Annotated in this window: 41 protein-coding genes, 2 tRNA genes and 1 riboswitch (2 of these 44 cut by a window edge); of the genes, 17 read left to right on the top strand and 26 right to left on the bottom strand. The window is 67.6% G+C overall.

The window, feature by feature from the left end:
• The 4 genes from ACFC1W_RS07850 to ACFC1W_RS07835 form a co-directional block, all read right to left on the bottom strand.
• Positions 1-3167, bottom strand: partial view of an Eco57I restriction-modification methylase domain-containing protein gene (locus tag ACFC1W_RS07850; protein ID WP_375990675.1) — the 5' portion only. It extends 802 nt beyond the left edge of the window; 3167 of the gene's 3969 nt are visible here — the first part of the coding sequence; its start codon is at positions 3165-3167; the stop codon falls past the left edge of the window.
• A gap of 68 nt (positions 3168-3235) precedes the next feature.
• The gene (locus ACFC1W_RS07845) at positions 3236-4357 is read right to left on the bottom strand and encodes a hypothetical protein (RefSeq protein ID WP_375990672.1); all 1122 of its coding nucleotides are present in this window, start codon (positions 4355-4357) and stop codon (positions 3236-3238) included.
• Positions 4357-4953 (bottom strand): hypothetical protein, encoded by a 597-nt coding sequence (locus ACFC1W_RS07840; protein ID WP_375990670.1) that lies wholly within the window; start codon positions 4951-4953, stop codon positions 4357-4359. Before ACFC1W_RS07840 ends, ACFC1W_RS07845 begins: the two co-directional genes overlap by 1 nt.
• The gene (locus ACFC1W_RS07835; protein WP_375990667.1) at positions 4953-6359 is read right to left on the bottom strand and encodes a hypothetical protein; all 1407 of its coding nucleotides are present in this window, start codon (positions 6357-6359) and stop codon (positions 4953-4955) included. The genes ACFC1W_RS07840 and ACFC1W_RS07835 overlap by 1 nt, the downstream gene beginning before the upstream one ends.
• A 284-nt stretch (positions 6360-6643) precedes the next feature.
• Here ACFC1W_RS07835 and ACFC1W_RS07830 point away from each other — a divergent pair, with 284 nt between their 5' ends.
• The gene (locus ACFC1W_RS07830) at positions 6644-7651 is read left to right on the top strand and encodes a sigma factor-like helix-turn-helix DNA-binding protein (protein WP_375990664.1); all 1008 of its coding nucleotides are present in this window, start codon (positions 6644-6646) and stop codon (positions 7649-7651) included.
• A 26-nt stretch (positions 7652-7677) separates the two neighbouring features.
• Here ACFC1W_RS07830 and ACFC1W_RS07825 read toward each other — a convergent pair whose 3' ends face one another.
• Positions 7678-8097, bottom strand: a complete 420-nt coding sequence (locus ACFC1W_RS07825) for a hypothetical protein (RefSeq protein WP_375990661.1) — start codon at positions 8095-8097, stop codon at positions 7678-7680.
• A gap of 396 nt (positions 8098-8493) precedes the next feature.
• Here ACFC1W_RS07825 and ACFC1W_RS07820 point away from each other — a divergent pair, with 396 nt between their 5' ends.
• Both ACFC1W_RS07820 and ACFC1W_RS07815 read left to right on the top strand, forming a co-directional pair.
• A complete protein-coding gene (locus ACFC1W_RS07820) occupies positions 8494-10767 on the top strand; it encodes a hypothetical protein (RefSeq protein WP_375990659.1) in 2274 nt (757 codons plus the stop codon).
• Between the two features lie 24 nt (positions 10768-10791).
• Entirely contained in the window at positions 10792-12441 is a 1650-nt protein-coding gene (locus tag ACFC1W_RS07815) for an Hsp70 family protein (RefSeq protein ID WP_375990657.1), read from the top strand.
• Positions 12442-12444: 3 nt separating this feature from the next.
• Here ACFC1W_RS07815 and ACFC1W_RS07810 read toward each other — a convergent pair whose 3' ends face one another.
• Positions 12445-15840: a helicase-related protein gene (locus ACFC1W_RS07810; protein WP_375990654.1), complete on the bottom strand. Its 3396-nt coding sequence runs from the start codon at positions 15838-15840 to the stop codon at positions 12445-12447.
• Between the two features lie 291 nt (positions 15841-16131).
• Here ACFC1W_RS07810 and ACFC1W_RS07805 point away from each other — a divergent pair, with 291 nt between their 5' ends.
• Entirely contained in the window at positions 16132-17550 is a 1419-nt protein-coding gene (locus ACFC1W_RS07805) for a DUF2130 domain-containing protein (protein WP_375990652.1), read from the top strand.
• 111 nt (positions 17551-17661) lie between these two features.
• Here the strand turns inward: ACFC1W_RS07805 and ACFC1W_RS07800 are convergent, their stop codons facing one another.
• On the bottom strand, positions 17662-18648 hold the full coding sequence (locus tag ACFC1W_RS07800; protein ID WP_375990649.1) for a hypothetical protein: 987 nt from the start codon (positions 18646-18648) through the stop codon (positions 17662-17664).
• Between the two features lie 113 nt (positions 18649-18761).
• Positions 18762-18878: riboswitch (SAM riboswitch) on the top strand.
• Between the two features lie 53 nt (positions 18879-18931).
• Here ACFC1W_RS07800 and ACFC1W_RS07795 point away from each other — a divergent pair.
• The 5 genes from ACFC1W_RS07795 to ACFC1W_RS07775 all read left to right on the top strand — a co-directional run bounded on the left by ACFC1W_RS07795 (position 18932) and on the right by ACFC1W_RS07775 (position 21944).
• Entirely contained in the window at positions 18932-19453 is a 522-nt protein-coding gene (locus ACFC1W_RS07795; RefSeq protein ID WP_375990646.1) for a hypothetical protein, read from the top strand.
• A complete protein-coding gene (locus tag ACFC1W_RS07790; protein WP_375990643.1) occupies positions 19453-20028 on the top strand; it encodes a hypothetical protein in 576 nt (191 codons plus the stop codon). Before ACFC1W_RS07795 ends, ACFC1W_RS07790 begins: the two co-directional genes overlap by 1 nt.
• A gap of 133 nt (positions 20029-20161) precedes the next feature.
• The gene (locus tag ACFC1W_RS07785; RefSeq protein ID WP_375990641.1) at positions 20162-20365 is read left to right on the top strand and encodes a hypothetical protein; all 204 of its coding nucleotides are present in this window, start codon (positions 20162-20164) and stop codon (positions 20363-20365) included.
• On the top strand, positions 20362-21378 hold the full coding sequence (locus tag ACFC1W_RS07780; RefSeq protein ID WP_375990638.1) for a zeta toxin family protein: 1017 nt from the start codon (positions 20362-20364) through the stop codon (positions 21376-21378). The genes ACFC1W_RS07785 and ACFC1W_RS07780 overlap by 4 nt, the downstream gene beginning before the upstream one ends.
• Positions 21375-21944, top strand: coding sequence for a recombinase family protein (locus tag ACFC1W_RS07775; RefSeq protein WP_375990636.1), 570 nt, complete (start codon positions 21375-21377; stop codon positions 21942-21944). The genes ACFC1W_RS07780 and ACFC1W_RS07775 overlap by 4 nt, the downstream gene beginning before the upstream one ends.
• A 169-nt stretch (positions 21945-22113) precedes the next feature.
• Here the strand turns inward: ACFC1W_RS07775 and ACFC1W_RS07770 are convergent, their stop codons facing one another.
• The 5 genes from ACFC1W_RS07770 to ACFC1W_RS07750 are packed head-to-tail and all read right to left on the bottom strand — an operon-like array spanning position 22114 to position 24280.
• Positions 22114-22377, bottom strand: coding sequence for a hypothetical protein (locus ACFC1W_RS07770; RefSeq protein WP_375990634.1), 264 nt, complete (start codon positions 22375-22377; stop codon positions 22114-22116).
• Positions 22374-23267, bottom strand: coding sequence for a hypothetical protein (locus tag ACFC1W_RS07765; RefSeq protein ID WP_375990632.1), 894 nt, complete (start codon positions 23265-23267; stop codon positions 22374-22376). Before ACFC1W_RS07765 ends, ACFC1W_RS07770 begins: the two co-directional genes overlap by 4 nt.
• A gap of 5 nt (positions 23268-23272) precedes the next feature.
• A complete protein-coding gene (locus ACFC1W_RS07760) occupies positions 23273-23743 on the bottom strand; it encodes a hypothetical protein (RefSeq protein ID WP_375990629.1) in 471 nt (156 codons plus the stop codon).
• Positions 23740-24060, bottom strand: coding sequence for a glutaredoxin family protein (locus ACFC1W_RS07755; protein WP_375990627.1), 321 nt, complete (start codon positions 24058-24060; stop codon positions 23740-23742). Before ACFC1W_RS07755 ends, ACFC1W_RS07760 begins: the two co-directional genes overlap by 4 nt.
• Positions 24050-24280 (bottom strand): helix-turn-helix transcriptional regulator, encoded by a 231-nt coding sequence (locus ACFC1W_RS07750; protein WP_375990625.1) that lies wholly within the window; start codon positions 24278-24280, stop codon positions 24050-24052. The genes ACFC1W_RS07755 and ACFC1W_RS07750 overlap by 11 nt, the downstream gene beginning before the upstream one ends.
• A gap of 125 nt (positions 24281-24405) precedes the next feature.
• Here ACFC1W_RS07750 and ACFC1W_RS07745 point away from each other — a divergent pair, with 125 nt between their 5' ends.
• From ACFC1W_RS07745 to def, 5 genes are all read left to right on the top strand, one after another.
• Entirely contained in the window at positions 24406-24993 is a 588-nt protein-coding gene (locus ACFC1W_RS07745) for a hypothetical protein (RefSeq protein WP_375990623.1), read from the top strand.
• Positions 24986-26104 (top strand): tyrosine-type recombinase/integrase, encoded by a 1119-nt coding sequence (locus ACFC1W_RS07740; protein WP_375990620.1) that lies wholly within the window; start codon positions 24986-24988, stop codon positions 26102-26104. The genes ACFC1W_RS07745 and ACFC1W_RS07740 overlap by 8 nt, the downstream gene beginning before the upstream one ends.
• A gap of 159 nt (positions 26105-26263) precedes the next feature.
• Positions 26264-26569, top strand: a complete 306-nt coding sequence (locus tag ACFC1W_RS07735) for a CU044_2847 family protein (protein WP_375990618.1) — start codon at positions 26264-26266, stop codon at positions 26567-26569.
• Positions 26556-31238, top strand: a complete 4683-nt coding sequence (locus ACFC1W_RS07730; RefSeq protein ID WP_375990615.1) for a trypsin-like peptidase domain-containing protein — start codon at positions 26556-26558, stop codon at positions 31236-31238. Before ACFC1W_RS07735 ends, ACFC1W_RS07730 begins: the two co-directional genes overlap by 14 nt.
• Positions 31239-32438: a peptide deformylase gene (gene def / locus ACFC1W_RS07725; RefSeq protein ID WP_375990612.1), complete on the top strand. Its 1200-nt coding sequence runs from the start codon at positions 31239-31241 to the stop codon at positions 32436-32438. It begins immediately after the preceding gene.
• Between the two features lie 395 nt (positions 32439-32833).
• Here def and ACFC1W_RS07720 read toward each other — a convergent pair.
• The 8 genes from ACFC1W_RS07720 to serS form a co-directional block, all read right to left on the bottom strand.
• A tRNA-Ser gene (locus ACFC1W_RS07720) sits at positions 32834-32922 on the bottom strand.
• A 164-nt stretch (positions 32923-33086) separates the two neighbouring features.
• Complete coding sequence (locus ACFC1W_RS07715) at positions 33087-36677, bottom strand: glycoside hydrolase (protein ID WP_375990610.1); 3591 nt, start codon at positions 36675-36677, stop codon at positions 33087-33089.
• A gap of 185 nt (positions 36678-36862) precedes the next feature.
• Positions 36863-40357: a family 43 glycosylhydrolase gene (locus ACFC1W_RS07710; protein ID WP_375990608.1), complete on the bottom strand. Its 3495-nt coding sequence runs from the start codon at positions 40355-40357 to the stop codon at positions 36863-36865.
• A 108-nt stretch (positions 40358-40465) separates the two neighbouring features.
• Positions 40466-41776 (bottom strand): LCP family protein, encoded by a 1311-nt coding sequence (locus ACFC1W_RS07705; protein ID WP_375990606.1) that lies wholly within the window; start codon positions 41774-41776, stop codon positions 40466-40468.
• On the bottom strand, positions 41776-43050 hold the full coding sequence (locus ACFC1W_RS07700; RefSeq protein ID WP_375990603.1) for an LCP family protein: 1275 nt from the start codon (positions 43048-43050) through the stop codon (positions 41776-41778). Before ACFC1W_RS07700 ends, ACFC1W_RS07705 begins: the two co-directional genes overlap by 1 nt.
• Before the next feature lie 51 nt (positions 43051-43101).
• Positions 43102-43186 (bottom strand) — tRNA-Ser (locus tag ACFC1W_RS07695).
• 106 nt (positions 43187-43292) lie between these two features.
• Positions 43293-44201 carry an HAD family hydrolase gene (locus ACFC1W_RS07690; protein WP_375990600.1) on the bottom strand — a complete coding sequence of 303 codons (909 nt, stop codon included), beginning with the start codon at positions 44199-44201 and terminating at the stop codon, positions 43293-43295.
• 55 nt (positions 44202-44256) lie between these two features.
• A complete protein-coding gene (serS, locus tag ACFC1W_RS07685; protein WP_375990597.1) occupies positions 44257-45543 on the bottom strand; it encodes a serine--tRNA ligase in 1287 nt (428 codons plus the stop codon).
• A gap of 65 nt (positions 45544-45608) precedes the next feature.
• On the opposite strand from serS, the gene ACFC1W_RS07680 reads away from it, so the two are divergent.
• Entirely contained in the window at positions 45609-46925 is a 1317-nt protein-coding gene (locus tag ACFC1W_RS07680; protein WP_375990594.1) for a diacylglycerol/lipid kinase family protein, read from the top strand.
• A 225-nt stretch (positions 46926-47150) separates the two neighbouring features.
• Positions 47151-48506 (top strand): cryptochrome/photolyase family protein, encoded by a 1356-nt coding sequence (locus ACFC1W_RS07675; RefSeq protein WP_375990591.1) that lies wholly within the window; start codon positions 47151-47153, stop codon positions 48504-48506.
• A gap of 138 nt (positions 48507-48644) precedes the next feature.
• Here ACFC1W_RS07675 and ACFC1W_RS07670 read toward each other — a convergent pair whose 3' ends face one another.
• The 5 genes from ACFC1W_RS07670 to ACFC1W_RS07650 all read right to left on the bottom strand — a co-directional run bounded on the left by ACFC1W_RS07670 (position 48645) and on the right by ACFC1W_RS07650 (position 55981).
• Positions 48645-50708 (bottom strand): alpha-galactosidase, encoded by a 2064-nt coding sequence (locus ACFC1W_RS07670; protein WP_375990588.1) that lies wholly within the window; start codon positions 50706-50708, stop codon positions 48645-48647.
• A gap of 9 nt (positions 50709-50717) precedes the next feature.
• Positions 50718-52061 (bottom strand): ABC transporter substrate-binding protein, encoded by a 1344-nt coding sequence (locus ACFC1W_RS07665; protein WP_375990586.1) that lies wholly within the window; start codon positions 52059-52061, stop codon positions 50718-50720.
• 67 nt (positions 52062-52128) lie between these two features.
• Positions 52129-53028 (bottom strand): carbohydrate ABC transporter permease, encoded by a 900-nt coding sequence (locus ACFC1W_RS07660; protein ID WP_375990584.1) that lies wholly within the window; start codon positions 53026-53028, stop codon positions 52129-52131.
• Positions 53028-53969: a carbohydrate ABC transporter permease gene (locus ACFC1W_RS07655; RefSeq protein WP_375990581.1), complete on the bottom strand. Its 942-nt coding sequence runs from the start codon at positions 53967-53969 to the stop codon at positions 53028-53030. Before ACFC1W_RS07655 ends, ACFC1W_RS07660 begins: the two co-directional genes overlap by 1 nt.
• Positions 53966-55981 carry a beta-galactosidase gene (locus ACFC1W_RS07650; protein ID WP_375990578.1) on the bottom strand — a complete coding sequence of 672 codons (2016 nt, stop codon included), beginning with the start codon at positions 55979-55981 and terminating at the stop codon, positions 53966-53968. Before ACFC1W_RS07650 ends, ACFC1W_RS07655 begins: the two co-directional genes overlap by 4 nt.
• Positions 55982-56126: 145 nt before the next feature.
• Between ACFC1W_RS07650 and ACFC1W_RS07645 the strand changes: the two genes are divergently transcribed.
• Positions 56127-57146, top strand: coding sequence for a LacI family DNA-binding transcriptional regulator (locus ACFC1W_RS07645; protein ID WP_375990575.1), 1020 nt, complete (start codon positions 56127-56129; stop codon positions 57144-57146).
• A gap of 142 nt (positions 57147-57288) precedes the next feature.
• Here ACFC1W_RS07645 and ACFC1W_RS07640 read toward each other — a convergent pair whose 3' ends face one another.
• A protein-coding gene (locus ACFC1W_RS07640) for a collagen-binding domain-containing protein (protein WP_375990572.1) crosses the window boundary here: on the bottom strand, positions 57289-57671 show its 3' end. 1177 nt of this gene lie beyond the right edge of the window; the window shows 383 of its 1560 coding nt (coding positions 1178-1560); its start codon lies off the right edge, out of view; the stop codon is at positions 57289-57291.

Raw genomic sequence — 57671 nt, 5'->3', positions numbered from 1 at the left:
AACTCCCAATTTTCGCGCACCGCATCGAATCGCGGCGACTTCTTCATCTGAACAAAGACCTCGGCCGACTTGGGATCGGGGATCAACGGAAAAGCCGCTGTGGATGACCAAGACAAGAACTCGGCCGCCTCGACCTCGGAAAGGCTTCCCGCACCCGTGACGAAGTCCTCCTCGCTCGCGAACGGACCACAAAACCTCACGACGTGATCGTCGCCGCGCGCAAGCACCGTCAGCCCCACGGTGTACTGCGGGTGGACGCTGGGGAAGACCCACTGCTGATTGTTCAGCAGGAAAGTGACGTTCTCGAAGGCGCCGGCTCCAAGAACCTCCCCGCGCCACGCCGCGAGCGCAGATCCGGAGAGTGCCCCTCGCGGAAGGACGTTGGCTGCGCGGCCACCCACGCGAGTCAGCCGCCAGAACCTCCACGCAAAGGCCTGATAGAGATCAGGGTCTCCCCCAGACCCGAGCCCAGGAAACGGCCCCTTGACCAGAACCGCGCGGAAAGCGTCGGTTGCTGCGACGTCCGCGACGTACTGGGCCATGAGATCCGGCCGCGATTCCTGAAACGCCTTGAGCTTCACGTTCTTCTGCGCCTGCGGCATCGATCGCAGCCCAGGAATCCTCAGACCCCACCACTGATGCTCTTCGATCTTGACCTTCTCCCATGGAGGGTTGCCGACCAGCACATCGAAGCCGGCATTGTCTCGGAGGAACACCTCAGGGAACAGATACGGCATGTGCGCGGGACTCAAACGGGCCGCGGCATCCGCAACCGCCGGGTTGCAGACGAGGTCGTCGAGATCATCGGTTGTAAGGATCGCCTGCGCCGGCACGTCCCCGATGCGGATCGCGACGGCGGCGTCGAAGATGCGTCGCACCGTCTCGCTCGCCTCCTTCGCCTCGGCGAGGAGCTTGGCACCGGCCTCGACCTCCGACTTGTCGGCCTCGCTCGCGGCGGCGAAGTCAGCCAACCGCGTCTTCGCTCGCGCTAGCTCGTCGAGGATGACGTCGTCGAAGAACGTCCCCTGCCCGGGAGTTCGCTTCGGATCGAGCGCATCCAGCGCCTCTTCGATCGTGCCGATGCCCGTTAGCGAGTTGCCGAGCACGAGGCCGTGGTCCAGACTCGACATCGGCAGGCCCGGAACGAACGTGTGGATCCAGATCGCGAGGCGGGAGAGCTCCACGGCGAGCGGGTTGATGTCGAGGCCGTAGATGCAACGGCGCGCAACCTGGCGGCGCAGAAGCTGGGCCTCCGTGATCGCATCGGCAGCTTCGACGTCGTCACCGAGCGCCTCGCGAGCCTTGTCGGCGAGTCGCGCCAGCTCTGCGCGCACCCGCGGCATGTCGGTCACGGTGAGGAAGTCGCGCATTCCGCGTTCGATCTTGTCGACCGCGGCCACAAGGAAGTGGGCCGAGCCCATAGCGAGGTCGGCGACGCGGAAGTCCCAGAAGTGATTGGCGGCCTCGCGCTCCTTGCCCTCGTCGACCAACGCCCTCACTTTCTGGAGGTGTGCGTCGAGCGCGGGCTCGACCGAGCGCCCAATGAGGTGGTCAACGACGATCTTTGGAGTGAAGTACGACCCGGTCGCCTTGCGCTCCCCCGACGCGGAGTGGAAGTACGGCGTTCCCGCGGGCGCCGCGACCTCGTGGCCTTCTCTCGCGGGCACGAAGGCGCCCTTGGCGTCGACCGTCAGATCGACTTCAGCGAGCGACAGCGAGGACTCGAGCAGGCCTTCGTAGATCGTGCCGAACTCGCGCACCTGCAGCGAACGGAAGTCGACCGGCCCACGGGCGCCGTCCTCGGTGACCTCGGTGAGCATCGCCTGCAGCGCGGGGCCCAAGACGCTGTCGGGCAACACGAGCTTCTGCAGGAGCTCGCCTTCCGCAGTAGCGGGATCGAATAGGGAGCCGCCATAGGCCGGCACCTCCCACAGCTTGTTTCCGTTGAAGATCGCGTCCCACACCTGAGTGAGGTCGAACCACACCGATGACGAAGCGCCGAAGGCCGCGACATCCGTCGTCAGGTTCTCTTTGACGAACTTCTGGAGCGAGTTCGCGTCGTAGTTCGTATTGCGTCCCGCCGGCAACAGCTCGCTGTCTTCGCCGTAGGCCTGGAAGAGAATACGAAACAGGATCCGCAGCGTCAGTGCGTACGCGACTTTGAGACCTTCGGTATCTATCGGCAGGCCAAGCTTCGGCAGGTTCTGGGCGATGGCGATCGACAGCGCCGGAACGACGCCTTCGTACACGCGGTCGCGTAGGTTCGCACCGAGCTCGGCCGCATAGCGACCGGACCCTTCCAGGATCTGATCGGCTGATCCCCCCTTTTCGAGGGCGTCGGCCGAGAAGATGAGCGGGAGCAGTGCAGCGAACTCGGCATCGAGCAGATCCAAGTCGAGCTCGAAGAAGGTCTCGGATTGTCCGCGCTGGCCGACTCCGACGCCGTCGCGGCCGGGGTAGAGCCGCAGCGTCGACTGGCGCATGACGACGAGCCACGGGACCTCTTCGCGAGTGGCGAGCTCGAGACCGTGCGCGACCGGCGACAGCTGGTAGGCGGGGCTCTTCTGGTCGAAATGCTCGCTCTCGTCGAGCAGCACGGCGATCGCGCGCCGCGATCCCGATGCCGCGCGCAGCACGAGAGCACTCCCCGATGCATTGCTGACGGACTCGGCAGAGAACCCCAGCGCAACGATGAGGTCCTTGCCCTGCTTCGTAAGCATCGACTCGGCCGCTGTCCGCGCCGCTGCCCAGTCAGACCTGCGCGGCACGTTGACGCGCAGATGGTAGCTCGCGAAGAGAAAGTGGTTCGAGAAGCCGGTTGCTTCGCCCGAGCTCAGCGCGCGCTGCACCGCAGTCAGGCGCACCTGGGCGGCCATCACGTTCGGCTCGTCGAGCACCGACTGCAACTGACGTGCGACGGACCCCACAGGGACCGGACCGAGCACGTCACCCGAACCGGCGTACACCCATGCCGAGTCGCCCTGCACCGCGACAACCAGCACCGGCATCGCCGTGTTCGCGCCGCGCGTCTTCCACGCGGCATCCATGAGCGCCTTCGTCGGCCGTGAAGTCGCTGTCGCGACCGCGACCTGGACCTCTCCGACCACGCCGGTGTCGTCCTGGCCGAAGACCACCTCGACGGGCGTCAAACCTTCGGGCAGCTTCATCGTCCATGGAATTGTGCGCGCGCCAGTGAGCTGCACCGCTGCTCCCCCAGTCATCTACTCGATCTCTCCTAGCCCAGGTGACCCGGGAACCACGTCTTCGGGGTCGCGACTGCGATGCGCGACGTTCCTGTCTCGTCGAGGTAAAGCACGTCGCCGTAGTTGGTCACGCGAATGGTGCCCCCAGGCTCCATCACACCGGCCACTGCATCCTCGATCTCGCGTGCCTGTTCGGCACATTCCGCTCCCACCGTATCCCGCAGCGCCGACCCCGAGTCGATGTCCACAACCCTGCCGTCGCGAATGTCGTAGAACCGCCGCACCAGGAAACCGCGTGCCGTTTCGCCCTCGGGGTCCTCTCCCATGTAACCCAGCAGCCGCTCCTGGCCCTCGACGAATCCGCCGACTGCGCCGTCCGCATCGAGCCAGAGATCGCCGAGCGGGCGGGCCGACGTCCACTGGCGAACCTTCTCACTAGGTTCGCCGGCCATCTCGTGGCGGAGCGACGCTCCGGTCGCGATGTCGACCACGTCGCGTGTCCTCGTCACTCGAATGCGGCGCTCCGGGATGTCACCGCGCCAGAGCGAGCCGATCGGCGGACGGGGCTCGTCTGTCAACGGCACGAGCGGGATCTCGGCCGGCGGCTCCGCGTTATCGGTGATCGTCGGAGCTGTGGAAGGCGCGGGAGTCGGGACGGCCGCCGGCTGGTGTTGTCCGGTGCGGATGCGATCGACGCGCTTGATCATGCGCGTCGCCGGCCCGGCCACGCCCATGGATGCTTTGCTCCCGAAGTCCCGGAGGTACTCAGCTGCCTCCCGCAGATGCATCACCGTCGGTTCATCGCCGAAGTGCATCCACGTATTGCGGATGTCCATGATCTTCTTCGACAGCACCCGCAGGTCTGGCGTGTTGGGGATGACCTGTCGATACACCGTCTCCGGCGCGTGACGGAATTCCTTCAGGAAGAAGCTCGGATCAGCGGGCGACAGCCGACCCCTGACGTGTACCGGGTCCTCCGCCTTGCGCCGCGCCACATACTCCTCGAACCAGTGGGCACCGAGCGTCGGAGCGAGCGTCGCGTGACTGCGGTTGGCGAATTCGAGTCCGAAGCCGCGCATGAGCGAGAAGTAGCCCTTCATCACCTCGCCGTACGTGTTGTAGTCCGGATACTCGACCACATAGCCGCCGCCCATCAGTGGAACGCCTCCACTCCACCCTCGCGGCCGAAGCCCTTCATGATGGGGATCACGCGGGTGATGGCGAACGCGGCGAAGACCGCGTCGAGGCCATCCTCCGCGACCGCGAATGCCGGGTGCTCGCGGTACTGCCGCGGCTGCGGCCGGAGGTCCTCGTAGGCGCCGACACGCGCGCCATGCGAGATCAGCAGATCTGCGGCATCCGCCCCCGCCAACTCACTCAGGTCCTCCCACGTGACGGACGCGAGAGAGGGATAGCCGCGATCGCCGTACTTGAGCGTGCGCAACAGCGCCACACGCGTTCCGGCGCCGGACTCGTTGAGCGTCATGCGTCCGGCGGACTCGAGCCGACGGTAGGCGTCGGGGCCGGCCAGGAAGTCCAGGGGCTGAACGTCGGCGGAGCCGTCCTCCCACACCGTGCATCCGATCGTCATGCGCAGCCCGTCGCTGGACTCGATAACTGCCTCGCGAAGCCTGCCGTACTGCTCGGCGCCTCCGCGCCCGGCCGAGACAGGGACGCCGCGGAAGTCGACATCCTGGGGGCGCATCGTGATCGCGACCAGGCCGACGTTGAACTCGATGTCGTCACTCACTAGACGGCCTCCCCCGACTTCGCTGCCAGCAGGAGAGTCGTGTACGTGTCGCGCACCATCGTGTACGCGGGACCAGACTTGCCCACCTTCTGCGGGTCGAAGTCGCCCATCTGCATGATGCCCTTGAACCGCTTGGCGATCTCGTCGAGGTTGTCGTTGAGGAAGGTCGTCGGGTCGGTCTTCCATGCGATCGTGCCGTCTTCACGACGCTCGAGCAGAGCCGAAAGGCCATAGACGAGGGGGATGATGAAGCCCTCAGGGCTCGCGTACTTCGCGTCCTGGTTGGTGAATCGCGTGCTGTGCGGCGTCTTCGAGTTCGCAGGGTTCATCTTGCTCACTGCCGTGATCCGCCCGTACAGTCCCCCGTTCTTGTTGTACGCATCCGGGAACTTGCGGTAGATCAGTTCGTACAGTTCGGGGATCTGGCCCGCGATCGCCAGGGCGCTGAAGACCGGGACGTTGTGGAGTTCTGCGATCGCGCCGTGCTCCTTCGTGACGACCGGGGAGCTCATGAGCCGCTCGAAGCGCACGACGCAGTCGCCCTTGTTGCGGTAGAGGTTCTGCGGCAGCGGCGGCACGACTGCCTTGCCGTCGTCGGCCGCGGGCATCGGCTCCAGCATCGCGAGCGGGATCCAGGCGAGTGCGACGATGTCGGCCACCTTCACCGGCTTGGGGTCGCCCTGCTGCCACTCGACACGATCGCGGATGTACGGGGGCAGCGTCTGCTTGAGGTCGTCGAAGTATCCGCGCTTGTTGGCCTTCGCCTCGACCTTGAGCTGCACGTTATTGTTGCGTGCCGCGCAGATATCGAGGAGAGACGCCTCGAACTCCTCGGTAACGACCTCGTCGTCGGGGTCCGAAGGCACGATGAGCTCGACGGGGATGAGAAAGTCGAGCTCGGTGGTGCCGCCCTCGCGCACCTTGGCCCGCAGAGCATCCACCGCCTCGGCCTGCTCGTGCCACAGCGTCCGGAAGTCGTCCCAGACCTTGACCTTCTTGATCGTCGCGTCGGGCACGCCCGCCTTCGCGAGGACGTGAAGCCCGATCGCCAGTGTGTTGTGACCGCCGTCGAGGATGCCCTCGATCTTGCGCTTCTCGAAATTCACGCCGATGCGATCGCGGTCGAGGCGACGGAAACTCGATGCGCCGAGGAGGATCCCCTTCGTCTTGAAGGGGAACTCGTTGGGAGTGTTCTCGATCGACTCGCGGATCGCGGCCGTGACCTGCCCGACCTTCGATGACCGCGGGTTCGCCTCGAGGTCGATCACGTCGATCACGGACACGAAGTGCCGCGCGGGAACGAATCCCGAGAACCGGGTGATCCGTTCGACCGTCTGCTCGACGAGCTTCTCGAACTTGATGACCGCGTGGAAGGCGGAGAACGTGGGTGCGTCTGCGGTGTTCATTGCTCTACCTCTTTCGTTGAGGAGAGCCTCTGGAACAGAAAAGCCGGCTCGAGGCCGGCTTGCGCTGCTGCGGGTCGCTGATGACCCTCCAGAAGCCCTGCCGGGTTTCTTGAGTGTGTGACGCCCCTCCGTCCGGAGAGGCCAGGTGTTGCTTCCGCCGCGCGTTTCGGCCCGACACGTTGAGCATGGCACAGCAGTCGCTGAATGCACAAGTAGAATTTTGCTAAGCGCATAGTCTATGGTGAGTCCCACGCCCCGAACGTCTGACCTGAGAGCCGCACACGATGAACACCACAGCCCCCCTCAGCGAGCGCAACGCGCGCATCCTCGACCGTTACGCCGACGGCGCAACACTGCAAGAGATCGCCGCCGACGTCGGCCTTACTCGCGAGGGCGTGCGTCAGATCGTCGTGAAGCACGGCGGCGCAGATGCCGAGGCATCCCGCGCCGCCCGGCAGGCCGCGAAGGAAGCGGTGGTCACGCAGGCACGCGAGGTGTTCCTCGCGTCCTTCGCCGAGATCGCATCCGAGCTGGCGCATGAGGGGTTCACTCGGCCCGAGGCAATCTCACGCATCAAGGTGCTCTATCCCGACATCGATGTCGATGTGGCCGAGGACGCCCTCAAGGCTTCGGGCATCCTGTTCGACCAGAACAACGATGTCGACATCTTCTCCAACGTCGCCCTCGAAGCAGGAGTCTGGTTCCTGCTCGGCTCCGAGCTTCGCCTGAAGCCCGATCCCGCGTGGGCCGCCGTGTACCTCCCGCAGGATCTGCTCGACGAGCTCGGCACGCACCTGGTCGAAGCATCCGTCACACCTGACGAGCTCTCGACGATCCTGGGGATCATCGGCGCCGCTCAGCGCGCTGCTCTGGAAGATCGAACGCTCACGATCACCGGCGCCCGCTACAACGAATTGCGCGGCGAGCTGCTCGACGCGATGGGCCTGAAGTCGGCCAAGGGGGCGAAGCCGTGGCCGCCTACCCGTCAGACGATCCAGAAGCGCTACGACGGTTGGAACGATGCCCTCGAGTCGATGGGCCTCGCCACGGCGAAGAAGGGCCGCCAGAAGGGGCTCCTCACATTCACCGAGGAGGACTACGCGCAGTCGATCGTCGACTTCATCGCCGACGCCACGGCGTCGGGCACCGAGCAGACGTTCGCGAACTACGACGCGTGGGTCAAGGAGCAGGCTGCGGACGGCATCCGCCGCCCTTCGCCGGCCTCAATCCGCAACTTCTACGGCGCCTGGCTCACGGCGCTTCGGAGGGCATCGCGGCCCGTGCCGGCCTGACCGGGCCAAGCGACCGATGGGGGCGTCTATTTGGCCGCTGCGGCGGCACCCTTGAGCACCTCAAGATCGGAGCGCAGCGCCTGGAGGACGGCGCGGGTGACTGCGACGACTCGCGCGGGCGCATCGAGAAGCGCCCAGACAACGTCTGACGTCGGCCGCGCGATCGCTTCGCTGATCTCGAAGACCGACATTCCGTTCAGGTACATTTCGTCGACCGCGTCGAACGCGGCGTCAGGTTCGAGCACCATCGTGCTCTCGTTGGCGGCATCCACGCCATCGTCGGGGACTCCGAGCAGGTGGAAGCCGATCCGGTGAGCCGCAATCCTCGGAGTGACGGTGACCGCGCGTGCGATTGAGGCGACGTCCAACCCGGCCATGTACAGACTGACAAGCGCATAATCACGCGCTACCGCGTCGAGTGCGGCTGTCGACTCGAGCCGCCCCACCGCACGCTCGGCCGCGGAATCTGACTCGCCTGGCGTTGCTGCCGCGGCGACACCGGGGCTGTCGCCCGGCTCCGCTGAAGGCGCAGGCACGGCTTGCTCTGGGATTGCAGGGCCGACGACGATCGCAGGCTCATCGCCGCGGCCGCCGTCGTCAGCCGGCGGCGCACTCGACGATCCGGCGAGTTGGAGGACTCCCCCGAGCGGCGCTGCACCGAGGAGTGCACCGTCATATCCCTCAGCCCGAAGCATTGCCCGCGCGTCGGCCTCGCTTGACGTCATGCAAGCGACCTCGCCAACACGGCCGTCGACGTCGACGGTCTCGAAGACGAATAGCTGGCGCATCAGGACTCCACTCTCGCAGATTCCCTGAAGACGGCGGAATCGTAGACTCGATCCGTGTCTGACAAGCCGCTCGTCGTCTTCGCCCGTCGCGATCCGTCTCGCGTCGGCAGACTCCTGTCGAAGCCCGGCAAGTCCCTCGACGTGCGATGGGAGGACGGATCGACCGAGACCGTCGTCTCGGGCGAGTTTCTTCAAGCGCCGCTCGGAAGCTCGCGATTCATCCAGCACGTTCTGCCTGAGCTGTGGCAGGAGCTGTGGTCGCAGGACGAATCAGCCACCGAAGTGCTCGTAGCGATGCTCGCCGAGCAGCCGAACTCGGTTGAGTGGGCCGACCTTCGCAAGAAAGCGACGGACCTGCTCCCGCGCGGCGCGATCGATCAGAAGCGATGGGATCGGCTGCGCGGCCGCCTGCGGAAGCGAATCGGTGTCGGGTCCGGACCCGTGACGAAACTGCGTCTCGGCCCCGACTTTGAGGTCCCCTCTCTTCTCCCGGCGGATTGGCAGGACCGTTGGGGTCACGTCCTGAACGACGACGCGAGTCCGAACCAGGCAGGCGACCCAGAAGTCACTGCGGTGGCACCTGCCGCGGAGCAGCGCGGCGCCGATGACGCCCACGATGCGGACGCTGACCGCAAGGACGACCCCGACGCGGCGTCGGTTCCTTTGACGGGCACGTCGGCGCCGACGGCCGATTCGCCTGCCGACGATGAGTCGAGCGACGAGTCCGCCGCGACCGAGACCAAGCCCACACGGAAACGCTCCCGCAAACGGCGTACGTCAGGCACGGACGACACATCAGAGCATCCCGCGGCTCCGGAGACCGTTCCCGCCCGTACGTCTCGCGCTGCATCCGATGTGCTTGCGGAGCTCAAGAAGGTGACTACCGACGGAGACGCGCGCGAAGGTCTCCTGCGAGAGTTGCGGTCGACGGATGTGAGCCCGCTCGACGCCTTTGCCGCTGAACTCGTCTTCGGCGGAAGCGTTGCGAGCGACCTGGCCAATTCACTCTTCGATCAGCCCGCCGAACAGCTGCGACCTCTGACACTCTCCGCTCAGTCGGTTCGCGCCGCACTCGGCAAGCTGGACGCGGGCGATCGTCGCAGGGCGTGCACGTCGCTGCTCCTCACCCGGGACGTGCTGTCTCGAGATCTCCTCGCCGAGTGGACCGCTGACGCAGAGAGCGTCAAGCGCCTGAACGCGCTGACCCGGCAAGTCCGCGCGCTATCGCCGAAGGAGCTTCAGGTCGTGCTCCCGCAGTATGCGCGGGCGGTCGACGGTCTGACTGGTCGACGCGCTCAGTCGGACGCGTCCGGGCCGGCAGTCGCACCGTCTGCGGACATCCTCAAGGCTGGCCCGGTGCTGTCCCTGCTTGCCGAAGGCGGTCCTGCCTGCGCACCTGCGGCGGATGGGCTCGCTCAGGCGATGGCGTTTGCCGTTCGAGAACGCCGCGAACCCGTGGAATCGGTCGCTGCGCTGAAGGAGCCGCTGTCACGGCTGCCCCTCTCGTCGGAAAGCGGCCGATTCCGACTGCTCGCCGCACTGCCGGCCGATGATCCTGCGACCTCGTCCCGGGACTGGTTGGAGGGCATCGGTGCCGACGATCTCCTTGCGCTCTCGGACGCCGATACGACTCGGCTCACCCGGGTGAACTCGTGGCGAGAGCGGATTGCGGAGATCGCCGAGCAAGCAGTCGCCGCCGCCTCGACGAGGAGCCGGCTCCTGCGGCTGCTGTCAGCGGGGGCCGTCGCCACGAATGTCGCGACCGATACGGCGGTATCTGCGATTCGCCGCGTTGCGGGCGCGGACGCCTCGGTCATGGAATGGCTCCGCGCTTTGGGCAATCGCGAGCAGATCGAGGCACTGTCAGGTCAGGTTGCTCAACTCGAGGATGCAGTCGAGGCCGCGTCGACCGAACTCGCCGTTCACCGGGCGCGAGCCATTGAGGCGACCGAGCGCGCGCAGAAGCTCCAGTCGCAGCTGGATGGCGCCGTCCAATCGCAGGGGACCGCCCACGATGCAGTGATCGTTCAGGCTGAGCGTGACGCGTACCGTGCGCTGGCCCGCATCCTTGCGACGGTCGGAAGCGAAGCGCGCCGACTGGACGCGGATCAGTTGATCATGCGACTCCAGCAGCTCGTGAGAATTCAGGGAATCGAGCCGATCGGCGCAGCAGGCGAAGAACTCGCCTTTGATCCCGCGCTGCACGACGCGCCAGGCGGGCGACCCGCCCCCGGCACAAGCGTTCATGTCGGACGGCCCGGGTACAAATGGATTCGCGAGGACGCTGAGGAAGTCCTCGTGAAAGCGCTGGTCGCGGTCGATCAATAGATTCAGGAACTGGGGACTTCATCAATGGGTGACATCGTTGGGGTGGACTTTGGAACGTCCACGTCGCTTCTGGCGGTGTCGGCCGCCCTTGGCGCACAGACGCTCCCGATCGGCCAGACCAACAAGTGGATCCCGTCCATCGCTGGCCTCAGTGGAACGACGTGGTCTGTCGGCGACGACGCCGCGAACCTCGACGAACCCTCGATCGTCCGTTCCATCAAGCGAGCGATCACGGACAACCGGGAGCTCGTCACCCTTTCAGACGGCGCGCGAACGACAATCATCAAGGCGGACGATGTCATTCGCGACATCCTCGGCGAGATCGTGCAGCGCGCGGCCTACAACGCCGTCTCGGTCTCGGACGAATCCGCAACGGTTCGACTCGGGTGCCCCGCGATGTGGACGGGACCGCAGCGGAAGCGCCTCATCGAACTCGCGAACGACGCCGGCGTCCCCGTCAGAGACTCGACGCTCGTCGATGAACCGATCGCCGCCGGCGTCGCGTGGATCAACGGGCAGCTCGCCAAGGGCAATCGACTCGACGGCAAGGTGCTCGTGTACGACATGGGCGGCGGAACCCTCGACATCGCCATCCTGCGCGTCAAGGCGAACGCCGCCGCGTTGTCGAGCCGCGCAGACATCGCGGTGCAGGCCGCGAACGGTAACGAGATCGCGGGTGACCTCGTCGATCGCACGCTGCTTGAAACCTTGAAGACGCGTCTTGCGGAGGCTGGGTTCGACGCCGATGCGCCGGGCCATGGCACGGATCTGGCGGGCTGGCTGCTGCGCGCCACTCGCGAAGCCAAGGTTCAGCTGTCGACCCTCCACGAGACGATCGTCGTGGTTCCGCATCCCCGAATCTCGATCCCACCCGTGGAGCTCCGCCGAGAAGACGTCGCCGAGGCCATCGAGCCGCTGTTGAGGCGGTCGATGGATCGTGTGTGGGAAGTCGCGCGCGCTGCTCTCATGAGCCAAGTCGCCGGCTCCACCGAGGCGCAGACGCTCACTCCCGAGCAGGCCCGTCGCCTTGATGAGGACGACCTCAAGGACGGCATCGGATACGTGCTGCTTGCCGGAGGCATGTCACACGTCCCGGCCGTTGGCGAGTTCTTGGGCGAGGTGTTCGGGCACGACCGCATCTACCGTGACGGCGACCCCGAAGAGTTGATCGTCCGCGGCCTCGGAGCCGATGAAGCATACGAAAGCCTCAACCTTCACCGACCCGGATTCGACTTCGTACTCGAGTGGACCGATCAGACAGGGACGCACGAGCGCGCTGTGTACGAGGCCTACACGCCTTTCTACGACCGCCTTCAGGTGCTGTCGACCGGCAGCGTCAAGTACATGCGACGCTTCGACGCCGACCAACGGCTCCCTCGTCATGGGAAGGGACTCGTGCGAGCACGATCCGTTTCCGGGGAGACCATCCCGCTGACGATCGATGGCGAGCACGTGGACGGCATCCCGTTCGACTTCGGAGCAGATCCGGACGCGCACATGAGCATCGAGCCAAATGGCCGCGTCCACCTGCGTGATGGGTTCGGCCGTGTCTCCGAATGGTTCATCGCTCGCTGGCCAGTCATCAAGGGTCGCGGCAACGAAGCTGTGCACATTACGCGCACCCGCGAGGTCACCGCGCAGAAGGAGTGGTACTACGACCACTCCGGGGACTGACCGCTAAGCGAAGACCTCGAGGACGGCGACCTGACTGTGCGAGAGGACCAGGTTGCGCTTGGGCTCCAGTTCCTGTCGGACGGCGTCGAGCTCTGCCTGCAGGCCGCGGAGACGCCCCTCATGGAGGCGGACGATCCTGTGATCGCTTCGCTTCGCCGCCATTTCCTGAAGTATCCGCCTCTCGTTGTCGATCTTGATCTTGAGCGTGTGCTCCTGCGAGCGTATGCGGGCATCGACCATGGCTTCGTTGTCGGCCGCGCGCACAGTGCGGGCTGCACTGATCCGTTCGCCTTCGATCCGTGACAATACGCCGAGATGCGCGCGCAACCGCTGGGGCCGGTCCTCAGCCGAAGGGTCCGCCAGTTCACCCTCGGCGAGTGCCCGCAGGACACCTTCCTCGACGGCCTCGTCGCGTTCGCGCGACTCAAGGTTGACCGCGGTGACCCAGAGCTCGCGGGTGTTCGAGAGCCCAGTCCCCTCGACAAGCGTCACCAGCGCGAGGAACGCCCTCCGACCGCCCGACAACGCAACCCGGCCGAATTGCGGCCTCGAGAGCGGTTCATCGGCAAGCTCCGCGACCGCCAGACGGATAAGAGGGTGCCGCGCGCTGATGAGGTCGACGTCCGGAAGCTCGACGGGGCGATACGACGCCCTCACCGGATCGCCGTCCCGAAGGCGCCAGAAGAGGTCAGCGCCGAGCGAGGATCCTGCGGTGGCGTTGGATACCGCCCTGCGAAGCGCCACGGTCAGCTCAGGCGTGCCCGTGATCGTGACAATCCCCCCGGACTCTCGCGAAATCCGACCCCCGTGCTTCGAAACGATGAACTCCAGCAGCGAGCGGACTTCACTCGCTCCGACATAGCGGCCCGAGGTGGGGCCGGAATCGGTGAGACCATCGATCTCGACGGAGCCCATCGATGCGAGAAGCCCGCTGTTCTCTTCGAGTTTCTTCACATCCGCCCGGTTGCGCGCGACGGCCTGTGCCTGGCGCTCCAGTTCACGCTCGCGTTGCTCAGGCGAAAGCGTGACGTCCAGAACATTCCGCTCAATCTCCTGCATCGTCTGCCGCATGATCGGCTCGAGGTCTCCGATCGACTCAGTGAACAGATCGATGCGGCTGTACAGCCGGCCGATGATGTCAGTCTCGATGGTGCCGGGGATCGACATGTTGAAGATGAAGATCTTGGGACTCTGCTGGAGGATTCGGTCGAGACGGCCGATCCGCTGCTCGACCTGCATCGGATTCCACGGAAGGTCGTAGTTCACGAGCACATTGCAGAACTGGAAGTCGAGGCCCTCAGACCCGACTTGGTTCGCAACGAGGATGTCGAAGGTTCCGCCGCGAAACCGCTCGATCACGGCCTCCCGGTCCCGCATAGGCACGCCGCCGTGCAGATACTCAGTTCTGAACTCCCGACCGAGCTGCTCCGTGAGGTACTCCACCGTCCCGCGGAAGTACGAGAAGATCAGCACGCGGGGCATCACTCCTGCGGGCTGGTTTCCGCTCGAGTCGCGCAGCTGCCTGAGCTTCTCGCGAAGTGCTTCGAGCTTCGAGTCGCGGCTGAGTGAGGGGACAGCGCTCCGCCACTCCGGAAGCTCTGCTGTGGCCTCTGTCGCGGGGACTTCGGCGTCGGCCTCCGGAATTGAGTCATCCTCCCAGTACTCAGAATCTCTCTCGTCTGCACCGAGCCAGCCCGCCTTCCTGAGCATGCGATCGCGTGCCACGGGCAGACAGCTCGTCGCCTGGCGCAACGGCATCTGCATGATGAATCCGAGTGGCATGCGCGAACGTCGTGCGCGCTCGAGGTAGAAGCTCTCGATCTCGTCGTAGAGATCTCTCTCCATGCCGGTCCACTCGACTTCGATGTTGTCGACGACGCGGAGCGCCTTCTCGTCCTGAACATCGACCTTCCGCGTTCGGTTGAGAACGCTTCCGAGCGTGTTCAGGTCCGCGACGAGGCGCTTCACCGACGTCACCTGCTCGGCGTCGAACCCGTCTGACTCCGCGAGGATCTGGCGCAGTCGGGCGAAGTCCGAACGGCGACTGAGGGCGTCTCCGTGAGCCATCCCGGGGATCTGGTCGAGGAGGGCAAGTGCGTTCTTCTTCGAGCGCGTGTCTGGGTCGGAGACCTCGCGCGCGATCCGGTTCAAGTTGCGGTTGGGTTCCAGCTGCGCGGCGAACACCTCTCCGTCAGGGAATGCGTCTGCGTCGAGAAGGTGCATCAGATTGAACAGGTCATGAGAGCCGAGGTTCAGCGGCGTTGCCGTCAGGAGCAGCAAATGGTCCGCCTGATCCGAGAGGATGTCTCCCACGACGGATGTCCGCGTGTTCCGATTCCGAAGGCTGTGCGCCTCATCGACAATGGCCACATCGAACCGCGGCCTGAGCGTGATCAGTTCTTCAAGGATCTCGCGGTACGTCCGAAGCGACTCGAGCGAGACGATCCCGACGAGATCCGGGTCCCTCCCCTGGCGCAGTTCTGTGACGAATTCTGCGAGCTCGGGCTTGCCGAGGACCTTGAGCGGACGCATGAAGCGGTCGCGCATCTCTCGCTGCCACTTGACGGTGAGTGAGCTCGGCACGACGATCAGTCCTCGTCGGATCGGTGACCGTTGCTCCAACTCAGTCCAGATCAGTCCCGCCTCAATCGTCTTGCCGAGACCCACTTCATCCGCAATCAGGATGCGTCCCGTCGAGCCCGAGAGGATCTTCAACGCAGGGAGGAACTGGTAGGGCTTGAAGATTGTCCGGGTCGCGGCAAACGAGTAGAGGAAGTCTGTCAGCGGATGATTCAACTTGATCCACGACAAGGTTCGCGCAATGACGTGAGCCGTCGCCGGCTCCTGATCAAGCCAGAACTCGGGGCTGCGCGGGTCGCCGCCTAGCTTGCGAAGGTCGGCCTCGGAATAGCTCTGGAGAGTTCCGGCGACGTCGACCGTGATCGTGTGCCCGGACGCGTCGCGTCGCACATTCACCACCCGGCCGATCTTCTTCCGGCCAACGATCTCGACGACATCGTCGATGGTGAAAGTCGACGCCCCGAGGAATTGCCCAGACGTGTGCCAGTGGTCGTCGTATACGTCGAACGCAGCGGCAAGGTGACTGTGGTCGTAGTCGATGCGTCCGGCCGCTGCCGGCGCAGCGTCCTTGGCACCCCGAACCACGATCAGAGCGAGACCCTCGCTAGCGTCGAGCACGGCATACGTGCCGTTGTGCAGCTTCCGAGCAGCCGAGGGGACCTGGGCAATCCGCGTTTCGGCGCCGAGGAGCGACTCGACGTATCGGGCTGTGTCATCCGTCGCGGGGCCGACGACGAGAACTCGCGCGACATCCTTCCCCAGCGTCGAAGCAACGATGTCTGATGGCCAATACGCCAAGTCGTCCTGTGAATCGAGCATCCGGCCGCTCCCCTGCGTCTTCGGTCGTTCGCGTCGAATGCTAGCAACGCCGTAGTCGGCTCTCCGAATGGCGTCGCCCTGGAGACCGCGTCGCGCACGCGACGCCGCCCAAGACGAAATGATGCTCTCTGAATAATGATGCTTGCGCTTTGCGCGCATCTTAGCTATGCTACAAGCATAATCACTCGCGCACCTAAAGCATAGGACGCGGGTGGGACTTGAACAGTCTTGGCTCGACATCTGCTCGCTCGCATTCAGTGAGGCGAGCCACTCGACAGGGAGGAATCACCCATGAACGAAATCAAGTGCCCCCGCTGCGGAACGGTGTTCACAGTGGATGAGGCGGACTACGCCAACCTCGTCAATCAGGTGCGTACGGCGGAGTTCGAGAAGGAGCTCCACGCGCGTCTCGCGGAGGCGGATAAGGCCAAGCTGGCCGAGATCGCGCTCGCTGAGGCCATGGCAACCCAGCAGGGCCAGCTGGCCATCGCGGAGAGGGAGGCCGAGATCCAGCGGCTGAAGGCCGACCTCGGCGGCGCGGATTCGGCCCGGGAGCTGGCCGTCACGAAGGTGGCCCAGGCCGCACAGGCGACCGCCGCCGAGAAGGATGCCGAGATCGAGCGGCTGCGGACCGACCTCAAGGGTGCCGAATCCGCCCGTGCGCTCGCGATCGCACAGATCGCGCAGGAGGCGCAGGCTGCCGCCGCGGAGAAGGATGCTCACATCCAGCGCCTGAATGGCGACCTCGAGAAGGCCGCCACCGCCGAGGAACTCGCCGTCGCCAAGGCGGTGTCGGACGCCGAGCGGAGACTCACCGAGACGAAGAACCAGCTCGCCCTCCAGTCTGCGGAGCACAAGGTCAACGAAGTCGCCCTCAAAGAGTCCCACTCGAAGGAACTCGCCCTGAAGGACGAGCTGATCGAACGCTACAAGGACATGAAGGCGAAGCTCTCGGTCAAGCTCCTCGGCGAGACGCTCGAGCAGCACTGTGAGACCGAGTTCAATCGCGCGCGTTCGCTCGCATTTCCGAATGCGGCGTTCGGCAAGGACAACGACGCCTCGGGTGGCACGAAGGGCGACTACGTCTTCCGAGATTTCAGCAACGACGGAGTCGAGTACATCTCGATCATGTTCGAGATGAAGAACGAAGCCGACGCGTCAACGACCAAGAAGAAGAACGCCGACTTCCTCGCGAAGCTCGACAAGGACCGCAACGACAAGGGCTGCGAGTACGCCGTTCTCGTGTCGATGCTCGAGGAGGACTCCGAGCTGTACACGGGCATCACGGACGTGTCTCACGAGTACCCGAAGATGTTCGTCGTCCGGCCGCAGTTCTTCCTCGCCATCATCGCTCTGCTGCGCAACGCCGCCCAGGACACCATCCTCGTGAAGGCCGAGCTCGAGCAGGTCAAGAAGCAGAACATCGACATCACGAGCTTCGAGTCGGACCTCGATGAATTCAAGTCGGCGTTCGGGCGCAACTACGACCTCGCCAAGCGCAAATTCGAAGCGGCGATCAAGGACATCGACGCTGCCATCGATCGGCTTCAGCGGGTCAAGGAGAGCCTGCTCGGGTCGGAGAACAACCTTCGTCTCGCGAACGACAAGGCCACCGCCCTCACGGTGAAGAAGCTCACCAAGGGCAACCCCACCATGCAGGCGCGGTTCGCCGAGCTGGAGTCTCGGGACGAAGAGCCGGACGCCGCTTGATCGGAACACGGGCAAGGACCCTGCGTGTAGATCGCGCGCGGTCCTTGCCCGCTCGCGATTCCGTCCACGCAGCGGCCCCGGCAAGAGAGCTGCTCCCGTCGTCCGCCCGAGTCAATCGCATCCGCATGCGCCCGACACCGAGCGCACCTGGAAGCAGTTCGGACATACCGCCGGCGCGCGACTCGCGCTCGAGTGGCGCAACTCCGGGTTCGCACGCCTCTGGTCGCTGGTCACGCCAGGAGCCGCGACTTCACGCGACCCGCCAGGGGCGTTGGCACGCACGGGCGAAAGCTGTGCGAGGAGCGCGACTTCCGACATCCCCGCGAGGCCTCGGCCGATGCGAGATCGCACGTCTGCGCGGATGGGTGGATGCCGTCGCTCCACGATCTGCCAACCAGCAGCCAACTGCGTACGGCCAGAGCGCGATGCGACGACCGGGAGATCAAGGCCGAGGTCGTGAAGCGACAGGAGTTCGTTGCGTGTCGCCGCGGAGTAGCGCGCACCGTCGTTCACGGCATCCGTCGCGTCATCCAAGTCGCCGCGAGGAGTGAGCGTGAACCTGATGAGGCGTCGCGCGACCTGCAGCTGGTCGATGCCGACCGCCCTCGCGAGCGCTGGCATGACGACGGTGCCAGAGCGCGCCGCTCGGTCGTACGCGACGAGCAGTGCCGCGTCCTCCGAAGGCGTCCACGGACGCTCGTTCCCTGGCCAGACCTGATCGACATCAACCCGAACGCCCGGCGTTGTTCTGGTCACGACGCGAGACTGCGGGTTGGGCAGCGGTGCCTCGTGCGTTGGCGCGGCGGGCGAAACATCGACCGGGGGCGAACTTGCCGTTGCCTGCGTGGCGGCGCGCGCCGACGGCGGCACCGCGTCGTTCGGCGCTTGGCGAGGACGCTGGTCCTGCTGACGGGCCCCGTCGTCGGCTCGGGGTCTGGTTTCTCCCGCCTGGTTCGTTGTCCGCGAGCGCCGCAACATCGCGATCAGCCCCGCAATCGCAGCAGCGACCACCAATCCGATCGCAAGAAGATCGCTAAGCCCGGATATGCCTGGATCGCTCACGAGCCCCCCAGCTGCATCGTCAACAAGGATGTCCATCGGCGTGTGCGAACGCCATGGCCATCCCATCACTTGTCTGCCCGGCGCCAAAATGCGCTGGCAACGACCCGGTCCACCGTCGATGTCGGAGCACCATGCTATGTTCGCTTCAGGTTCAAGAGTGGCAGCTTCCGGTACCTGGCCGGCTGCCCGGCAACCCTCCTCCATCGAGCGGGGTGCCCCAGGGGAAGAACCGGCCTGGCGCAACCGCGTGCGGGCAAGTCGATGGGGCGCGACGCCGCCCCGAAGGGGTGCAGCACCGCACCCGGACAGGAGCACTCTGATGAGCGCTGAGATCCCGGCATCCGAAGTCAACAACACCCACGGTCCACTGGACGGCGCGAGCCACGTCGAGTTCGGGTCCGGAGACTCGATGGGCGATGGGTGGGGCATCCCCTTCGGCGGCGCCGGACGCCGTGGCTGGTGGCGGGTGTTCGAAGTCTTCCCTCCAACGCGTGGAGTCGCCCGGACGGGCACGGGCAAGTACGTGAACGCTGCTGAGGGCGCGGCGTGGGGGGCCGCGCTCGGCGAGATCGCCGATGGGCTCTCGTCGGCCGGGTTCACACCGGAGGACCTGTACGTCCTCTCCCTCACTCTCCAGCGTCTCGACGAGGACCAGTGGGCACGTGTGGACAAGCGGCTGTTCGCGGGGGAAGGAGTCCACTCCAGGGACGGATGGAGGCTGTGGCCCATCCCCGAGAAGTGGGCGGAGTGGCCCACGCTCGTCCGAGAACGGGGAATGCTGCCGCACGAAGCAACAGAGATCGTGCTCGGCGACGTCTGGCGAGGACAGGGATGGTACTGATGTCGGAGCCGCGCGGTGGAATGAGCAGTGTCACGAGGAACGAATGCGAGGCAGGAATGAGCACGAACGAGAAGAGCCCGCGCCGGCTGGTCTACGGCCCGGCAGAGTACGCCGGCTACGCCGGAATCATCGTCGACGCCGACGCGGCCGCGCGGTTCGGTCGAGCGGCAGAGGCGGCAACACTGGGGGAATACGTCGCTGAGTTCCTCGGCGAGTCGTGGGACGACTATGTCGCGTCGGAGTTCGGCGATGTCGGGGATGCACCCTCTCCTGACGACCTCTTTGACTTCGCCGAGTGGCTCAACGAGGTGATCGAGTTCCCCACAGACACCGCGTGGGATGTCGCAGCGAAGCGCGTCGCTGAAGTCATTGCGTCGCACGGGGCCACACTTGATGAGATCCGCTCCGGCGGCGGGTCCCCCGGTGGCAACATGGACGCCATCTCGGGGCCTCTCGAGCAGCTCGCGGCTCTGGCGACGTTCATCGATGCCGAGCGGGACGGATTCACCCTGGAGCGCGATGACGCGCTTGTGGACCTTGGAATGTCCCGCAGCCTCTACGTATCCGAGAGCTGAGACTGAGATCGGTGGGCGCGTGCTCCGGCGGGCGCCCACCGATCTCACGCGAAAACCCGCAAGCAACCCTTTTCGCCTTGGCACTACGATGGGCGCTGGGAGGCTGGGCTTGGCTGGGATCTCGGCGTGGCGTGTGAACGACGTCGTTGCATATGAGGCAATGCGCGAGTCGGCGACCACGCTGAGCGCGCTCCTGCTTCGCTCGTCAGCCGACATTGAGGTACGGGAACTTCGAGACGCCGTGGTCGGTGTCGACGGCTACGATCGCGCGGCGGTATCCGCGCTCGCAGCACACATCCGCGGTCGAATCGCGGAGCTGACGGAGTCTCAAACATGAGCGAGTGGGAACTCGAGGATGCCGAGCGCGAGGAGATCCTGACGCGGCGCATCCTGCCGCTGTACTTCAGAGACACGCCACTGCCCGACGAGCCACCGAGGCTTGTCCTGCTCGCGGGCCAGCCCGGGGCAGGCCGTTCGCGTGCGGCAGGCTCGCTGATCGCCGAGCACGGATCCGACCTCGCGGTTGTGAGCGGCGACGATCTGCGCGCCTTCCACCCGCGATTTCCTGATCTTGTCTCTGCGCGATCGCCCGAAGCAGTCGCGGGTATTGCACGCGCGACAGCCGGATGGTTGCGCGACTGCATCCGATACGCGCGTGAGAACCAGCGTTCGCTCCTCCTCGAGGGCGCGTTCCAGGATCCGGCCGTCGCGGTTGCCACCGCCGAGCGATTCGCAATGGCGGGCTTTCAGACACGCATCGTCGTGGTCTCGTCCCGTCGCGCCGAGAGTCTGCTGACTGTCGCATCACGCTATCTGCGCGACGTACACGGCTCGGTTCCCGCTCGGTTGGTCGGTCGAGACGTGCACGATCGAGCCCTCGAGGCGACGGGCGAGCTTGTCGCGGCAGCGCGAGGTGCGGCATCCGTCGACCGACTCACCGTGCTGAGCCGCACTGGCCGGGTCGTGTTCGATGCCCGGCGAACGGATGGTGAGGACGCGTTTCGCGACGCTGGCATCGCACTGGAGGCTGCGCAATCGTCCCGTTTGAGCCGGTTCGACGCCACGCAGTGGCTGAGCGAGCTTCATCGCATGACCGAGTTCGCGGCATCCCGTCGTGATCTTCCTCGCGGTGTGACTGAGCTGCTCGTGGAGCTACACGAGATCGCGCTTCGCGAGGTGATTCCCGAACTGCACGTGCCGAGCGACGGCACGTTCACGATCGCGATCGAGCAGAAGACGGTCGCGAGGCTGGTGGACCTGCGGCGGTCGCTTCCGCGGGAGCAGATCGTGGACGTGGCAGCTCCGGTCGTCGCGCCCGTCGGCCCGGAGCGCGGCGGGATCTCGCGATGACTCGGCTTGTCGGATACACGCGCGAGGTCACGCCAGGAGCCGGCACGGCAGCGGATGCTGCGCAACTCACGCTCGCGGGTGCCGAGCGAGTATTCACCGACGATGGCCCGGCCGGCGCGACAGAGCGTCCCGGTCTCCGCGAATGCCTCGAGTTCGTCGAAGCCGGTGACACGGTCATTGTCACGAGCGCAGCGATGGTCGCGCCGACCGCCGCGCAGTTCCTCACGGTGGTGTCGGGATTGGCGGGGAGAGGCGTCGGCTTCCGTTCACTTGCTGAGCCGGCGCTGTCCACTGGGACGGCCGTAGATTCAGCCGAGGTGTTCGTCGCCCTCGAGTCGCTTCGACGTCGCCTGTCGAGTCTGCAGACGCGAGCCGGGATGGCCACGGCCGCGAGCAAGGGCCGGCGTCCCGGTCGCCCGACCGTGATGACACCGGAGCGAGTCGCGATGGCGGTGGAGCTCCGCGACCTGGGTCGGCCGGTAACGCACATCGCGCGCGTGCTCGGAGTGAGCGCGAACGCAGTGCAACGCGCGCTGGCGTCGAAGGCGGACCAATCCAGCTCCTGACCACTCCCTCCCCGATGCTCCTGGCAGTGGCTCACAACGTGACCGGAGGCGTGCGCAGTGCCGAGCCCGAGGATTACCGGACTGAGCGGAGCGAAGGAGGATATGCCGCAGGGCCGGAACGGAGCGCGCCGTAGGTCGCTACGATCGGCCGTCAGGAAGGACCGAACCCTCACTCCCCCGAGATCTCGGCCAACTTCTGGATGAACGGCCGTCGGTCGGCGAGCGGCTCGGTGATCAGCATCCGGATGACGCTGCGGAACATCTGCAGGTCAGGTTCGGGCAGGCGCTTCTCCAGCGGCACGGTGCACCACGCGACGTCTTCCTCGACGTCGTAGCCGGGCTCCCTGTCGGACTTGCCCGGGTAGTAGGTGAACGCGCAGATGGCGACGCGGTAGAGCACCTTCTCGGCGCGGTTGCGGTCGATCACGGTCATCGGTTCAGTCCTGTCGAGTTGTTCTGCTGGAGCATCGGATGCGGCGCGGCGGGGTCCAGATGGTGCGGGCGGCGAGGCTGATCGCGGTGGCGCAGGCGATCGTTGATCTGCTTCGCGATGGCTTCCATGCGGACCTCCTCAAGCTCTTCCGGCGTAAGGCGCGGCTTCGGCTTTGGTCCAGGGGTTCCCCGACCAAGCTCCTTCTGGAGCCGCGCCAGCTCCTGCTTCTGCACTGCCAGCGTGTACGTCGCGCGGGCCTTGAGGCAATCCCGCTTCCACTCCGCCCACAGCTCGGGAGGCGTCTCGATGCTCTTCTTGGCCACGGCGAGTTCCGGTTTCGTCCAGAGCCGTGAGAAGAACGCATCGGCCGCGGCGCGATTCCGTTCCCGCTCGTCTCGCGGCACGCGATGGATGCGCCGCGCCGGCAAGCCCGCCGCACGGCGCCGCTTCTCGCGATCGCGCCAGGCGCGGCTCGCGGCGTTCTGCTTCTCCTTGTTGCGCGCGTAGTACTCGCGCCGGCGCGCGCGCTGCTCCTCGGCATGCTCGGCGTAGTACTCGCGGCGACGTTCGCGATGCTTCTCGGGGTCCTCGCGGTACTTGTCGCGGAGCCGCGCGTTGACCTCGTCTTTGTGCTTGTCGCGCCAGCGCTGGTTGCGCCCGCGCTTGCCCTCTCGATATGCCTCGGGGTCCTTCTCCCGCTGCTCGGCGCGATACTGACGCTGGTACTCGAGGTACTCCTCGCGGTGCTTGGCGTAGTACTCCCGCGCGTACTCGCGGCGAGCTTCCTTCCGCTGCTTCTGCCGATCGTGCAGCGCGGCACGCGCGTGGGCGATCTGCAGGCGGAGGTCCTCGCTCTCACGCTCGAACCGCTCGGTCTCGTCGTCGGTCACGTTCATCACCTCGCCAGCGAGGAGTCGGCCGGCTGCGGCATCCAGATCGCGTCGAGCAGTGAGTCAGCGGGCGCGAATCGATCACGGATGCCGCGAGGCCGCGCAAGCGGGAACCGACGATCGGCCTCCGTGGCAGAGCGCTTGCCCTTCGGAAAGTACTCGTGGAACAGCCCGCATACCGGATCCACGACGACCCAGTGGCAGCGGACACCCCACCACACGGTGAGGTCGAGTTCCGCTTCGTCGACCGATTGCGCCCAGACACCGACGACGTGTCCGTCCGCGAGCTGGGCAGTGTGCCAGTTCCGGTCGCCAGGCTCGATGTCTCGGGCGGCGAGCGCGGCCTCGATCAGCTCGCGCCGGATGCGGCAGTCTTCGTCGGTCGCGCGCTCACCGCGGATCGGTGCCGCGGCGCGGATCCGCTCCCCCGCTTCGGCGAGGCTTTCGCCGGCGACCGGGGCGTTCAGCGGGTTCATGCGCGACCCCCGAGGTGCGCGGCGAGTCGCTTCAACTCGCCCGGCTGAAAGCCCAACCAATGATCGTGCTCATCGACCACCACGACGGGTGCCCGGGTGTACCCGAGGTCGCCGATGACGTAGTCGCGGGCGGCACGATTCTCCTCGCGCGTGATGTCGCATTCGACGAACGGGATGCCGAGCTCGGCGAGCACCCTCACGGTCAGGGCGCACTGCACACAGGCGCTCCCCGCCGTGTACACGGTCACGACAGGCGGTTCGGATGCAGCATCCCGAGTCGAATCGATCTCAACGGGAATGGCGAGATCAGTAGTCATCGCTCGTCCCCTCACGGGTGCCGGCGTCGACCCACTCGTCGACCTCGTCGGCGGCGTATAGGACGATGCGGCCGAGCTTGCGGTAGCGCGGACCCTTGCCCTCGTGGCGCCACATCGCAAGGGTGCCCGTCGTGATGCCCGGCAGCTGGTCGGCGACCTGCTGTGGGCTCAGGTATCTGTGCTTCAGCTCGACCGGAGTCGTGTCGATCCTCGTTGCCACGGTACACCTCCGTTGCGTTGTCTAAACCGTGTTTGACATGAGTACACAACTAAGCGGTATGCTCTGTCAAGAGGTTCCTGCGATGCGCGTTCGCGGTAATGCAAGATGAGGAGGTGAGAATCGACGTGACCACTCCCGAGGGCACACCGATGACGGCGGATGCTGCGACTGAGCCGGTCGGGTCCGCACTGCGCATCGCCCCCGCGTTCGTCGCAACGACGACAAACGACGAGACGGGAATCGAGACGACGCTCGAGGCGCAGTACTCCCCCGACGAAGGCCGCTACATCGTGACGACGATCGTGAGTCGCGCCGTGCGACCCGACTTCGATCAGCGCGCGCTCCGCCACACGGCGGCGCAGTCCATCGTGCAGGCGGCCGTGCCGCACTGCATCGCCCTTCGGCTGGATGCCGGCGAGGAGAGCGAGTGGACGACGGTCGCCGACCTCACGACGGGCGAGGGCCGCATCATCCCGCAGTGGATGGCATCCGCCGTCGTCAAGCGCGGGATGAAGGACGAGCGCATGGAGGTGATCGAGATCCTCTACGGCGCCGCGGCGCTTGCCGACCTGCCCCCGACGAAGGCGGTGCAGGTCGAGCTCGATGTGCCGCATCGCACGGCATCCGATTGGATCGCGAAGGCCCGCGCCGCAGGCCGCCTCAAGGGCATGAACTACTCGCAGGGCCGGCCACGTCGAACGGACGATGCCTAAGCGCACGACCCGGAACGTCTACTCCTACGACTCGGTCAAGCACGGCACGCTCTGGCGCGCCCGCTACGTCTCGCCGAGCAACCGGGTGGTCGAGAAGCGCGGCTTCCTGACCAAGGCCGAGGCGGAGGCCTGGCTCACGACGGAGAAGTCCAAGCTGATCACCGGCGACTGGACGGACCCGCGCAAGGCGAGCGTGACGGTCGGATCGCTGGCACCGGCGTGGCTCGAGATCAAGCGGCGCACGCTCAAGCCGTCTGCCTACCGGCCGCTCGAGACGAGCTGGCGGCTCCACGTCGCTCCGCGATGGGAGCATGTTCCGCTGCGGCGGGTGGTGAATGGCGACGTCGCCGCCTGGCTGAGCGAGATCGACCGATCGCCGTCGATCGTGCATCGCGCGTACGGCGTGCTCAACGGCATCCTCAAGCAGGCAGTGAAGGACGGGCGGCTGTCGCGGAACCCCGCTACTGGGGTGGACTCGCTTCCGCGCCGGCGCACGCGACGGATGCGGCGATACCTCACGCAGGACGAGCTGCGCCGTGTCGCGGATGCCAGTGGCTCGCATCGATCGCTTGTGCTCACGCTCGGGTACTGCGGTCTGCGCTGGGGTGAGGCCGTCGCGCTGAAGGTCGCTGACGTCGACCTCGAGCGCCGCCGCATCACGGTGCATCGGTCGGCCGTCGAGGTGCACGGGCAGCTCCACATCAGCACCCCGAAGACGGATGCCGGCACCCGGCTCGTGCCGCTCCCCGTGATCGTGGTGGACGCGCTGCGGCCGGAGCTGTCGGGGCGTCGGCCGGGCGCACTCGTGTTCCCCGGGCCGACAGGCGACTACATGCGGCGCGTGCGCGCTTCGACGGGCTCGAAGTCGTGGTGGAAGACTGCGCTGGCGACGGCTGGCGTCGAGACGATGGTTCTCCACGACCTGCGGCACACCGCCGCGTCGATCGCGGTTAACGCCGGCGGCAACGTGAAGTCGGTGCAGCGGATGCTCGGCCATGCGTCAGCCGCGATGACCCTCGACCGGTATGCCGACCTGTTCGACGATGGGCTGGATCGATTGCTCGACCAGATCGACGGTGCAACAAACTCACGCCGCGAACGGGCTACCTGACGGGCTTGGGTTAAGTCTCGCCGAAGATGGTTTCATCCAGCGGGTGGAGCTGGCGCGGGAACGGAGGCTCGATCTGACCGATAGCCACACCTGTCGTTGAGTGTTGCCCCTGAGGCGCCATATGCTCGCTTCAAGTTCGCGCAAATTGGGGGGGTTGGGGTGCTGGTAGAAGCTGTGCTGCCGAGCGGGGCGACTGTGTTGATCGATGGTGAACCGCCATCTGGACCTACGGATGTGTCGCTCTCATCAGCGCTCAATCTGAGCGAATTGCGCGCGACGATGGGCGAATTCGCTGACGCGCTCGTGGAACCCTTGCGGTCAATGGCGGCAGACGAAGTCGAACTTGAGTTCTCGGTTGGCTTGGAACTCGGAACAGGACGAATGATCGCGTTCTTCGCGGCGGGCAAGGCACAGACTGGCACGAAGATTCGGATCCTTTGGAAGCGTTCGAGTGCACCCGGATGATGATGTCTGGTCCGTATTGGCGGACGCGACTGTCCGAATAGGTGACGACTCGGGGAGGGTCCATGGTTCCGGGGTATTTATTGCACCCCGCCGTGTGCTCACTGTTGCGCACGTTGTCGCTCGCACGAATGACCCGCTGGTCGTAACTACAGCGCGCGGCGACCGGCTAGCGATCGTGAGAATCCGGTCGATCCTCCCAAAACACAAGGAGCCGGGAAGCGCGATATGGCCACTGCCCGATCTGGCGCTGCTAGCGGTTGAAGACGAGGACCTCCCTCCCGGTCTGCCGTTCGTCGAACTCAGCGACCATACCCCGGGTGCAGAAGTGTTCGTATCGGGATCCGCAATCGGCCTGAGCGGCGACCTGGTCGACGACCGCGCCCGCCTTCGATACGAGGCAACAGTCACCGATCAGGGCTACTCGATCCATAAGTTCACGGGTACCGCAGTGTCGCCAGGAATGAGCGGCGGCCCAATACTGGACCCCGGCATCGGCAAGGTTGTTGGTTTGGTGAAGGCCGATCGCGGCGCAGAGCGTGGAGCGTACGCTATCGCGGCTGCCGCTGTGCGCGAGGCACTCCCGGCCGAGTGGGCGTCACATCTGCAGGCGCACGAGCCGGACTCGGAATGGCGCCGGCGCACTCGAAGCGCGAGACACGCCGCAGCCGATGCATCTGCGGTTTCTCGCTACCTGACTGCCCTCTCGGAGTCAACGTCGGAGTCTGGGCTCTTGCCTGAAGGGGTTCGTCGGCGGGACGTCCGCCAGCCAACACGAGTGCGCCCTCGCCGGGCGATCGGCGTCTCGCTCGCCCAGGATCGGATCGAAGGACGCAACAGCGTCGCCGCCAACACTGGCGACACGTTTCTGTGGGATCCTGCTCGCTCTCCATGGAAGTCGGTTGGAGTCGTGGCCGGACCAGGAATGGGCAAGACCTGGCTTCTGCTCGATCACGCGGTCGCGATCGCGGAGCAGAGCCTTGCTCGCCTCTCCAAAGAAGGCAGTCACGTCGCTGACGCAGTGGTCCCAGCATTCGTGAGTGCGGCCGCGTTCGCACGACGACTAGCGCCGGACGCGGACGTTGACGAGATCCTCGCGTCTCTCGGAGCCACGCTGAAGCGCGCACTGCCTCTGTCCCCCGACCAGGGAACACTCGCGTCGATACTCGGCATGGCACTCGATGAGTCGCGCCTTGTCCTCTGCGTAGACGGCTTGGACGAGGTCCCAGTCGACCTCCGCGAGCGTCTACGCGCTGCGCTTGCCGAACTCGAACCGCGACTCGCGCAACTGATTGTCTCGGGACGTGAGTCTGCACGGGGAGCTCTTGAACGGGTGTTCGTGAGCGATCACGAGGAGTTCGAACTCGCCGGGTTCGCGCTAGGAGATGTCCAGCGGTTCGTTCGAGCGTGGCACCGGCGGGATAGTGTGCGCATCCGCGCTGTCGAGAAGGCGCTGCGCGACAACCCACGGCTTCGTGAACTGGCTCACGTTCCGCTATTGCTAACCTTCGTTTGCCGGCTCGCGGGCAACCACGACAGTCTCGCCTCGACCAGGTCCGGTCTCTACCGCGACATGATGAATGGAGTCCTCTCAGGAGCCTGGCGCGACTCAGATCCGCAACCAACAGATCCGGCAACTCGCCTTGCTCTTCTTTCAGATGCAATCGGCTCAATCGCCGCCGGGTGGCGGAGCCCGCTAGACGAGTTCAGCCGACACAGCCTGGAATCCGCCCTCCGTGGCCAACCGGGCTATCAACTTCTTGCAGACGCGGCATTGGATCGTTGGAGAAGGACCGAGGGGTTCATTGACAGGCAGGGCACTCCTGAACCAGTCGCTCCGGTGACGTGGGAGTTCCTGCATGATGGCGTATTGGTAGAGTCCGAGGGGTCGGCGGGCGAGAGGCTGCTGCGATTCACGCACTTGGTGTTCGGTGAGTTCACCGCAGCAACTTGGATCGCTAGCATGTCGGCGGACGCAAGATCGCACCATATTGAGGCGCATCGATGGTTCGACAGCCAATGGACCGACACAATCGCCATCGCTTGTGGCATTGCGGCCGACTGTACGGACATCCTGGAGTTGCTGTTCCGGCCACTTGGCGACCCGTGGTTGAGTCAAGCCGAATTGCTGGCTTCATGTATGGCGGAGGCACCAGCCACCGTCCCACCGGACTTAGTCAAGTCGCTGATTGACTTCCTAGTAGAGCGGCTCAACCGCGGGCCTGCTTCAGACGCGACTACGGCTCAGCGAGCACTCGGCGCGCTCGTCGCAGGCCGGGTCACGAAGGCCGTGGAGCACTTGGGTGAGGCGCTTCACGGCGGGACGTTTCAGCATGAAAGGCACGTCGCATTTGCACTGCGGACACTATGTCAGGCTGGTGAACCGCGAGCGGTCGCGGCTTGCAGAGAAATCGTAGCGGATCCGTCCTCGCCAACTGCTGACCGGGACGCCGCAGCTCGCGCCCTGTGCAGCAACGGTGACCCCACAAGCGTGAACATCGTTGTTCGAACCTTCTCGGCGCAACGGGGGACACACCAGAACCTCGCGTCGGCGCTCGCTTCGGGAGAGGGAGCGTCCAGGGAGGCAAAGGCGCTTGTGCAGCGCGATGACCTGGACCGAGCGCTCAAGGTGGTGGTGGGCCTCGAGCAACTACGCGTAAACGGTGACGACGCGCTGGTCGTGGAACTCCTGGGTGACAACAGCATCGGTGTCGCTAATGAGATTGTGCTCATCGAAGCGCTACTACGGGCAGGAAGACCCGTCGACCATGCAACAGCCAATCGCCTAATTGCGAACCCAAACGCGACGCAGCGCGACAAGATGGCGCTCGTTCACGCTCTGCTGTTGCGCGGCGACTTCGCAGCGCTCCCTGCTGCTGCCGACCTCGTGATCGACACCAGCATCGACTTCGAGCTACGGCGGAGGCTCGCGCAGACAATGGTGTCCATCGGACGGGAGGGCGGGAAGACGCTCTGTCTTGCCGCGACTCGATCCTTCGTGCCCGTGTCCGCTCGACTTCAGGCTTTGCTCGCGCTCATTGAGGGCAGGAACGAAGAAGGATGCCGCGCCGCGAACGCAATCGTCGCAGAGGGCGCGGGCGAAGGTTGGATCCAGGGGCAACTCGCGGGGCATCTCCTTGTCCATGCGCCGAGTATTGTCGATATGGGCTCGGTTCGCCGACTCCTAGCCGATCCCGAGCTCGCAGCCGCGAGTACGCGTCAGACGTGGGAGGACTTGGCAGGACAAGCGATGCGATCCGCCGACACTGACTTGCGGGACGCACTGCACGATCGGATCAGGCGCCGCATGGCAAACGACGCCGGTCCTGGTAATGACCTACGATCGATCGATCTTCGGAGATTGTTGCGGGTCCTCTCCGCCTCTGGTCGCCACGGCCTGGATCTCGTGCTGGAGATCGCGGCAGATAATCGCGTGCCGATGCCACTCCGGATCGAGGCAGCGATGCGTGCCGTCACAACCGACATCAACTCAGTCGACTGGCTTGAGCAACTCCTCAGCAGCGATGAGCTGAGCGGTGCCGTTCGCGAACGATTGGTGGTTGCATTCGCCATGCTGGGAGCACCTCAAATGCTTGCTCGTATCCAGGAGATGCTTCCCACTTCAGAACCCGCCTACGCAGCTTTGGGCGCGATTCTCCGCGGCCCCACAATTGGCCAGGCAACTATGGCGGAGGGTGTGCTAGCGGGCACGGCGGCCGCCGAGTACCTGGCCGAAGCGACGCCGGTGACCTGGGACGTCGACTTTGCGAGCCTCGCAGACTCAATCGAGTTCGCCAGCGGTTCCGAAGTGCAGAGGGACTCTGCTGTCAGGTTCCTCGAGAACCAGCTGCGTACGCGGACCCTGGGAAGGCTACTCTCGCTCCTTCTACCTTCCGAGCTTGAAGCTCTGTATTCGATCGACGGCTTCGTCGATTCGGATGCGACCCGCAATTGGCTCGCTGTCTGGGTTCCGTCTTACCACGAAGTTGCGTCCGAGGAACTCCGGCGACTGCAGGTAGCGATAGAGGCGGATCCTGACTTTCCGCCCCCCATCGACACGGGCACATCGTTGTCAATTGTTTCAAACGTTGCCAGCCTCTTGGATGAGTGGTGGAAGCTGATATGCGCGGAGCGCTATGTGTCAGCGCTCAATCTGATCTCCGCGAACCTCGATGTCTTCGTGAGCGCCGTAGCAAAGTCTGTCAACGACGTTGCGTGGGCCCTCGACGGGTGGCCGACGGATGCCGCTCGGAACTTCCTCCTTGATACGGTGAGAGCCGAGGGGGGCGTTGAAGCTGCCCGCAGAATACTCTCAATCAGTACGGGGCCCCTCGACATTGCGCGTCATCACTTCAGCCACGGCGAGATAACCCAAGCATTCGGTGCCGCGAGCATGGGCATCTTCCTCGACCCAACAGATGCAGCCGGCTACTTCTACGCGGCTGAAGCGATGGCAGTCAACGGGCAACAAGAACATGCACGCAACCTGATGGAAATGGCCGCAGCGAGAGCATCTCCGAGCCAAGCTACACAAGGCCGAGCGAGCTTGCTCGAGACCGGACAGCAGTTCCAGGTGCCGATCGCGCTCATCGAAGATCTCCGGGACATTCTTGCCCGGGCACTACCCCGGAACGCCGTGGCTATCGCGGATGAAGAACCTAGGCAGGAATAGGTGCGCAGCGCAGCCGAGTTATCGATTGTTACCGGATCCGCAAGAACGCTCAGTCTGCCGACACACGCGATTCGACGCGGTACCTCGCCCATTGACTTCTCAATCGTGCCACGGGCTGTGCGCTGGGAGATCGCACGAGCGCTGACGTATGCGCTTCAGTCGGGTCGATCCGGCGTAGGGCTCGCCGCTCCGATGACAGGACTTGGCATTCGTGCCGTCGTCTCAACGGCCGCTAGTGCGCCCATCGTGATGTTCAACCCCAGGATCGTGGCAACAAGCGGACCAATCTTGTCTGCGATGGAGGCAAACCTCAGTCTTCCGGGCCTTACGGCGAACGTTCCGCGCAACCTCTCGACGACTGTTCGATGGCAGTTGGCCGATTCGGGGGAGGAAGTCACGGCAACGTTTGAAGGTACGCAAGCGCGCGTTCTGGCGCACGAGATTGAGATTCTGGACGGAGTACTGTTCGTTGACCACGCCGCATCAGCGCCGACCGACGCCTGGATGACCGACGACGAGCGAGCGCAGCGAGCGTTCGCGGCAGTCGCGGGAGGAGACCCATCCGCTCGACATCAGTCGGAGACGTTGAGTCTGGCCACGATCCCACCGTCGATGCTTGCATTGAACGGCGTACTAACGCGCCCGTCGGACGACGTCGACCTTGACACGATGGATGGTGGACACCTGCGGGCGCTCGTGCGCGAGATGTTCCGGGTCATGTACCGCGCTCGGGGCGTGGGATTGGCGGCGCCCCAAGTCGGGCTGGGATTGAGGCTCGCCGTAATCGACTCAGGCATTGCACCGCCCAGCGTCCTGATCAATCCGGAGGTGATTGACCGGGACGGCGACTCTGAAACCGAAGCGGAGGGATGCCTTAGCCTCCCCGGCGTTCGCGGAGCGGTCACGCGAGACACTCGCATCAAGGTGAGGACAAAGACGCTCACAGGCGATTCGGTAGAGGTCGAGTTCGCAGGCTACCAAGCTCGCATTGCCCAGCATGAGATCGATCACCTCGACGGAATGCTGTATCCGAACCGGATGGAACGGTCGGACAAGTTGGCCTCGACCGACGCGGGTGACATCGCCGACTCGCTCACTCAAGAGATGAAACGACAAGAGTCTCGGTACACGACGGCGAGCCGGAGCGGAAGTGCGGGCACAAAGGGGGCGCAGAGTCGGAACAAGCGGCGTCGTCGCTGATCCTTGGGAGTGCGGTGTCGACGGAGATAGCCGTATATCGCGGGCACCGAGATCAGATGGCCCGGACTCGTCGTCGGCAGCGGCCGGGATGCTGGTCTTCGATGACCAAGGCACCCTCATCGTCGAACGCATCGGGCCACCGCCCGGCATCGCTACGTCGGGAACGGTCGGCCTCGCGGGCCGGCGAAGAAGGAGGTGTCACCGATGTCCTGACACACGAAGTGTCACCGATGTCCTGATACAGAACTGTCACCCATGTCCTGAGACATCACAGTCATTACACGTCTGACTTGACCCCGGTTCGTGGCAGAAACGTGGCAGAAGCGCCCTCCGCGCCTCCCCAGGGAAGCAGAAAACCCGCGGAATTCCGCGGGCTTCGAGCCAAGATCTGAGAGCGGAGACGGAGGGATTTGAACCCTCGGTCCCCGTGAGGGGACTCCACCTTAGCAGGGTGGTGCACTAGGCCTGACTATGCGACGTCTCCAGGCATCCGTGCGCAGGACGCGCAGATGCACCCGGCAATCATACCCGGACGGCGCCGGGGTCACGAACCGGCCCCGCAGCCCATCCAGGCGCCGGCGCGGCCGACGCGTACGCAGACACGCCGACCACGCAGACACGCCGACCACCCCGACCGCGCCGCCACACTCACCCGCAGGACGTCGCGCCATACGCCGCCGTCACCGTCGCAACGACCCCGGGATCCGCCGACGACGTCGCGACCACCGCCACCTCGCCCGCAGGCACGCCCACGGCGCGAGTCGTCAACGCCGCCGACGCCTTCTTCCCGGCGGCGACCGGACCGAGGGCCATGGACCCAAAACCGCTCGACACGGCGAAACGCACCGGGCCGTCCGACCCGTTCGTCATTGTCACCGCGACCACGACCTTGCCCGCGATGCAGCGCGGGGTCGCGACGGCCGACACCTCCAGCGCAGGTCCCGGCACGAGGTCGAACGTGTACACCCGCGAGGTCCCGTCGGGCGCCGTCACGGTCACCGTCGCCGAGCCCTCCGGTCCAGAGGCCTGAGCGACCTCGACCGACGCGTCGCGGTCGACCGGCACCACGGCGACGACGGGTGCGGCATCCCCACGCCACGGCACGGTGTACGAAGTCGCTTCCGGCGAGAAGCCGGACAGGTCCGTTCCGTCGAGGGTCACCCGCGCGAGGTCGGCGACCGAGGAGGCGGACGGTGCGGCGGCGTAGATCTCGACCTCCGACACGATTATGTGCGTCGCGTCGCGCGCGGTGAGCACGAGCCGCACATCGTCGGCGGCCACTCCCCCGAGCGGCACGTCGACGATCGGCGCCGTGCCGTCCGCCGGCACGGGCACGGCGATGTCCGGTCCGGGCGTCCATGCCGCGGTCCCCACGCGCGTCTCGACGCGCAGCGACTGCGGCCAGCTGTTGCTCGACCCGTCCTTATAGAAGTACGCCGTCACGCGCGAGACCGTCTCGCGCTGCGCGAGGTCGTACGTGAGCGTGTCCTGCAGGTTCTTCGTGCCCGAGCGCCAGTTCGACCAGCCCTTGTCGGTGCGCAGGCCGTTCTTCGTGCGGTCGACCGAGTACGACGCGCTCTCGGTGAACGTGGCCGAGGCCGCGCTCTGCGGCGCCACGTTGCCCTCACTGGCCTCGGTCACGACCACCGACAGGCGCGCCGGCAGCGATGAGCCTGCGCCGTCCGACGCCGCGCCCGTCACCGTCACGACGCCGGGCTCGGCGAACGCCGCGTCGGTCACGCCCGACCAGTCCCATTCGACGTCGAGCGCGAACCGCTGCGGCGCGGTCCCGACCTGTCCGGGGACGGATGCTGGCGCCGCCGCCTGCACGCGCGACAGCGACGCCCCCTCGAACGTGGTCACCGACACCGGGTCGGTTGCCGTGAACGACCCGACGACGACCTTCGCCTCGGCCTCGAAAGGCGCCCCGAAGACGTCGGTCCCCGCGCCGGGGACGGTCACCGTCCCGGCGGTGCTCCAGTCGGCACCCGCGGTGTCCCAGGTCACCGAAGCGACCCGCTCGACCCCGCCCTCGTAGACGACCGTGACCTGCGCGGGCAGCGTCGGCACCACCCCCGCACGGGTCGTGGCCTCGACGACGCGCACGTCGCGTATGCCGGTGCCGGCGAGCGTCCAGCGCTGGTTGGCACCGTTGTTCGAGGTCCACGTGCCCACGCCGGCGCCGTCGGCGGTGCTCTGGCCGTTGACGTCGAGCACACGCTCGGCGGCAGCGCTCAGCAGCGAGAAGGTCGTGCCGTCGGTGGTCGACAGCAGCCATTGGAGTGATTCATCGGATGCCGCGACCTCCGGCTCCGCGTCGACGAGCGCAGTGCTCGTGCCGTCCACCGCGAGCAGCCGGCCGTCGCCGTTCTCGAGCGCGAAGCGGTGGCGATCGGTCCCGGCGCCGGACAGCGAGTGGACGGTCCACGCCTGCGACGTCGCCGCCGCCTGAGTCGTGCCGCCGGTGCGGATGGTCAGCCCGGCCGCATCGGCGGTGAGGGCTTTGCCGCTCTGGACGCCGACGAGCTGGTACGTCTCGCCGTCCTCGAGCGCGGGGGCATCGGCCGAGACGCCGGACACACCGTCGATCACGAGGGTGGTGACCGACTTGGCCGGAACGCTCACCAGCGCGGTGCGGGACGCGGCATCCACCGTCACCGGCTCACCCTCGACGAGGGCGTTCGCCGTCACATCGTCGGCCGGGGACTGCGTGGTGACGATGGGCGTGACGGTTGCGCCCGGCGCGATCTGCCCGAAGCGCGACAGATCGATCGTGAGGTCGCGCGCCGTCGTCTCGGTGTTGACGTGCACGAGCGTCGCGCCGTCGCCGTCGGCCTGCAGGGCGGCGGTCGTCTGCGTGCTGTCGGTGGGGATGAGCGAGTCGCCGGGCCGGATGAAGTGCGTGAAGTTGCGGACCGTGTTGAACTTCGCGTTGGTCAGCACCTGGCACGACGGGTCGGCCTCGCCGTCGGCGATGCGCCGCAGCGAGTCGCCGTTGTCGTCGCAGTCGAAGTCGATGAAGACGCTGCCCCAGTTGAGGTTCTCGACCTTCTCCATGTTGTAGAGGTCTTCCACCGGCTGCCAGAACACCCACGCACTCGGCTCGAGCTCGCGCAGGTCGTCGACGATGCGGCCGGCCATCCCGAGGCCGTTCTCGATGTTGGTCAGATTGAATCCGGTGCCGTCCCAGTCGCCCTCGACCTCGCTCATCCACAGCGGCTTGTCCGAGGCCTTCGCGATGTCGCGCGCGACGACCCGGTCGCCGGTGCCGTAGGTGTGCACGTTGAGCTGATCGACGATGTCCTTCGACTCCTGCGTCCACGCGTTCCAGTTCTGCGTGAAGATGCTCGGGTTGGTCTCGTCCATGGCCGAGATCGCGACGTCGGTCGCGGCATCCGGCTCATTCAATCTCGACTCGAGCGCCTTGATCATGAGGTCCTGACGCTGCGGTCCGATGTGCGCGCCCTCCTGGCGACTCGCCGACGTGGGCCAGCCGTCGGTGCCGAGGCGCGTCGACCAGTACGACGTGTTGGGCTCGTTGAAGGGGTCGAGCGTGTCGAAGTCGATGCCGTGCTCGGCTTCGAGCTCCTCGACGACCGTCACGAGGTAGTCCGCGAAGTCACCCATGTCGTCGGCGGCGAGCTGCTCGGTGCTGCCGTTGTCGATCCCGCCCGACACGTAGCCGCTCTCGGTGAGGAAGTAGGGCGGGGAGTTGCTGAACGCCTCCCATTGGGTGACCTTGTCTTTCAGCGCGTCGAGCCACCAGCGCTGCGTCGCATCGGCGTCGAAGTCGTAGTGCGCCGGATCGTCGCCGTCCCACGCAGCTTCGTATCGCGCGCGGTCGGCATACGTCGAGGTGATCTCGCCCTCGGCGTCGGACACGCCCAGGTCGGGGTTCCACCACCCCTCGACGGCACCCCCCGGGCGCAGGTACGGCGGCACGTCGGTCGCATTGCCTCCGCCGATGTTGTAGCGCGCGATGTTGAGGTTCAGCCCGTCCTCACCGAAGACCTTGTCGAACAGCGCCTGGCGCACGTCGTCGGGGTACCCGCCGGGCGCGTTCGCGAACCACACCAGGCTCGTTCCCCACCCTTCGAACGGCTCCGACGCGTACGCCGGGTTGGGCGTGATGCGCACGGGCGTTCCCGCAGCCTGCGCGGGCGCCGAGGCGACCGTCAGCGCCGATCCGACCAGCGCCAGAGCCGCGGTCGCGGTGAGGACTCGGGAGGCTGACTTCATCGTCGTTCCAATCTCGGCGGGACGCAGCGTTGCGGGGCGGGCGATGTTTACGCAAACAGTTACCGCGAACAGGAGCGTACCGTCGCGCTGCCCGCCGCCGCAAGACCCCCGCCCAACCCCGCCTTGGACACAGCCGAGCCCGGGACGCCTGCGCGCCCCGGGCTCGTCCCCGTCCGTTCCCGGCGTCAGCAGGTCAGCGCGTCATAGGTCGCGCTCACCTCCGAGGTCACCGTCTCGCCGTCCACGATGCCCGTGACCTCCGCGCTCACCGCGCCGGCGGGGACCGACGCCTGACGCGTCGTGAACGCCTGCGAGCTGCGCTTGCCGGGCGCGAGGTCGGCGACGGTCTTCGAGCCGTACGCCGTCTCGAGCGCGACGTCGACCGGAACCTCGTCGCCGTTGGCGGCCGTCACGGCGAGCACGCCCTTGCCGGCGATGCAGCGGCCGGTCACCGTGAGCTCCACGTCGAGCGCCGGCGCGGCGGGCGCAGCCGCCCACGCCTGAAACTCGAGCATGCCGCTGGATCCGCCGCCGCTCGCCGAGCCCCACGCCTGCATGAGCGCGCGGAGCTTCGTGGTCGTGACCGGGGCGAACGCCACCTCGTTGATGGTGGTCGACGAGCGGTCGTAGGCGCCTGTGGCCGCGACATCCCGCCACTCACCCGACGCCAGGTCGACGTACTGCAGCTTCCACTCGCGCGGCGGGATCATGCCCACCCCCGACGCGTCGGTCGAGTCGCGGAAGAACAGCACCCCGGCCTTGTCGATCGTGACGACCCGGTCCCATTCGAGCTGCACCCACTGCTCGCCGACGTTGGGCCACGTGCCCCACGACGCTCCGCTCAGTGCGCCGTCGTTGACCGCCGTGACGGAGTTCCAGCTCGAGGTGTAGGACGCGGTCGGCGTCGCGATGGGTGCGATGTTGCCCTCGAGCGGGGCGTTCGGCGACAGCGGCACGGTGATCGAGGCGAGCGTCGAGAGGTTGCCTGCGGCATCCCTCGACCGCAGGTACACGACGTGCCGCTCATCGTCGACCGGCACCGCTGTGCCGTACGCCTGCCAGCCGGTGGGCGCGTCGATGGCGTACTCGATGCCGGCGACGCCGGACCCGGCGTCTGCGGCGGTCGCGCTCACCGTGCGCGCGACGATGTCGAGCGTGCCGGTGACGGTCGGGCGCGTCGCGTCGATCTTGACGGTGACGGATGCCTCGGCCGACGTGTTGCCGGCGGCGTCCGTCGCTCGCGCGACCACCGTGTGCTCGCCGTCGCCCGACACGGTCGCCTCGGCGAAGCGGACGTTGTCGCTCGCCTGCCAGGCTCCGCCGTCGACCGACAGCTCGATGCGCGTGCGCAGGTCTCGGTCGTCGGTGGCGGTCGCCCGCACGGTCGCGGCCGACAGGAACCACCCGTTGGCGCCGTCGACACCCGATACCGTGAGGGCCACCTCGGGCGCCTCCGCGTCGATCGTCTCGCCGAACACCTCGAGTTCGCCGAGGCCGACCCCGGCGTGCGTCTCGCCGTCGGTCTGAGCCGTCAGCACCGCCCGGACGCCCGTGGTCGTGACCGGGTCGAACCTGACCGCGTTCGGGGCGTCGCCGGCCGTGGCGTATGCGTCCGCACCGGTGACGTCCTGCCACTCGCCCTCGACGAGCGCCTGCACGGTCCACGACCGGGGCACGGCCACACCGTCGCCGGCGTCGGGTCCGGCCCGGTCGCTCCAGAAGTGCGCGGTCACGCCGTCGACGCGAACGGGCTCCTCCCAGGTGTATCCGGCCCAGCGGGTGGCGGCGTCGCCGGCCGCCGTCGTCCACACCGGGTGCGCCGATCCCGTGTAGAGGACCTCGCCGTCGTTGAGCGCCGCGACCGACGAGCCGCCGGCCGTCGCCTGCGCCTCGGGGATGCCCGTCGGCGCGAGGTTCGTGCGCCACGGGTCCTCGCCGAGGACGGTCACCGTCGCGTCGACGCGGCCTGCGGCGTAGCCCTCGACGAAGCCGCTCACCGTGAACTCGCCGGCGGCCGCGATGTCGGCGGGGTCGATCTCACCCCAGCGCACCGGCGCGGGCAGCGTCTCGTCGCCGTACGTGAGGCTCACGGTCTCAGGAAGCTCCGGCGCGGTGCCGATGACGGTCTGCACCGCCACCGGCTCGATGCCGTCGGGCTGTGCGGCGTGCACCTCCCACTCCTCCACGGCGAGCGCGGAGTACTGCGGCGGGTTGGCCGCGTTGGGCGAGGCGTTGAGCACGGCGCGCAGCCGCGACGTCGTCACCGCACCGAACGTCACCTGATGGACGGCCGTCGTGGTCGTCGGGTAGCCGCTCGGGTTCGGCACGTCCTTCCACTCGCCGGCATCCCAGTACTGCAGCACCCACGACGAGGGGTCCGACACGCCGTTGCCGGTGCCGGGGGCGGCGTCGCGCCAGAACTTGATGCGCGCGCGATCGACACGGACGGGGACGTCCCAGTCGTACTGGATCCACTGCTGCGCCGGGCGGTTCGCCGTCCAGCTTCCCCACATATCCGGCGGAAGCGGGTTGGGGCGGATGAGCTCGTCGTTGAGCGATTTGATCCAGTACTGCGTGGGGATCGGCTCATTGGAGGCGGATGCCGTCGCCCACGGCGCCACGTTGGACCGTGGCGTCAGGTCCGGGCCCTTGACCGGGGTCGGGGTCACGGGGAGGATCCGCGCCGGGGTCTGCGTGTCATCCCACTCGAGGTGATCGATCGCGACGGAGCGGCGGAAGTGGTTCCCGCCGACGGCGTCGGCCGTGTGGTACGCCATGTACCACTCGCCGTTGAACTCCGCGATCGCCGGGTGGCTCGTCGTCGACGACACCGGCGCGAGGATGCGGCCACGGTAGGTCCACGGCCCGAGCGGGCTGGAGGCCGTCGAGTACGCGATGCACGCGTGGTAGTTCGCCGGCGTGCACGAGCTCGTCGGGCCGGCGTTGTTCGCGGCGTAGGCCAGGTAGTAGGTGTCGTTGCGCGTGAAGAGCCACGCCGCCTCGAAGAACCCGGTGACGCCGCTCGTGATGTTCGTCGGCGTCCCGATGCGGGTCTTCATGTCGGCCTGCAGCTCGATCGCCATCAGACGGCTGAAGCTGCCCCAGTACATCCAGACGCGGCCGTCGTCCACGAGCACGGTCGGATCGATGTTGTGCGCGTCGTTGCCGAGGATGGTCTGCGAGACGATCGGCCCGCCGGCGTGGTCGGTCCAGGGCCCGAGCGGCGTGTCCGACACCGCGACGCCGATGCCGAACTTGTCGGGCGCGGTGCTCGCCGCCTCGTTGACCGGGACGTACCAGTAGTAGCGGCCGTCGACGCCCTTCACGACCTGGCCGGCGTAGGCGCGACCGGACGTGGCCCAGGAGAACACCGTCTCGGGTCGCATCAGCGACGGGTGGTGCTCCCAGTCGCCGCTGTCGACGTCGGTCGTCGAGAACGCCTGCCACTCGTTCATGATGAAGTCGTTGGTCGTCGTGCCGGCTTGGTCGCGCCCCGCATGGATGTACAGCGTGTCGCCGTCGGCGAGCAGGCTGGGGTCGGCGGAGTACACCGAGCCGTCGCCGATGATCGGGTTCTCGGTCGCCGCGATCGCCGGTGACAGCGGCGACAGCGTGACGACCAGCGCCCCCACGGCGACGGCGGCCAGCGCGGCCAGAGCCCTCTTCGATTTCGTGACCACGTCGTCCTCATTCCTCGAGGGGCTCAGGGGAGCTCCCACCACGGTTGAGGGGACGTTATCGGTAACAGGACACGGGTCGCAACCCTTTTCGAAGTTTTCGAAAAGCCGTCACTCCTGCGGTTTGGTGCAGGTGGTCTGCGCGGCGGTCTGCCCCGCGATGTCCGAGGGGAGGTCGACGCGCTCCTGGACGACGGGCGTGCCGGTCGGATCCGGCGTCGCGGTCGCGGCATCCGATCCGCCCTCTTCACTGGGGGTCTCGGACGGCGTCGGCGTCTGCGGGACCGCTTCGCCGGTGACCTCGATGGCCAGCCCCTGGCTGGATTCGCCGGTGAGGGTGAGCGGCTGGTTCGCCTGCAGGGCGCTGAACAGCACGTCGGCCGCCTCGGTGACGGGGTAGACCTGCACGCCGTCCCACGAGTAGGCCGTCGGGTACTGGACGAACACGATGTCCTCGTAGGGCACATCCTTCGCCGCCATGGCGATCTGCACCATCAGCGTGGGGTTCGCGAGCGACTGGCTGAGCACGAGCTGCTTCTGCTGCACCTGGCTGATCGCGGTCGTCGCGAGGGTGAACAGCACGCCCGGGTCGGCCAGCACCGCATCTGACTGCAGCTTGCGCACCATCGACGACATGAACTGCTGCTGGTTCGAGATGCGCCCGAGGTCGGAGCCATCGCCGATCCCGTGGCGCATGCGCAGGAACTGGAGAGCCTGTCGGCCCTCGAGTGTGTGGGTGCCCGCCGCGAGCGTCAGTCCGGTGTGCGGGTCGTGGACGTCGCCCGTGACGCAGACGTCGACGCCTCCGATCGCATCCGACATGTTGATCACGCCCGCCCAGCGGATCGCCGCGGCGAAGTCGATCTTGTCGTGGATGAGCGATTCGACCGTGAGCGCGGTGCAGGCCAATCCGCCGTAGGTGTATGACACGTTGAGCTTCTGCGCGCTCATCGCCGGATAGGTGCCCGACCCGTCCTCGGTGGGGCAAGCCGGGATCGGCACCACCATGTCGCGGGGGAACGACACCACCGTGATGCGGCGCGGCTCGTCCGAGATGTGCACGAGCAGCGTGACGTCGTTGCGCTCGCCGTCGACGTCGCCGTTCTGGCAGGCCGCCGACAGGGCGGCGTTCTCTCCCTCGCACGAGTCCGTGCCGACCAGTAGCAGGTTCGCGCCGCCCTCGATGGCTCCGAGCGACGGGGGGATGGGCTCGTCCTCGCCGAGGACGACCGCGTTGGCGGAGAGCGAGTGCGCGGCATCCCACACACTGAAGGCGGTGACGCTCGTGGCGCTCACTCCGATGACGGCGAGCGCGACGGCGATGACGGCGAGGAAGGCGACGAGCGGATGCCGGTCCCGGTGCACCGCGTGGCGCGCGAGGGGGAGGCGGCCCTCCTCGGAGGGTCGAGTGCCTGCGGGCATCAGCCGTCGGCTCGCACGTTGCCTGCGGAGCAGGTGCGGTCGGCGGCGGAGGTTCCGGGGATCGAGTCCGGCAGGTCGACCGGAGCCTCGGTGGCGCCGGGCGTCGGCGTCGTCGAGGGCGTGGCCGTGGTGGGCGTCTCGTCGGCGCCGGGCTCGACCGTGATCACGCCGCCGCCGAGGTTCGCGTCGTTGGTGACGTTGATCGGCTCGTTCGCCGCGAGCGCCGCCCACAGCGCTTCGGCCGCCTGACGGTTGGGGATCACGCGGTTCTCGTCGTACGGGTCCTGGTCCACGGGGTACTGCACGAAGACGATCTCCTCGAACGGCACGTTCTTCACCGCGAGGGCGATCTGCACGAGCGTCATCGGGTTGGCGAGCGACTCGCTCGGGGTGATGTTGTCGACGGCGGTCGTCGCCAGCTTGTACAGCGTCGCGGGGTCGGACAGCACCTCTTCGCTCACGAGCTTGCGGGCGAGGCTCGACATGTACTGCTGCTGGTTGCTGATGCGGGCGAGATCGCTGCCGTTCGCGAGACCGTAGCGTGTGCGCAGGAACTGGAGCGCCTCGAGACCCTGTACATTGCGCTCGCCGGCGGGCCAGTCGATGCCGGTGTTGCTGTCGCGGATGCCGCCGTTGCCGATGCACACGTCGACGCCGCCGATCGCGTCGGTGATATTGATGACGTTGCCGAAGCTCACCTTGGCGGCGAATGGGATGCTGAGACCGCTGAGCTCGGAGATGGTCTTGTTCACGCACGACAGGCCGCCGTACGACCACGCGGTGTTGATCTGGTCGTTGGAGACCCCGCCCGTGACGGAGCCGTCCTCGCTGGTGCACGACGGAATCGGGATCATGAGGTCGCGCGGGAACGAGATGACGGTCACGCGCCGCGGGTCGTCGGAGATGTGGACCAGCATGTTGACGTCGTTGAGCTGGCCTTCGGAGTCGGCGCCGGTGCACCGCTCGCCGAAGTACTTCGCGTACTGCGGCTCGCACTCATCGGTGCCGACGAGGAGCAGATTCACGCCCCCTTCGATCGCCCCGATGTCGGGCGGGACGTCTTCCTGGCCCTCGAGCGCCACGGCGTTCTCGGCGACGCTCCCCGTCAGGTCGGTGAGCGCGTACGCGGCGACACCGGCGGTGGAGACGAGGATGACGGCGACGACCACGCCGACCAGCTTCATGATCAGCGAGACGGGGTGAGGCGAGGTCAGCTCACCGTGCCGTGCGACGGTGCGACGGCCACGCTTCGCGGGCTTGGTCGTCTCGGCCACTCGTGTCCTCTCGGGGGAAGCTGCTCTCACTGGTACGCCCCCGGCGCTCTGCGGAGGGTGTGGGATTCGAACCCACGGGACATTGCTGCCCACTGGTTTTCAAGACCAGGTCCATCGGCCGCTCGGACAACCCTCCCGACGATTCCTCAAGCGAGGCATCCGTCAGACAGGCGTCGAGTCTAACCGACAGACCACCTCCCGATTCTTCCAGCGACGCCTGTGGAAGGTCTGAAAGGGCGCGCTCAGAGTTGGCGCAGCACCGCTGCGACGCCGCCCGCCTGAACCGACGTGGTGGTCTCGCCCGCGGCATCCCGAACCTCCTGCGGGCCCTGCTCCATCGCAACCGCCCGACCGCCGTTCTCGAGCGCCCACCGGAACATGCCGACGTCGTTGCGCCCGTCGCCGATCACGAGCACGTGCGCCGGGTCGATGCCCAGCTCGGTGCGCACGATCTCGAGGCCCGTGCTCTTGTCGACCCCGTGCGGCGCGATGTCGAGCCACGCCGTCCAGCCGACCGCGTACGAGACCTGGTTGAGGCCGATGCGCTCGACGAGGTCGAGGAAGTCCTGCGGACCCTGCTCGGGGGCGACAACGACGATGCGGCACACGGGCTGCGCGCCGAGCTCGTCGAAGCCGACCCGGCGCGCGTGCACGAGGTTCCAGTCCTCGAGGTACTCGGTGTACAGCCGCTGCCCGTCCGGCAGCTCGACCAGGTAGCGGGCGTCGGGCAGGTGCTCGCGCAGCAGCGTCAGCACCTCGGCGGGATCGAACGTCTCGATGTGGTCGCGCTCATAGCGCACCTCGTCACCGTCGACGCGCTTGAGCACCACGGCGCCGTTCGAGCACACGACGTACTCGGGCGAGAGCCCCAGCACGCGCATGATGCCGCGGGTGCCCTCCCAGCTGCGGCCGGTGGCGATCATGACCTCATGGCCCGCGCGCCGCGCGTGCTCGACGGCCTCGACGACCCCCGGGCTGAGCGACTCGTCCTCGAGGATCAGCGTGCCGTCGATGTCGAGCACGATGAGCAGCCGCTCGGTGGCGACCGACGGGTCTTCGGTGTCGCGCGCGACCCGCTCGACGAGCTTGGCCGCCTTCTTGGGCTTGACGACCTTGATCGACCCGGTCGGCGGAAGATGCGCTTCCGTCATTCGATCGCCCCCTTCGGGCGACGCGCGCCGCCGCGCACGGGAGGGGCACCGCGTGTCATGCGCGCACAGGCTCCATGACCTCGAGCCCTCCGAGGAACGGGCGCAGCACCTCGGGCACGGTCACCGAGCCGTCTTCGCGCTGGTGCGTCTCGAGGAGCGCAACGATCCAGCGGGTGGTCGCGAGCGTGCCGTTGAGCGTCGCGACGGGCTCGGTCCTGCCGCTGCCCTTGCCCGGCTCGGAGGGGAGACGGTGGCGGATGTCGAGGCGGCGCGCCTGGTACGTCGTGCAGTTCGAGGTCGAGGTCAGCTCGCGGTAGGCGTTCTGCGTCGGGACCCACGCCTCGATGTCGTACTTGCGTGCGGCGCTCGACCCCAGGTCGCCTGCGGCGACGTCGATCACGCGGTAGCTCAGGCCGAGGTCCTGCAGCATGCGCTCCTGCATCTCGACGAGGCGCAGGTGCTCGGCCTCGGCATCGGCCGCCGTCGTGTAGACGAACATCTCGAGCTTGTTGAACTGGTGCACGCGGATGATGCCACGGGTGTCCTTGCCGTACGAGCCGGCCTCGCGGCGGTAGCACGTCGACCAGCCTGCGTAGCGCTTGGCACCCGTGCTCAGGTCGAGGATCTCGTCCATGTGGTACCCGGCGAGGGGCACCTCGCTCGTGCCGACGAGGAAGAGGTCGTCCTCTTCGAGGTGGTAGACCTCGGCGGCGTGCTGCCCGAGGAACCCGGTGCCGCGCATCACCTCAGGACGCACGAGCGTCGGCGGGATGAGCGGCACGAACCCGGCCTGCAGCGCCCGGTCGAGGGCGAGGTTCATCAGAGCGAGCTCGAGCCGCGCCCCGATGCCCTTGAGGAAGTAGAAGCGACTGCCCGACACCTTCGTGCCGCGCTCCATGTCGATCGCGTCGAGCAGTTCGCCGAGCTCGAGGTGGTCGCGCGGCTCGAAGCCGAACGCGGGAACCTCGCCGTGCGTGCGGAGCGTGACGAAGTCGTCTTCGCCACCGGCGGGCACGCCGTCGATGACGATGTTCTCGATCTTGGAGAGAGCCAGAGCGGATGCCTCTTCCGCCGCCGTGACGGCGTGCTGAGCCTGCTTCACCCGCTCGCTCAGCTCCTTCGCCTCGGCGACGAGGGCGGCTTTCTCGTCCTTGGGCGCCTGCGCGACCTTCTTGCCGTGGGCGTTCTGCGCCGCCCGCAGCTCTTCGAACGCGGTGATGGCGGCACGTCGGGCGCGGTCGGCCTCGAGGGCGGCGTCGACGGTGTCGGGCGACTCGCCGCGGGCCTCCTGCGACCGCTTGACCAGCACGGGATTCTCGCGAAGCAGGACGGGATCGATCACCCTACAACCTTAGTCGCCGGGCGGGACGCGGCATCCGGCGCCTCATCTGGCCATAGCCTGTACCCATGGTGACTCCTCCCGACTCCGAACGCGCGGCCGAGCCGGGCGGCGAGGACGCGCCCGATCCGGTACATCCCTCGGACGCGATCTACGCCGACGGCCCCGATCGCGACGAAGTCGAGGCCGACGCGGAACGCGTGGCGGAGGCCGCCGCCGCGGGCGCGGGCGACGCCCAGCACGCTGACGCCGATGCTCCCGATCCCGCCGCGGCGGCCGCACCGGACGACGTGATCCGCGAGCCCGAAGACGTCGAGCCCGACACGAAGGACGGCGAGGGCGGCGAAGCCCGCCGCGTCGGGCCTGAGGGCGAGACCGAGCCCATGGCCGGCGGCGACGAGCGCCCGAGCCCGAAGGCGGCGCTGGTCTACAACCCCATCAAGGCCGACGGCGACGCTCTGCGCGAGACCCTCATGCGCCTCTCCGCCGAGGCCGGCTGGGCGGAGCCCCTCTTCTACGAGACGACGGTGGACGACCTCGGCGACGACGTCACGCGCCAGGCGCTCGAGGCGGGTGCCGACGCCGTTCTCGTGGCCGGGGGTGACGGCACGGTGCGCGCGGTGTCCGAGGCGATGAGCGGGTCGGGCGTGCGCCTGGCGATCGTGCCGAGCGGCACCGGCAACCTCCTCGCGCGCAACCTGAGGCTTCCCCTCACCGAGCCCGAGGCGATGATGCGCGCGGTGTTCGACGGCGACACCCTCGCGATGGACATCGGCTGGTCGAAGCTGCAGCGCCGGAACGGAGACACCGAGGAGCGTGCGTTCGTCGTGATGGGCGGGATCGGGCTCGACGCCGCGATGATCGCCAACACCAACCCGCAGCTGAAGAAGACGGTGGGCTGGGTCGCGTACGTCGACGGCGCAGCTCGCTCGCTGCCGAGCGCCAAACCGTTCCGCGCCATGTACCAGCTGCCCGAAGCCCGCCTGCACTCGGCGCGGGTGCAGAGCATCCTCTTCGCGAACTGCGGATCCCTTCCCGCCGGGCTCGAGCTCATTCCCGAGGCATCCGTCGCCGACGGCGCACTCGACATCGTGATCTTCCAGCCCAAGGGCCCCCTCGGGTGGATCTTCGTCTGGCGCCGCGTCGCGTGGGACAACAGCTTCCTGCGGCGCTTCCGCGCCGGGCGCCGGGTACTCGCGCTGCGCACGAAGGACAACGCGGTGCGGTACTCGCGCGGCTCGGGGATCGAGATCGCGACGCAGGATCCCCGGCCGGTGCAGCTCGACGGCGACGAGTTCGGCGAGGCGGTCTCGGTGCGCACTCGGGTCGAGCCCGGCGCGCTGCTCATGGTCGTTCCGAAGAACCACGAGACCGACGCGCTCTGAACGGCTCACCCCGGCGGTCGTCGGGCGAGCGCGCGCCCGTCAAAGCGTCGGGAGATTCGGCCGTCTTGGTGCCGCGGCTCGCCGGTTTCGTGCAGTTCCTCCCGACCGTTTGACCGGGACCGGGATCCGGTGCGCCGGCTTCGTGTCGCCTGACTCCGGCACGCAGGAGGGCGAGGCTGTTGTCAACCCCGGACGGCCACCGGCGGACGCCGACAGGATGGACCCATGCCGAGCCCCTCGATCGTGTGGTTCCGCGACGACCTGCGCCTCGCCGACAACCCGGCGCTGCGCGCGGCGATCGACCGAGGCGAGCCGATCATCGGGCTGTACGTGCTCGACGAGGAGTCGCCGGGCATCCGGCCGCTGGGCGGGGCCGCCCGATGGTGGCTGCACGGCTCACTGGCGTCGCTCACCGAACGCCTGGCCGAACGCGGCGGCGCTCTCGTCCTGCGGCGCGGTCCGGCTGATCGCGTGGTGCGGGAGGCGGTGACGGATGCCGGGGCCGGCGCCGTCTTCTGGAACCGCCGGTATGGCGGGCCCGAGCGGGAACTCGACGCCGGGCTGAAGGCGGGGCTTCGTGACGCCGGCGTCGAGGTGGCGTCGTTCGCGGCATCCCTGCTCTTCGAGCCGTGGGCGGTGACCACCGGCGCAGGCACGCCCTACGCCGTCTTCTCGCCGTTCTGGCGCGCATGCCAGGCACTGCCCACGCCGCGCGCGCCGCTGCCCGAGCCGCGCGAGATCGCGGGGCCGCGGCATCCGATCCACTCCGACCGGCTCGGCGACTGGGACCTGCTCCCGAACGAGCCGGACTGGGCGGGCGGCCTGCGCGAGGCGTGGGAGCCCGGCGAGCCCGCCGCGCGCCGGCGCCTGCGCGAGTTCCTGGACGACGACCTCGATCACTACGCCCGCGCGCGGGACGAGCCCGCCGCCGGAGCGACGTCGCTGCTGTCGCCGCGCCTGCGCTGGGGCGAGGTGAGCCCGCACCAGGTGTGGCACGGAGGGGTGGCGACGGGGCGCGCCGGAAAGTTCCTGTCGGAGCTCGGCTGGCGCGAGTTCGCGTGGCACACGCTGTTCCACTCCCCCGACCTCGCTACGAAGAATCTGCGGCGCGAGTTCGACGCGTTCCCCTGGCCACGCCTGCGGCCGAGCGTGCTCGAGGCATGGCAGCGCGGACGCACCGGCATCGCGCTCGTCGACGCCGGCATGCGGGAGCTGTGGGAGACCGGCTACATGCACAACCGCGTGCGGATGGTGACGGCGTCCTTCCTCATCAAGAACCTGCTCATCGACTGGCGTCTCGGCGAGCAGTGGTTCTGGGACACGCTGGTCGATGCAGATGCCGCGAACAACCCGTTCAACTGGCAGTGGGTCGCAGGGTCCGGCGCCGACGCCGCGCCGTACTTCCGGATCTTCAACCCCGATCTGCAGGCTAAGAAGTTCGACCCGAACGGGCACTACGTGCGGCAGTGGGCGCCCGAACACCTGTCGGACGAGCCGCCTCGGCCGATCGTCGATCTGCGCGAGACACGCCAGGCCGCGCTCGCGGCGTACGACGTGGTCAAGCGCGCCGCCCGCGGCTGAGGTCACGCGTGCGGCGCGTGCACAGCGTCGGCAGTCCGCGCTCCGGAACCGCGGCGGTGAGCGCCCGCCCGTCGTTCAGGCGGCCCCGCTCCGTAGCGCTTCGCCGGATTGCCGGCGATGTGCACACCGCCAGCCGGGTCAGACCGCGTCGACCTGCAACACCACGGCGTTGCCGGGCTGCAGCAGCGGCATGGGCAGCCCGACGTCGGCGAGCACAGCACCCGGCAGCGTCACCTCGCCCGCCGCGAACCACGGCGGGGCCGCATCCTGCAGCATGCCGGGGCCGACGCCGAGGTCGACCACCGTGACGCGGTACCGGCGCGCAGGGTCGAGTCCGGGCAGCCGCAGCGGTGCGGGCAGCGCGGCGTCGGTCTCGCCCACCACGGCGTACGAGACCAGCGCCCGCGCACGGTCGGGAGCGACGACGGCGTGCACCAGCGTGGCGGGGTCTGCGGCATCCGCTCGCACCACGCGCCCCGAGTGCAGCAGCGCCCGGTGCTCGCGGTAGACCTCCGCCCAGCGGCGGACGGCCTCGAGGTCTTCCGGCGAGACGCGCGTGAGGTCGGACTCGATCCCGGCATGCCCGAACAGCGCCGTCGCGAGCCGGAACCCGAGGCCGGCGACGCGTCCGGTCGTGTGCGCGCGGGCGTCGCCGACGTGCGAGCCGAGGTATTCGGGCGGGACCACGATGCCCGTCCATCGCTGGATGGCCTGCCGCACGAGCGGATCATTGGTGTCGCTCGTCCACACCCGGTCGACACGGCGGAGGATCTCGAGGTCGATCCGGCCGCCCCCCGACGCGCACGACTCGATCTCGACTCCGGGGTGCGCGGCGCGCAGCCGATCGAGCAGGCGGTACAGGCCGAGGACCTGCGGGTGGGATGCCTCGACCAGGAGGTCACGGTTGTGATCCCACTTCAGGTACGCGATGGGGTACTCGCCGAGGAGGGCGTCGAGCCTGTCGAACAGGTGCTGCTCGACCTCGGGCAGCGACAGGTCGAGCACGTGCTGCCAGCGCCAGGTCACCGACTCGGGTGCGGTGAGGAGCCATTCGGGATGCCGCCGGGCGAGGTCGGAGTCGAGGCTGACCATCTCGGGCTCGACCCAGAGCCCGAACTCCATCCCCGCGGCGTTGACGCGGGCGGCGAGGGGCCCGAGCCCGTCGGGCCAGCGCTCAGGGTCGACCGTCCAGTCGCCGAGGGCGCGACGGTCGTCCGTGCGGCCGAGGAACCAGCCGTCGTCGAGGACGAAGCGCTCGACGCCCACCTCGGACGCGCGTTCGACGAGTGGTTCGAGGCGCGAGAGGGAGTGGTCGAAGTACACGGCCTCCCACGTGTTGAGGGTCAGCGGGCGCGGCCGGGCGATCGTCGACCACGACCGCACCCACGGGTGCAGGCGATCGGACAGGCCGTCGAGCCCCGCGCCCGACCACGTCGCGACGACGGTCGGCGAGGTGTACGACGCTCCGGGCGCGAGCATTGTGGACGTGAAGCGCTCCCCCGCGCCGAGCACGGCGGGCGCGAGGTCGGACCGCTCGAACCACTGCCGGGTGTCGCCGCTCCAGGTGACGTGGGTCGACCACACCTCGCCCGAGCCGAAGTCGAAGCCCGCGGTGCCGGCGACCATCAGGAACGGGTCGTCGTGGCCCCCGCGGCCGTGACGGGTCTCGCGCAGCCACGCGCCGTGGCCGGGACGGCTCCGCTGCGGGCGCCGCTCCCCCGCCCAGCGACCGGAGAAGTCGAGCACCTCCCGTGCCCGATCGGGAACCGGGAGCACGACGTCGGCTGCCGTGACCGCGACCGCGGAGTCGCCCTCGTTGCGGATGGTGTGCGAGGCGAGGAGCACGCCCTGCGCCGTGAGCTCGAGCCGCGTCGTCACGGCGGCATCCGCCGCGACCGTCTCGACGACGAGGACGTCGTCTTCGCGAGCGGTGCCGCGGTGCCGCACCGGCGCGTGCCCATCGGCGAGCGCCACCGCCGGCCGCCCGGTCCACCCGTCGCCGAGCGCCGGCAGCAGCGTGAGCCGCAGCGGCACGTCGACCGAACTGGGCGCGATCGCGGGAACCACGGCGTCGGCGAGAGTCTGGAGGTCGGCGGGGTCGAGGGCGCCCAGGTCGCGGCCCCAGTGGACCACGGCGGGAACGCCCGCGCCGCGGGAGTCGAGCACGAGGCTGACTCCCGCGGCGCGGAGGTGATGGATCACGCGGGGACTCTACTCCGCGACCGGGATCGACTGCGCCTTGAGGGTCGCGATCGTGGCCTCCTGGCCGGCCTCGAGTGCCTCGAGCAGCGTGCCCTGGCCGGTGACCGCCTTCTGGAAGCCGTCCGAGACGTCGGCGTAGGTCTGCGTCATGGTCGGACCCCACACGAAGTCGGGGTTGACCTGCTGCGCGGCCTCGGCGAACACGTCGTAGATCTTCTGGCCGCCGTAGAACTCGACGCCCTCCTGGAGCGACGGCAGCTGCAGACCAGCCGTCGTGGCGGGGTAGATGTTCGCCGACTGGTTGAGGGCGGTGAGCGCCTCGTCCGACGTGTTCAGCCACAGGGCGAACTTGGCCGCCTCGTAGAGGTGGTCCGTGCCCTTGAAGACGGCGATCGAGGAGCCGCCCCAGTTGCCGGAGCTCGCGCCACCGTCCTCCCACTGCGGGGACGGTGCGACCGACCAGTTGCCGGCGGTGTCAGGAGCGCCGGACGAGATCGAGTTCGCGCCCCAGACGGCGGAGTTCCAGGTCCAGACCGCACCCGAGTTGTAGGCGTTGTTCCACTCCTCGGTCCAGGCCGGGTACGTGGCGACGAGGTCCTCGTCGAGCAGCTCCTGCCAGTAGTCGGCGACCTGCGTCGACGCCTCACCGGTCAGGTCGACGGTCCATTCCTGGCCGTCGTTGGTGAACCAGTCACCGTTGTTCTGCCACACGAAGCCCGCGAACTGGTTGATGTCGGCGGTCGAGAAGTTGGTGATGTAGCCGCCGGCCGCGCGCACGGCCTTGGCTGCCTCCTTGTACTCCTCCCACGTGGTCGGAACCTCGATGCCGTTCTGCTCGAACAGGTCGGAGCGGTAGAACAGCGCCATGGGGCCGGAGTCCTGCGGCACGCCGTACACGCCGTCGGTGCCGAGCGTGACCTGACCCCAGGTCCACGGGATGAAGTCGGCCTCGGCCGCGACGACGTCCTCGCAGGCCGAGAGGTCCTCGAGGCCGTCCTGCACGCGGAAGCTCGCGAGCGCGTCGTACTCGATCTGCCCGAGGTCGGGCGCGTTGCCGGCCGCGAGCTGGCTGAAGAAGCTCTGGTAGGTGCCGCCGTTGCCGTTGGGTCCGGTCTGCACCTCGACCTGGATGTCGGGGTTCTCCCCGTTCCAGATCGCGACGACGTCCTCGATGCCGGGGATCCACGACGTGAAGTCGAGCGTGACGCTCTCGTCCGACGGGGCGCAGGCCGCGGCATCCGCGCCGTTGCCGCCGTTCTCGCCCGCGCCGGAACCGCCGCCGGCGCAGCCGGCCAGGGTGAGCGCGCTGAGCAGTGCGACGCCTGTGACGACTGCCCTCTTGGAGTGCTGCATGATCTTCCTTACTTGTTCGGGTGGTGCGATTACAGGGGTGCCGGAGGCCGGAGCCGCCGGCGGGGAGTCACTTCACGGATCCGCTGCCGAGTCCGTTGCGCCAGAAGCGCTGAAGCAGGAGGAACGCGACGATGAGCGGCACGATCGACAGGAACGAGCCGACGAGGACGTAGGTGCGCAGCTCGGGGATCTGGTTGAGCTGCGTGTTCCACGAGTAGAGACCGAAGGTCACGGGGAACAGCTCCTGGCTGCGCAGCATGATCAGCGGCAGGAAGAAGTTGTTCCAGATCGAGACGAACTGGAAGAGGAACACGGTGATCAGGGCGGGCATCATGAGGCGCACCGACACGGTGAAGAACGTGCGCACCTCGCCGGCGCCGTCGATGCGGCCCGCCTCGATGAGCTCGTCCGGCACGCTGGCAGAGGCGTAGATGCGGCTGAGGTACACGCCGAACGGGCTCACGATGCTGGGCAGCAGCACCGCCCAGAACGTGTCGGTCATGTTGACCTGACTGAACAGCAGGAACAGCGGCAGCGCGAGCGCGGTCGCGGGCACGAGCACACCGCCGAGCACGACGTTGAAGAACACCTCGCGGCCGCGGAACCGGTACTTCGCCAGCGCGTAGCCGCACATGCCGGCCACGACGGTCGCCAGCAGCGCGCCGATGCCCGCATAGCCGAGGCTGTTCAGGAGCCAGCGCACGTAGATGCCGTTGTTGTAGGTCAGCAGGTCGCCGACGTTGGCGAAGAAGTTCCAGTCGGCGAACCACAGCGCGTTCGTGGTCAGCAGGTCGCCCCGGTCCTTGGTGGACGCGATGAACAGCCACCAGATGGGCACGAGGAAGTAGAGCGTGAACACGCCCATCACGATGAGGGCGGCTCCGCGCGACAGGACGCTCTCGCGCGGCCCCCGCGACGGAGTCAGGTCGTCGGCGGTCGCGCCGCGCGTACGGGTGAGCATGCTCATCACTGGGCCGCCTTCCGCTGGGTGAGCTTCAAGAACGCGAACGACAACGCGAAGGTCGCGAGGGCCAGGACCACGGAGAAGGCCGCGGCCAGCTGTGTGTTCGGGATCGAGTTGGTGGCGTAGATCGTCATGTTCGGCGTGAACGTGCTCGACACCGCCGCGGTGAACGAGCGGAAGACCTGCGGTTCGGCGAGCAGCTGCAGTGTGCCGATGATCGAGAAGACGGCGGTCAGGATGAGCGCCGGCGCCACCATCGGGATCTTGATCGACCAGGCGATGCGGATCTGGCCGGCGCCGTCGAGGCGTGCTGCCTCGTAGACCTCGGAGGGGATCGCCAGCAGGGCCGAGTAGATGATCAGCATGTTGTAGCCGACGAACACCCAGGTCACCACGTTGGCGATCGACCACAGCACGAGCTGCGGCGAGAGGAAGTCGATCGACTGCGTGACCTGCGTGAACGGCGACAGGTTGGGCGAGTACAGGAAGCCCCACATGATCGCCGCGATGACGCCGGGAACGGCGTACGGCGCGAAGAACGCCAGCCGGAAGAACTTCTTCCCCTTGAGCACGGGAGAGTCGAGCAGGAGCGCGAACAGCAGCGCGAGGCCGAGCATGATGGGCACCTGCACGACACCGAAGAGCAGCACGCGCCCGACCGACTCCCAGAACGGCGCGTTCTGGAACACCAGCGCGTACTGCGCCAGCCCGCCGAAGACCTGCTGAGGCTCGCCGTAGAGGCCGTCGCGCTGCACGACCTGCAGCGACTGCCACACGGCGTAGCCGATGGGGATCAGGTAGAAGAGCAGGAACAGCACGCCGAACGGACCCGTGAAGATCGCGATCGCCCCCTTGTGCGGGGTGTGCCGACGGCGCTCGTCCCCCGATCGCGCGTTGCGCGTCTTGCGGGCGCTCCGCGTCACGAGGACCTCTGTGGCGGTCATGCGGCCGCCTCCTCTCTGATGATGCGCACGGCTCCCGCCGGCACCTCCATGTCACCGGTCACCGGTGATTCGGTGACGAGCTCGAATCCGGATGCCTCGGCCACCGCCGCCGTCGGTCCGTGGTTGACGACGAACAGGTACGCGGCATCCGCTCCTCGGCGACGCACGATCTCGAGGGCGCCGTCGCCTCCGCGCACGACCGCTGCGGGACGCACGCCGGCCTTTTCGGCGATGCGGCCGAACAGAGCCCGGCAGTCCGCGGCGTCGAGGTGGGTCGCGAGGTACCACGCGGTGCCCTCGCCCCAGGCGTTGCGGGTGATCGCCGGGCTGCCCGCCGCGGGTCCGTCGGCGAAGGATGCCACGGTCTCGGCGGTCGTCGCACGGGCGCGCTCCGACCACAGGGTCGACGTGGCGCCGTCGGTCAGGTGCAGCCTCTCGCCGGGCGCGACCGGCGCGAACTCCTCGACGCGGATGCCGAGGGCCTCGCGGAACGGCCCCGTGTAGCCGCCGGTCCACACGCGGTCGTCCTGGTCGACGGTGCCGCTGTAGAACGTGACCACGGCGGTGCCGCCGGCGGCGATCCAGTCGGTGATCACCGCGGCGTCGGCCTCTCGCACGAGGTGGAGCCCGGGAACGACAACGAGACGGTAGCCGTCGAGCTCGGCACCGGGCGGCACGATGTCGACGGTCAGGCCGAGGTCGTGCAGCGCGCCGTAGGCGGCGTGGATCTGGTCGAGGTAGCCCAGCGCCTGGCTCGGCCGCGACTCGGTCTGGGTCGCCCACCACGACTCCCACGAGAAGACGAGGGCGACATCCGCCTCGACGCGCGACCCCGCGATCTCACCGATGCGATCGACGATGCCGCCGAGCTCGACGACCTCGCGCCACACGGCCGAGTCGGTGCCGGCGTGCGGGAGCATCGCGGAGTGGAACTTCTCGCTCCCCTGCACCGACGCTCGCCACTGGAAGAAGCACACGCCGTCCGCGCCGCGGGCGACGTGGGTGAGCGAGTTGCGGGTCAGTTCGCCCTGCGCCTTCGGCTTGTTGAGGGGCTGCCAGTTGACGGCGCCGGTGGAGTGCTCCATGAGGAGCCACGGTGCGCCGCCGCCGAGGCCGCGCGAGAGGTCTGCCGCGAAGGCGAGCTCAGCGGTGGGGTCGGCGAGACGGTGGTCGAGATAGTGGTCGTTCGCGACGACGTCCATGTCGCCGGCCCACGACCAGTAGTCGAGGTTCTCGATGTGGGCGGTCACCATGAAATTCGTGGTGATGGGCGCCGCGCTGAGGGGCCGGATGATCTCGGCCTCTGCGCGGTAGTACGAGAGCAGTTCGTCCGAGCTGAAGCGGTGGAAGTCCAGCATCTGACCGGGATTGCGGCTCGAGACGGTCGCGCGCGGCGGGAGGATCTCTTCCCAGTCGCTGTAGGTCTGACTCCAGAACGCGGTCCCCCAGGCAGCGTTGAGGGCCGCGATCGTGCCGTGCTTCGCCTGCAGCCAGCGTCGGAACGCGGCGGCGCTGACATCGCAGTAGCAGAGCGCGTTGTGGCAGCCCAGCTCGTTCGAGACGTGCCACAGCGCGACGGCCGGATGGTTGCCGTAGCGTCGCGCGACGGCGTCGACGAGCCGCAGCGCGGCGGCGCGGAACACCGGCGAGCTCGGGCACCAGGCCTGCCGGCCGCCGGGGTAACGGCGGGTGCCGTCCTCGACCATGGGAAGGACCTCGGGGTAGGCGGTCGTCAGCCATGCGGGAGTCGAGGCCGTTCCGGTGCCGAGATTCACCCGGATGCCGGCGGCGTGCAGGCGGCCGACGATGTCGTCGAGCCCGCGGAAGTCGTACTCACCCTCGCGCGGCTCGATGTGCGACCACCCGAAGATGTTGATCGCCACGAGATCGACGCCGGCCTCGCCCATCAGGGCGATGTCCTCGTCCCACACGTCGGGCGTCCACTGCTCGGGGTTGTAGTCGCACCCGAAGGCGATGCCGTCGTGTCGGAAGGGGCGGGCGGGGACCGTCATGTTCTCCTCGGATCTGTGAACGTGCACAGATCCGAGCGTGAAATCTCGACGCTGAGAGTCTGTGAACGTGTACAGAGTATGCGCATGGCCAATCCCTGTCAATCAGCGAGTGACGAACTGTGCTCGTGCACATACGATGGGTCGCGTGGACCACACCGTGAAGAGGCGCCGCGCCACCGTCAAGGATGTCGCGCTCGAAGCCGGCGTCTCCCGCGGCACCGTGAGCCGCGTCCTCAACGGGCAGCCCTACGTCTCCGACGAAGCGCGCGCGGCGATCGACGCGGCGATCGCGAAGGTGGGCTTCGTCCCCAACCGGGCGGCGCGCAGTCTCGTGATGCAGAGCTCGCAGGCGATCGGCCTCATCGTCCACGAGCCGCATTCGCTGTTCGTCGAAGACCCCAACATCGGGTCGATCCTGATGGGCGCCAACGCTGCGCTCTCGGAGGCCGACTACCAGCTCTCGGTGATGATCGCCGACAGCACCCGAGACATCGAGCGGCTCGCGCGCTACCTGAGCGGCGGGCTCATCGACGGCGTGATCGTCGTGTCGGCACGCGTCGGCGATCCGATCACGCGGGCGATCGCCGACCTCGCCCTCCCCGCCGCCTTCGTGGGACATCCCCGCGACATCGGCGACGCAGCCTACGTCGCGATCGACAACCGCGGCGCGGCGCGTGAGATCACGACCCGGCTCGCCCGTACAGGGCGGGAGCGCATCGGCATGATCGCCTCGGCACTCGACCGGGACTCGGGGTCGGATCGCCTCGCCGGGTTCGTGGACGCGCTGGGCAACCGATTCGACCCGCAGCTCGTCGAGCGCGTGCCCCTGTACTCCTACTCCGACGGGCAAGCGGGCATGCGCGCCCTGCTCGAGCGCGCGCCCGACATCGACGGCGTGTTCGCCTCGAGTGACGCCGTCGCCGCCGGAGCCATGGACGTGCTGCAGTCGGCGGGGCGCCGCATCCCGGACGACATCGGCGTGGTCGGATTCGACGACAGCACGTGGGCGCTGCGCTGCGATCCGCCGCTGTCCACCGTGCACCAGCCGGCCACCGAGCTCGGACGCGCGGCGGCCGAGTCGGTGCTGCGTCAGCTGCGCGGCGAAGATCCCGAGACCGGCGGCACGGTGTTGGAGTGCCCCGTCGTCTGGCGCGCCTCGGCGTGAACCCCGGCGCTCGGGTCGACCGCGTCCGTCGGCGGCGCGGCCCGCTGCGACATTCGACGGGGACGTCGCCGAGAACGAACGAAGCGGGGTCGGCGGCGCTGGTGCGCCACCGACCCCGCTGAACGCTTCGGAGCGGGTCGGGTCAGTCGGCGGCGCGGGCGCGTCGTCGGCCGAGCAGGCTGATCGCGACTCCGCCGGCGAGGAGCGCGGCCGCCCCGGCGACGAGGCCGGTCACCACGAGGGGATCCTGACCCGTGACGGCGAGTGCGCCCTCGCCGGCCGCGTCGGCCGGCGACTCACCCGCGACGACGCCCTCCTCGGTCGGGTCCGTCGGGTCGGTCGGGTCGGTCGGGTCGGTCGGGTCCGTCGGGTCCGTCGGGTCCGTGGGATCGGTCGGGTCCGTCGGGTCGGTCGGGTCGGTCGGGTCGGTCGGGTCCGTCGGGTCCGTCGGGTCCGTGGGATCGGTCGGGTCGGTCGGGTCGGTCGGGTCCGTCGGGTCCGTCGGATCGGTCGGGTCAGTCGGAT

It is taken from the genome of Microbacterium sp. NPDC056003, assembly GCF_042274785.1.
Lineage (GTDB): Bacteria > Actinomycetota > Actinomycetes > Actinomycetales > Microbacteriaceae > Microbacterium.
This window is presented reverse-complemented; position numbering and strand designations above follow the sequence as displayed.

Coding starts and splice junctions, on each gene's coding strand:
- ACFC1W_RS07800 (WP_375990649.1), bottom strand. CDS start 18,648: ATGGACATCCTTGTTGACGATGCAGCTGGGGGGCTCGTGAGCGATCCA.
- ACFC1W_RS07810 (WP_375990654.1), bottom strand. CDS start 15,840: ATGCTCGATTCACAGGACGACTTGGCGTATTGGCCATCAGACATCGTT.
- ACFC1W_RS07815 (WP_375990657.1), top strand. CDS start 10,792: ATGGGTGACATCGTTGGGGTGGACTTTGGAACGTCCACGTCGCTTCTG.
- ACFC1W_RS07675 (WP_375990591.1), top strand. CDS start 47,151: ATGCCGAGCCCCTCGATCGTGTGGTTCCGCGACGACCTGCGCCTCGCC.
- ACFC1W_RS07740 (WP_375990620.1), top strand. CDS start 24,986: ATGCCTAAGCGCACGACCCGGAACGTCTACTCCTACGACTCGGTCAAG.
- ACFC1W_RS07790 (WP_375990643.1), top strand. CDS start 19,453: ATGTCGGAGCCGCGCGGTGGAATGAGCAGTGTCACGAGGAACGAATGC.
- ACFC1W_RS07845 (WP_375990672.1), bottom strand. CDS start 4,357: ATGGGCGGCGGCTATGTGGTCGAGTATCCGGACTACAACACGTACGGC.
- ACFC1W_RS07660 (WP_375990584.1), bottom strand. CDS start 53,028: ATGAGCATGCTCACCCGTACGCGCGGCGCGACCGCCGACGACCTGACT.
- ACFC1W_RS07705 (WP_375990606.1), bottom strand. CDS start 41,776: ATGCCCGCAGGCACTCGACCCTCCGAGGAGGGCCGCCTCCCCCTCGCG.
- ACFC1W_RS07655 (WP_375990581.1), bottom strand. CDS start 53,969: ATGACCGCCACAGAGGTCCTCGTGACGCGGAGCGCCCGCAAGACGCGC.
- ACFC1W_RS07680 (WP_375990594.1), top strand. CDS start 45,609: ATGGTGACTCCTCCCGACTCCGAACGCGCGGCCGAGCCGGGCGGCGAG.
- ACFC1W_RS07760 (WP_375990629.1), bottom strand. CDS start 23,743: ATGAACCCGCTGAACGCCCCGGTCGCCGGCGAAAGCCTCGCCGAAGCG.
- ACFC1W_RS07665 (WP_375990586.1), bottom strand. CDS start 52,061: ATGCAGCACTCCAAGAGGGCAGTCGTCACAGGCGTCGCACTGCTCAGC.
- ACFC1W_RS07770 (WP_375990634.1), bottom strand. CDS start 22,377: ATGACCGTGATCGACCGCAACCGCGCCGAGAAGGTGCTCTACCGCGTC.
- ACFC1W_RS07755 (WP_375990627.1), bottom strand. CDS start 24,060: ATGACTACTGATCTCGCCATTCCCGTTGAGATCGATTCGACTCGGGAT.
- ACFC1W_RS07835 (WP_375990667.1), bottom strand. CDS start 6,359: ATGAACACCGCAGACGCACCCACGTTCTCCGCCTTCCACGCGGTCATC.
- ACFC1W_RS07830 (WP_375990664.1), top strand. CDS start 6,644: ATGAACACCACAGCCCCCCTCAGCGAGCGCAACGCGCGCATCCTCGAC.
- ACFC1W_RS07650 (WP_375990578.1), bottom strand. CDS start 55,981: ATGACGGTCCCCGCCCGCCCCTTCCGACACGACGGCATCGCCTTCGGG.
- ACFC1W_RS07805 (WP_375990652.1), top strand. CDS start 16,132: ATGAACGAAATCAAGTGCCCCCGCTGCGGAACGGTGTTCACAGTGGAT.
- ACFC1W_RS07715 (WP_375990610.1), bottom strand. CDS start 36,677: ATGAAGTCAGCCTCCCGAGTCCTCACCGCGACCGCGGCTCTGGCGCTG.
- ACFC1W_RS07690 (WP_375990600.1), bottom strand. CDS start 44,201: ATGACGGAAGCGCATCTTCCGCCGACCGGGTCGATCAAGGTCGTCAAG.
- ACFC1W_RS07775 (WP_375990636.1), top strand. CDS start 21,375: ATGACTCGGCTTGTCGGATACACGCGCGAGGTCACGCCAGGAGCCGGC.
- ACFC1W_RS07780 (WP_375990638.1), top strand. CDS start 20,362: ATGAGCGAGTGGGAACTCGAGGATGCCGAGCGCGAGGAGATCCTGACG.
- ACFC1W_RS07795 (WP_375990646.1), top strand. CDS start 18,932: ATGAGCGCTGAGATCCCGGCATCCGAAGTCAACAACACCCACGGTCCA.